At 44.0% G+C, this 50,249-nt stretch carries 35 protein-coding genes and 2 tRNA genes; 7 read left to right on the top strand and 30 right to left on the bottom strand.

Features of this window, described 5'->3' with window-relative positions:
- Together BLA28_RS34030 and BLA28_RS32035 are read left to right on the top strand one after the other, a co-directional pair.
- On the top strand, window positions 1-211 hold a 211-nt coding region (locus tag BLA28_RS34030; RefSeq protein ID WP_207650807.1), incomplete at its 5' end, for a hypothetical protein.
- The gene (locus tag BLA28_RS32035; protein ID WP_069156735.1) at window positions 208-777 is read left to right on the top strand and encodes a TetR/AcrR family transcriptional regulator; all 570 of its coding nucleotides are present in this window, start codon (window positions 208-210) and stop codon (window positions 775-777) included. The genes BLA28_RS34030 and BLA28_RS32035, both read left to right, overlap by 4 nt.
- Before the next feature lie 37 nt (window positions 778-814).
- Here BLA28_RS32035 and BLA28_RS32030 read toward each other — a convergent pair whose 3' ends face one another.
- From BLA28_RS32030 to BLA28_RS31925, 22 genes are all read right to left on the bottom strand, one after another.
- The gene (locus BLA28_RS32030) at window positions 815-1,948 is read right to left on the bottom strand and encodes a GNAT family N-acetyltransferase (protein WP_069156736.1); all 1,134 of its coding nucleotides are present in this window, start codon (window positions 1,946-1,948) and stop codon (window positions 815-817) included.
- A gap of 71 nt (window positions 1,949-2,019) precedes the next feature.
- Window positions 2,020-2,880 carry a hypothetical protein gene (locus BLA28_RS32025; protein ID WP_069156737.1) on the bottom strand — a complete coding sequence of 287 codons (861 nt, stop codon included), beginning with the start codon at window positions 2,878-2,880 and terminating at the stop codon, window positions 2,020-2,022.
- A gap of 108 nt (window positions 2,881-2,988) precedes the next feature.
- Window positions 2,989-4,371: a sensor histidine kinase gene (locus BLA28_RS32020; RefSeq protein ID WP_069156738.1), complete on the bottom strand. Its 1,383-nt coding sequence runs from the start codon at window positions 4,369-4,371 to the stop codon at window positions 2,989-2,991.
- Window positions 4,368-5,021, bottom strand: a complete 654-nt coding sequence (locus BLA28_RS32015; RefSeq protein ID WP_069156739.1) for a response regulator transcription factor — start codon at window positions 5,019-5,021, stop codon at window positions 4,368-4,370. The genes BLA28_RS32020 and BLA28_RS32015 overlap by 4 nt, the downstream gene beginning before the upstream one ends.
- Before the next feature lie 170 nt (window positions 5,022-5,191).
- Window positions 5,192-6,244, bottom strand: coding sequence for a PD-(D/E)XK nuclease family transposase (locus BLA28_RS32010; protein ID WP_069156740.1), 1,053 nt, complete (start codon window positions 6,242-6,244; stop codon window positions 5,192-5,194).
- A gap of 223 nt (window positions 6,245-6,467) precedes the next feature.
- Window positions 6,468-8,021: a family 43 glycosylhydrolase gene (locus tag BLA28_RS32005; RefSeq protein WP_069156741.1), complete on the bottom strand. Its 1,554-nt coding sequence runs from the start codon at window positions 8,019-8,021 to the stop codon at window positions 6,468-6,470.
- 68 nt (window positions 8,022-8,089) lie between these two features.
- Window positions 8,090-9,043: a glycoside hydrolase family 43 protein gene (locus BLA28_RS32000; protein WP_069156742.1), complete on the bottom strand. Its 954-nt coding sequence runs from the start codon at window positions 9,041-9,043 to the stop codon at window positions 8,090-8,092.
- Between the two features lie 92 nt (window positions 9,044-9,135).
- Window positions 9,136-10,230 carry an alpha-L-arabinofuranosidase C-terminal domain-containing protein gene (locus BLA28_RS31995; RefSeq protein ID WP_278336454.1) on the bottom strand — a complete coding sequence of 365 codons (1,095 nt, stop codon included), beginning with the start codon at window positions 10,228-10,230 and terminating at the stop codon, window positions 9,136-9,138.
- Between the two features lie 173 nt (window positions 10,231-10,403).
- On the bottom strand, window positions 10,404-11,933 hold the full coding sequence (locus tag BLA28_RS31990; protein ID WP_069156744.1) for an alpha-N-arabinofuranosidase: 1,530 nt from the start codon (window positions 11,931-11,933) through the stop codon (window positions 10,404-10,406).
- Entirely contained in the window at window positions 11,918-13,033 is a 1,116-nt protein-coding gene (locus tag BLA28_RS31985) for a cellulase family glycosylhydrolase (protein ID WP_044967628.1), read from the bottom strand. Before BLA28_RS31985 ends, BLA28_RS31990 begins: the two co-directional genes overlap by 16 nt.
- A gap of 11 nt (window positions 13,034-13,044) precedes the next feature.
- The gene (locus BLA28_RS31980; protein WP_009253806.1) at window positions 13,045-13,935 is read right to left on the bottom strand and encodes a carbohydrate ABC transporter permease; all 891 of its coding nucleotides are present in this window, start codon (window positions 13,933-13,935) and stop codon (window positions 13,045-13,047) included.
- Between the two features lie 9 nt (window positions 13,936-13,944).
- Window positions 13,945-14,862, bottom strand: a complete 918-nt coding sequence (locus BLA28_RS31975; RefSeq protein ID WP_009253807.1) for an ABC transporter permease — start codon at window positions 14,860-14,862, stop codon at window positions 13,945-13,947.
- Between the two features lie 120 nt (window positions 14,863-14,982).
- On the bottom strand, window positions 14,983-16,653 hold the full coding sequence (locus BLA28_RS31970; RefSeq protein WP_069156745.1) for an extracellular solute-binding protein: 1,671 nt from the start codon (window positions 16,651-16,653) through the stop codon (window positions 14,983-14,985).
- Window positions 16,654-16,735: 82 nt separating this feature from the next.
- Entirely contained in the window at window positions 16,736-18,184 is a 1,449-nt protein-coding gene (locus tag BLA28_RS31965; protein WP_069156746.1) for a response regulator, read from the bottom strand.
- A gap of 11 nt (window positions 18,185-18,195) precedes the next feature.
- Window positions 18,196-19,902: a sensor histidine kinase gene (locus tag BLA28_RS31960; RefSeq protein WP_141702898.1), complete on the bottom strand. Its 1,707-nt coding sequence runs from the start codon at window positions 19,900-19,902 to the stop codon at window positions 18,196-18,198.
- 1,149 nt (window positions 19,903-21,051) lie between these two features.
- Window positions 21,052-21,125, bottom strand: a tRNA-Met gene (locus BLA28_RS31955).
- Between the two features lie 8 nt (window positions 21,126-21,133).
- Window positions 21,134-21,206: transfer RNA gene (locus BLA28_RS31950), tRNA-Val, on the bottom strand.
- Between the two features lie 128 nt (window positions 21,207-21,334).
- Window positions 21,335-23,389: a beta-galactosidase gene (locus tag BLA28_RS31945; protein ID WP_069156748.1), complete on the bottom strand. Its 2,055-nt coding sequence runs from the start codon at window positions 23,387-23,389 to the stop codon at window positions 21,335-21,337.
- A gap of 42 nt (window positions 23,390-23,431) precedes the next feature.
- Window positions 23,432-24,499: a LacI family DNA-binding transcriptional regulator gene (locus BLA28_RS31940; RefSeq protein ID WP_044967638.1), complete on the bottom strand. Its 1,068-nt coding sequence runs from the start codon at window positions 24,497-24,499 to the stop codon at window positions 23,432-23,434.
- Window positions 24,500-24,705: 206 nt separating this feature from the next.
- Entirely contained in the window at window positions 24,706-26,493 is a 1,788-nt protein-coding gene (locus BLA28_RS31935; RefSeq protein ID WP_069156749.1) for a type 2 periplasmic-binding domain-containing protein, read from the bottom strand.
- 54 nt (window positions 26,494-26,547) lie between these two features.
- Window positions 26,548-27,441, bottom strand: a complete 894-nt coding sequence (locus BLA28_RS31930) for a carbohydrate ABC transporter permease (RefSeq protein WP_069156750.1) — start codon at window positions 27,439-27,441, stop codon at window positions 26,548-26,550.
- Between the two features lie 48 nt (window positions 27,442-27,489).
- Entirely contained in the window at window positions 27,490-28,407 is a 918-nt protein-coding gene (locus tag BLA28_RS31925; RefSeq protein ID WP_071699747.1) for an ABC transporter permease subunit, read from the bottom strand.
- 296 nt (window positions 28,408-28,703) lie between these two features.
- Here BLA28_RS31925 and BLA28_RS31920 point away from each other — a divergent pair, with 296 nt between their 5' ends.
- Genes BLA28_RS31920 through BLA28_RS31910 form a run of 3 tightly spaced genes read left to right on the top strand, consistent with a single transcriptional unit; the run spans window position 28,704 to window position 34,754 of the window.
- Window positions 28,704-30,500, top strand: coding sequence for a sensor histidine kinase (locus BLA28_RS31920; protein WP_069156752.1), 1,797 nt, complete (start codon window positions 28,704-28,706; stop codon window positions 30,498-30,500).
- Window positions 30,493-32,079 carry a response regulator transcription factor gene (locus BLA28_RS31915; protein ID WP_069156753.1) on the top strand — a complete coding sequence of 529 codons (1,587 nt, stop codon included), beginning with the start codon at window positions 30,493-30,495 and terminating at the stop codon, window positions 32,077-32,079. The genes BLA28_RS31920 and BLA28_RS31915 overlap by 8 nt, the downstream gene beginning before the upstream one ends.
- Window positions 32,076-34,754 (top strand): hypothetical protein, encoded by a 2,679-nt coding sequence (locus BLA28_RS31910; RefSeq protein WP_069156754.1) that lies wholly within the window; start codon window positions 32,076-32,078, stop codon window positions 34,752-34,754. The genes BLA28_RS31915 and BLA28_RS31910 overlap by 4 nt, the downstream gene beginning before the upstream one ends.
- 69 nt (window positions 34,755-34,823) lie before the next feature.
- On the opposite strand, the gene BLA28_RS31905 is transcribed toward BLA28_RS31910, so the two are convergent.
- From BLA28_RS31905 to BLA28_RS31890, 4 genes are all read right to left on the bottom strand, one after another.
- Window positions 34,824-36,320, bottom strand: coding sequence for a sulfatase (locus BLA28_RS31905; RefSeq protein ID WP_071699746.1), 1,497 nt, complete (start codon window positions 36,318-36,320; stop codon window positions 34,824-34,826).
- A gap of 17 nt (window positions 36,321-36,337) precedes the next feature.
- On the bottom strand, window positions 36,338-37,207 hold the full coding sequence (locus BLA28_RS31900; protein ID WP_242880576.1) for a carbohydrate ABC transporter permease: 870 nt from the start codon (window positions 37,205-37,207) through the stop codon (window positions 36,338-36,340).
- 12 nt (window positions 37,208-37,219) lie between these two features.
- Entirely contained in the window at window positions 37,220-38,101 is an 882-nt protein-coding gene (locus tag BLA28_RS31895; protein WP_069156756.1) for a carbohydrate ABC transporter permease, read from the bottom strand.
- An 87-nt stretch (window positions 38,102-38,188) separates the two neighbouring features.
- The gene (locus BLA28_RS31890; protein WP_069156757.1) at window positions 38,189-39,541 is read right to left on the bottom strand and encodes an extracellular solute-binding protein; all 1,353 of its coding nucleotides are present in this window, start codon (window positions 39,539-39,541) and stop codon (window positions 38,189-38,191) included.
- 275 nt (window positions 39,542-39,816) lie between these two features.
- On the opposite strand from BLA28_RS31890, the gene BLA28_RS31885 reads away from it, so the two are divergent.
- Window positions 39,817-41,622, top strand: a complete 1,806-nt coding sequence (locus BLA28_RS31885) for a cache domain-containing sensor histidine kinase (protein ID WP_044967654.1) — start codon at window positions 39,817-39,819, stop codon at window positions 41,620-41,622.
- Window positions 41,591-43,126, top strand: a complete 1,536-nt coding sequence (locus BLA28_RS31880; protein ID WP_069156758.1) for a response regulator transcription factor — start codon at window positions 41,591-41,593, stop codon at window positions 43,124-43,126. Before BLA28_RS31885 ends, BLA28_RS31880 begins: the two co-directional genes overlap by 32 nt.
- A 37-nt stretch (window positions 43,127-43,163) precedes the next feature.
- Here the strand turns inward: BLA28_RS31880 and argS are convergent, their stop codons facing one another.
- The 4 genes from argS to BLA28_RS31860 are packed head-to-tail and all read right to left on the bottom strand — an operon-like array spanning window position 43,164 to window position 50,014.
- Window positions 43,164-44,933, bottom strand: coding sequence for an arginine--tRNA ligase (gene argS, locus BLA28_RS31875; RefSeq protein ID WP_069156759.1), 1,770 nt, complete (start codon window positions 44,931-44,933; stop codon window positions 43,164-43,166).
- A 10-nt stretch (window positions 44,934-44,943) separates the two neighbouring features.
- A complete protein-coding gene (locus BLA28_RS31870; protein ID WP_069156760.1) occupies window positions 44,944-45,621 on the bottom strand; it encodes an epoxyqueuosine reductase QueH in 678 nt (225 codons plus the stop codon).
- 9 nt (window positions 45,622-45,630) lie between these two features.
- A complete protein-coding gene (gene carB, locus BLA28_RS31865; protein ID WP_069156761.1) occupies window positions 45,631-48,825 on the bottom strand; it encodes a carbamoyl-phosphate synthase large subunit in 3,195 nt (1,064 codons plus the stop codon).
- Window positions 48,818-50,014: a carbamoyl phosphate synthase small subunit gene (locus BLA28_RS31860; RefSeq protein ID WP_069157345.1), complete on the bottom strand. Its 1,197-nt coding sequence runs from the start codon at window positions 50,012-50,014 to the stop codon at window positions 48,818-48,820. The genes carB and BLA28_RS31860 overlap by 8 nt, the downstream gene beginning before the upstream one ends.
- Window positions 50,015-50,249: the final 235 nt, after the last annotated feature.

Here is a 50,249-nt window from a genome sequence, read left to right as displayed (position 1 = left end):
TGGCGCAGAGGGAAGGAAATCCAAACCGATGGGTCGCCTGGAAGCAGCAGCCGGAAGGGACAGGGACATGTGCGGAGGTTGGGTTATTTACTATACATTTTGTCACACATGTGCCATAATCAAAACATACAGGATCCTTCCGACAAAAGCAATACGCGGAAGGATAGTGCAACAAAACGAGAAAATGTGTGACAGGAGGATTTCATCATGAATAAAGGCCAGTCTCATCCCGCTTCCGCTTTATCGGAAAATTTACTCTCCAAAGGACTGCTTTCTCTGCTGGAGGAAAAGCCCTTTCGTGATATTACCGTAAAAGAGCTGTGCGTCCGTTCCGATATAGCAAGGCGCACTTTTTACCGGCATTTCCATACGGTGGAGGATGTGATGGATTATGCGCTTTCTCATATTATCGCCCGGTTCCGGGAACAGATGCTGCTTACGCAAAAAGAGACGTACCCTTCCATACTCGCTTCCTACTTCGCTTTCTGGAAAAATTACGCCTCTCTTCTTGAACTTTTAAACAAAAACAATATCACATATCTTCTGTTCGGAAGATATCTGGAATGCCTCTCTTCCCTTCCCTGGCTTTTTCCTTCCGAGGACAGCCTTACCGAAGACAGGGATTCCTTTGCATGCAGCCTGGCCTATCATTCCGGCGGCCTCTGGAGCGTCCTGACCTATTGGAGCATGAACGGATGCCGGATACCGGAAGATACACTTGCCCAAATTCTATGTTCCCAAATGCCTGGTACTCCATCCGACCGGACACAGAACTGACAGTACTGTTTCCGGCCGGATGGAGCACTGGCACCCGTTAAAACGAATCTGCGGTAAACCAGAACACTGGAAGCGGGAACCACCCGGCAGGCACCGGAACATCCATGTAGCGGCCATACCCGGAAAGCAGAAGCTGCTGGGCCTGCTGTTTATCCAGAGTGACGGCTCCCGGCAGGGCCTTTCTTTCCACACGGACCCCGTTTTCCGTCACACGCGCCGTCACAGGCTGTCCGTCCAGGCAGGCGGAAAACTCACCCGGCATGAGGCCAAGAGTCCTTTGCTTCAGAGTCAGGTAGGCTTCCAGTACGTTTGCAAAATCAAAAATCTGGTACATGCCGCTCGGGCATTCGGAATAGCTCTCTGCAAACCTTCCGATGCACTTATTTAAAATGCAGTCATAGGCGGAAGAGAATATCATGATTTCCTCCGTTCCGGCATATTCCATGTAAGCCTTCACGGCCTTTTCCATATCTTCCGGCTGTTCCACCGCCATCTCACGGATCTCCTTACCCTCATTACAGGTCAGAAGGTATCCCGCAAGGACTCCGTCCTTTTTCATTCCAACAGCCTTTTCATTCGCCGTCGCCGCAATGGCTAAAACGTTCTCCGGCTCCCTTGTTACCCAGGAGGGACGTTTTTCATTCTGCCGGCACATAAATTCCGCCGCGCCTTCCGCCTCTGAAAGAGGGACAAAAGAGATTCCCCGGGTATCCGTCTGCTTCAGCGCATGGCGGATGTTATCACTGCTTACCGTATACCGTATCTGTATGCCGCCCCGTGTAAAACCAAAATATTCATATCTCTGCCGCTGCCCGTCCAGCACTGCAATGTCACAGGTCTCCTGCATTTCTTTCAGCCAGTCCTGCATGAGTCTCTTCATGTGGCCTTCCCCCCGCGCTTTGGGATGCACGGAAACGGTCCCCACAAAACCCGCCCGTAGAGGATGTCCCGCTACCATGAGTTTTTCCGGCAAAACCGCGATCTGAGCCCGCAGCTTACCGTTTTCTTCTGCCGCTACCCGATGAATAAAGGCGGAATCCACACCTTCCCCGTATACCTTGGGTATCAGCGTTTCAAAATCATGAGGACAATGAGCCGTGCTGAAAACATAATTTGCCAGTTCTATACAGGCATCTTTTTCTTCCGGCCTCGCTATTCTGTATTCACTCATTCTTTTTAATACCTCTTTCCCCTGTTTTTCATTTGTAGCGCCAGTTTACCCCATATACGGACGGCTGTCAATCACTTCACCACCAGTTCTTCCCTCTCCCCGTTCAGCTGGCCTCCCTGCACCCAGTTTTCTGCTTCCTGCTCCATTATTTTATCCATCATCTCCTGAATCTCCATGCTGGCGTTAAATCCAATCCCTTTCACAGCCTGATCGTATCTGGAAAAGGTTATCATTGCCTTTTGTCCGTTTACCCCGATCACATTTATAGTGATTTCAGGATCATTGCTTCCGTAGCCCTGACTGTTATAAATACATTCCTTTACCTCGCCGTTCACCAAATTTGTCTTTTCCGCAAATGCTTTTGCCAGCTTCATATATTCGGAAGGGTTCTTTTCCAGCCCGCTGTCCAGTCCCAAATCCACGGTTACATTGAGAGTCCTGCCGAAGGAGGCGATGAAGGCTTCCCCCGTCACTGCGTCGATGAGAAAAGTATAGCTCGTATCCCCCGGCGTCCTGCTCTTGCCGAACCTCACATCCCCGCTCCAGGATTCTCTGGGAAAGGTAGCGGTTCCGGGATCATAACCCATATAAATGGTAGCGCCGTCCAGCTTCACACCAAACATCTTCCAAAGCAGCTGCGCCCCCATTTCCGCCGCTTTTTCCTGTGACAAATCCTTTACGGAAGGCTTTTTGTCCTTGTAATAGTCCAGAGGATCCTCCACAACAGTATAGGCCGCCTTCTGATACCCTTCCGGTACCGTACTCGTTTCCGGGGCTGCCGGGAGGGTGTAAGCAGTCGGAATCATTTCCGCCCCCTTCATATCCACCGCGGCAGCCGCTTCCGCCAGACTGCTGAACATAGCCGTACAGCCAATCACCAGCGCAAAAGCTCCGCATATTGCAAGACCAGTTTTTCCTTTGTTTTTTCTCATTAATCCTTACCTGCCTTTCTTTTTGATAAGGCAACTATAAGCCGGAATTATAAGGAAGTTATCACCGACTTATTACCGAGTTGTAAAAAGAAAATAACTTTTAACACACTAACCCGCTTCATATGGAAAAGCAATCCGTACGGTTGTGCCTTTCTGCGGTATGGAATCCAGCTCCATGACCGCCTGATGAATGTCCGCGATCTGTTCGCACAGAGACAGTCCCAGCCCTGCTCCTCCTTCTTTCCGGCTGCGGGCCTTATCCACCCGGTAAAAGGCTTCCCTCACCCGCCCGAGCTCCTCTGGCGGGATCCCTCTTCCGTTATCCGAAACACTGAGAACCGCTTTTTCCCCGTCCCGGTAAGCTTTTACCTGTACACACCCGCCGCTTTCACAGGCCTTTATTCCATTGTCAATCAAATTGATAAGGAGGCTTTCCAGCAATTCCGGATTTCCCTTCAGCACATCCAGTTCTGCCTGAAAGGTCATGGTTATTCCCCTTTTTTCCGCCTTGGCCCGTACCGTATATTCAACCGTTTCCATAAGCCGCTCCACAGGAACCGGCTCCCACGCTATATCTTCTCCCCGCAGAGCGGCCAGCTCCAGCAGCTGCCGGGATAAATTGGACAGCCGCCGGCATTCCGACATGATATAGCCGGCGCAGGCCACCTTATCCTCCTCCGTCACAGCCGCCTTCTGGAGATATTCCCCATAGCCGTAAATAGCCGTGAGGGGCGTACGCAGTTCATGGGCGAAATTATCCACAAGCCGCTGCTTCTCCTCAGCGGCCTCCTGAAGTGCCGCTATCTGCCTTTGAATGGTGGATGCCATTTCATTAAAGCTTCCGGCCATTGCCGCCACCTCATCCTTTCCCTTTTCCGGCAGCCTCCCCTGCAGGTCTCCGGAAGCTATACTGCGGGATGTTGCGGCAATCTGCTGTAAAGGCGCAAACAGCCGGTTCAGCAGGGTGAGAAGGCACAGGGACAAAAGAAGGGAACAGCCGCTTCCCCCGAGAAAAAGCGTGTTTTTCAGTTTCCTCCAATTCTCATACATCTGCCTCAGATCATACCGGTACACCAGAATATAGTCATCCCACGGCTGTAGGAATTTCCCCTCCACATAAAGAAACAGCCCGTCTGTCCGGATCCTGCGCATTCCCTCTTCGGCTGCCGCTGTTTTTTCCATGTCAAAAATCTCCCGATCATCCACATCGGAATATAACAGCTGCTCCCCGCGGTACAAATACAGCGCCCTCCGCTTATCCTTCCGGTAACGGGTATATGGCTCCATAAGCTTCGCCGCATCATACCCGTCCCCGCCCTCCGCCTGCATATCACGCATTACCGAGGAAAGGATCATATAATGTTCTGACAAAGCCATCTCCTTCTGTACCTCCAGTTTTTCTTTCCAGAGCATGACGGAAAGCAAAAGAACCGCCCCGTTGAAAAAAAGAAGGAACATGAACTGCGTGGTAAAAAAGGTTTTTTTCTTCATTTCATGATCTCCAGCCGGTATCCCAGCTTATAGACAGTTTTGATACATTCCTCCAGACCAAGCTTTTTGCGCAGCTTCTGGATATGTACATCTACAGTGCGGGTATCCCCTTCATAATCATATCCCCATACCAGCTTCAGGAGCCGTTCCCTGGAAAGGGCGATATTCCTGTTTTTTACCAGTGTTTCCAACAGCTCATATTCTCTGGGAGTACAGTCTACAGCCTGTCCGTCCTTTTCTATTACCCTGCTTTCAAAATCAATCCGGACGCCGTAAAAGGTAAAATCCTTCCCTCCCTTATGTGTCCTTCTCAGAACCGCTTCCACCCTGGCCAGCAGCTCCAGCATCTCAAAGGGCTTGACCATGTAATCATCCGCCCCCATGCGAAGCCCCTTCACCCGATCGGTAAGCCCCCCTTTTGCCGTCAGAAAAATAGTCGGGATCTCCCCGGCCTCCCGGTACACCTCAAAGCCATCCAGGCCGGGAAGCATAATATCCAGAAGCATCAGATCGAAGGCCTGTTCCTCCAGCACCTCCACCGCCGCTTCCCCGTCATACACCGATCTGCACCGGTGTCCGACCAGCTCCAGATTTCTCCGGAGCAGCTCATTTATTGCTGTCTCATCTTCTACAATCAGAATCTCTGCCATAGCTCCCCCTCATTTTTCCTTTTCCTGTTCATTTTATTATGGACTTGTTATGAAGTTGTAAAAATCCCGAAATCACTTTCCTCTTTTCATTTTCAATCCCGTACCGTTCACAAAAAGGCTATGGAACCTTTTCCTGCGGTTTCCATAGCCTTATTCCTGTGCCGGTTTTCTTACCCCTTTTTGTTCTCCAAATCCCTAACTCGGCGGAGAAGCTCTTCATATTGTTGTTTTTGATCTTTGATCAACAGCTCCTGGCTGCTGATAGTCTGTTTCTGGTCATTCAGTACTTCTGTCTGCGTATGAATCGTTTCCTTCTGTTCATTAATTATTTCCTGCATCTCATCAATCATATACTGCACCGTATTCCGATCAAGCTCCTGCAGTTCCTTTGAATACATTCCCATCACCTTCTCCATATTGAGACAGATTTCATAGATATCCTCGTAGATTACACGGAAGTCCGGATAGCTTTCAATCAGTTCAATGATGCGCTCCGGTTCCTCCGAACCAAAAAACATCAGCCAGGCCTCCAGCTCGTTTTCCACACTTTTATTGTCCATGTTTTTTCGGAATATGTCAAGCGCTATGAAGATAAAATTCTGCAGCAGATTGAGTTCCAGCCCTGTGTCAAATCCCCAGAAGGATTTATGGATATATGCATTTTCCAGCCTTTTTATTTCTGCCGGGCTTTTTTCAAACAAGACGATGGTATATACATTTTTTATGTTCTTATAACTGAATTTCCGATTCCGGCCCTGTATCTTCTCCCTCGCCCTTTTGTATTGTCTCAGCAGCAGATCCGCCGAATAGCATGCGCTGCGTTCTCCGGGAAAAGCATAGCCTATTTTCTGGATCTCAATATCCGCAAGTCCACCGTCTTCAAATTCCACTACAATATCTGTAACAAGCAGAGAACCTTCTGCCGCAATCCTCGTACTGTCATTGGGAATTACCTGCTTAATAGTCACTCTTTTTCCCAAAAGAAGTGACAGGAACCGGTTCAGCCTGCCAGGTGAATATTCAGGATTCATGATTTCTTTGAAAAAGGAATCGTATAGTACTTTTACCCCCTTAACTCCTGTACAGAAATCAAGGAATTCTTCCTGCCGTTCCTGCTCCCAGCTGTCAAAAAGCGTACTTAAAGCCATAGAACTGCCAATCTCTTTCAGCACCTCCTTTCTTTCCCTTATGAGCGGGAAATAGTCTTTGAGCCTGTTTGCCATAAGCAATGCCCTCCTTTATTTAGTTTTTCTGTCATCACCTGGTAATTGCTTCGAAAAGGAAGCACAAGAAAGTGAAAGACGGCCCTTGGGCCTGAACAATATGGCAGCTCAGATACCGCCATGTGACGAAATAAGAATAACATATTGCGGGAATTTACGCAACTGTATTTTCATCCAGGCTGCGGATTCAATAGCTGTTCCACAGCCTGAATGGAATATATTTTTATTGATTATCCGCATGAAGAGTAAAAGTGATGAAATCCAGGGCACCTTCTCCTTCGTAACGGAAATATAGATCATGAGGACCATTTGATACGGAAACCATACCTGTGATATCCTGCCATGTGTCCGCTGCAATGTCCACGTTCAGGGTTCCGGCCGGTTTGGTGAGATCCTCCGTAAAGACGGCGATGGTTCCTTTCGCTTTTCCTCTGAGCTTCAGAGTTATTTTCTGCAGGTTATAAAAAGCGAAGCTTTTGTAGCCTGTCATTGTTCCGTCTTTTATGTTGGCAACGTACTGAACCGGCAGGGTATCTCCGCTCATTTCTTTTTCTGCAGCCGGTTCCTTGTCGGGGACATCCTGGGTCAGGTAGGGGAAATGAAGCTGCATTTCCTTCTGTCCGGAGAATACGGCACCGTCTTTGCCTGTCAGCCTGCAGCAGATACAGGCGGGATATGTGCCTTTTCCTTCCAGAGGGCCGTCGTTCAGGCCGCAGGAGGTTACGGGTACCTGCCGGATACTTCCGTCATCGGCTATCTCTATTTTTTCCGCACAGCCCTGTCTGCTGAACTGGGTGCGGTTGCTCTGTCTATGATAAAAAACATACCACTGTCCGTTTATACATTCCATGCCGCCGTGGGTATTTCCCAGGCAGTTCAGCGCTTCTGCGGCGGTTCTTCCGTTCAGGCCCACATCCCCGATATCGATCAGGGTTCCGCCGTACTTGTAATCCCTGTCAGGCTTATCGCTGACAGCATAACACAACTCGTGGCTGAGAACGGAGGAATATACAAAATAATAGGTGTTTCCTATTTTGCGGATAGAGCTTGCCTCAAAAAATTCATGTCCCTCAAAACCAGTCCCTTCACTGTCTGCAATGGATGGCAGCAAAAGCCTGGGTTCCGTTTTCAGGGTAAGCATATCCGGTTCCAGCGTCATTACCTGGGAACCCTGTTTCCCGCCAATATGCTCTTTATGCATAGGGGCGTTGCCGGAATACAGGTAGATTTCTCCGTCATCATCAATGAAAATCCCCGGATCAAACTGGCTCAGGTCATCCTCTCCCTTGCCCAGGACTGTTCCGTCTTTATGGCGTACCAGGCCTAAATATTCATAGCTTCCGGCAGGAGTATCGCATACAGCAACTCCGATCTCAGGCAGAAAATCCAGACAATAATAAAGGTAATATCTTCCATCCGGCCCTTTTACCACATCCGGCGCCCACAGGGCATGGATACCCGGAGGATTCAGGCCATTTCCGAATCTGGATTTTACATCATAAATTCTGGGTATGCTGTTATCCTCCGAAGGATTCTGATTCCTGGGATCCTGGTCTTTCCGAAAAATCACCCCTTCATATTTCCATTCTGTCAAATCCTTTACGTCCGCAGAATAACAAATGTAATCATTCAGGCAGAACATTTCTCCGTCAAACCGGTCATGGCTTCCGTATATATAGACTCTGTCCCCGAATACATGCGGTTCCCCGTCCGGAACATACTCATAGGTCGGTAAATAGGGATTATATACCTGCTTTTTTTCAGCTGCTTCCTTCATCTTCTTCCTCCTGCACTTTATTTTCTGTCATGAAATTTTAGCTTTTTTATTATATCACAATAACTTCCCTATACATATCCCTTATCTGACCAGTCATGTTCCTTTATCCGCTGATATTCTTCCATGGAAATTGTCAGGATCGTGCCGTGCTTAAAGCCATAGGGGAAATCAAAAGAGGCGTCCGATCTGACAAACCGGCCATCTGCAAGACTGTCGGCAACAAAAGGCACGTAGCCCTGTCCTGCTCCGGGTACCCCATAGTAATCCAAAAAAAGGCACCATCTGCCATCCTCCAGCTTTACGGCAGTGGGAGCTTCATACAGCCCGCTTTCCACAGCCTCCATGCTCCGGTCAAAGGCTTCCACCCGTTCGTAAGGCCCTGCTGCATGTTCTGATTTCAGGAGGATGATTTTTTCAGGATTTCCCTCGCTCTTTACAAACATATAATACAGGCCGTTTTCTTCGTAAATGGCAGAATCAATAATACCGCTGTCCTCTTTCCTGTACAAAAGTTCAGGCTTGCTGAATTCGTGAAAATCTTTTGTCCTGCAGAAGTAAATTCCTTTTCTGCCATAATCATTGCAGCTGTGTGAGGAAGACCAGTGAAGGAGGTAATCTTTATTTTCCCTGTCGTAAATGATATCCGGCGCCCAGAGGCAGCCAAAGTTCTCATCACCAATCTTCACAAGCCGCTGTTCGGTCCAGTCTGTCAGGCTGTCCGATTCCCATACGGAAAAACATTTGCTTCCGTTTCGGCCGATTTCCTCCCAGGAGCCGTGGTACTGGTTTCTCATACCGTAGGAAAGGCTGAGATCCGTTGCAAATATATAGAATCTGCCGTTCTCCTCACACCTGGTAATTGTGAAATCCCTGACTCCCTTGTCTCCGTAATAGGTCCAAAGGACCGGATCTCCTCCATTGACCTCCTCCCAGTGGAAGCCGTCCCTGCTCAGTCCGAAATATACCTGTTCTCCGTCAGGGGTGGTCTTTTCTTTAAAATGTACGAATAAATATGCCTGCATTTTTTCCTCCTTTGATATGTGGGGTTTTCTTTTCATTATAAGTTTTTCTGGGGAGAATTGGTATGTTAAATTTTTTAATTTTAGGGTATTATTTATATCTCCTTCAGTCTGAAAACCGTCAGAGAAAATTTGGGGAATTCATACATAAAGCTATCGTTTTCCTTGTAAAACACCGCTTCCTGCGGTGCCACTCTCTCCGGCTCTGCAAAGTCATTTTCCGCCGCCAAATCCGCATGCATGGTATAAACGGTTCCCTGAAGCCTGCTGCTGCACATACCCTTCATGATAATATGTGCGCTTACACCTTGCTCCTGCAGATTTACCACCTTAAGGATAACGGTTTGATCCGCTTCATCACGGCTCGCTCCATAATATAGAGGCTCTGTCACCACCGGTTTGTCCTCTGTTTCAGCGCAAAGCCTGCCGTCTACCCATGCGCGCACCATACGTCCGGACACCTGCAGTTTCAGTGAATATTCCTGTCCTTTGCTGACCCGGATAAGGTTCTGGGTCAAATCGGAACAGAGCCCTCTTATCCTTCTGCTGAGCAAAAGATCATAATTCTGCCAGCCTCCCACCGTCCAGCTGTAATTATTATCTTCATCCTGCCATCCAAAAAAAATCTGAAAGCCCTGAAAGCCATCCAGTTCTTCTGCCCTGCAGCTGATGGTATAGTCCTTCCATTCTGTATCTGCAAGCCAGACAGACGCCTCCTCCTTTTTCAGATGATAGTCTCCGAAGCTTACCTTTTCTCCTGTTTTACTGTTCTCCAGCACAACGTCCCGGAAAATGACCTCTGAATGATACCCCTGCAGCCTGATTCCCCCACATATAGGTTCTTCCTCAATTCCGGGTGCTTCCAGTCCTTCCGTATATATCTCCAGCCTTCTGCTTCCCTGATGATTCATAAAAAGCTTCTGGACATAATAATCAGGACTTCCGTATATCCGGTGGTTATCAAACCACAGCATATCCGGCTTCCAGTTCACATAATCGACATTAGCAAGCATAGGTGCATAACAGGCTAATCCCACAGCCTTTGCATTCCGTTCCAGCCCCAGCATAAAGCTGGCTTCCGCAAGAGCATTATACCATGTGTTTCCCCAGCTGGCGTACTCCCCGAGAAAAACCTTCGGATCCTGCGCGCGGAAGTTATCATATCTGTGATGATTGGCAAGAAACCATATTTTAATTCTACAGTACTACATTATAAATTATGTGCATCCCCCAGTTTTCAACAGTACAATATGTCTTGTATACAAACTGAAATCCATAAAAAGGGATGTCGGTTAATATTGATTTCCCGACTATCCCCTTTTAATGCATTCTTCTTCCCGATATCCATCCACATGAATAATTATTATTTAATTCTATAACGTATTACATTCCAAGATATCGGAGGAAGAACAAAGTTCCTCTGTTTTTTATCAACTTCCAGTAAATGAGGCACTACTCGGAAGGGGTTTTTAAAGGTATTGCCTGCGAATGCCTCTTTTTCATATAATTGTCGAAATTCAATACACTCTGCTTCTTTAAACTCCTGTATGGATAATTCAAAAGGTATATCCTTTTGCTTACTGAAGTTCACAGCAAATACAACAATTTCCTTTTTCTCATCATTATATATTACTGCGCTTTGTATTACGGGAAGTTCCCCATATTTTCCGGCATCCTCTCTTGGTCCTTCTGCCGATTGTTTCAATACAATTCCCTTCCCCAACAGTGCAACATCTCGGAATGGATAAAAAGTTGTCTGCCGAAAACATCCCCCATTAGGATCCACCATAATCATGGAACCAATTACAATCGATTCACATGCTACTTTTACTACATCGCATTTATTAATCATGGTTATCATAAAAGCACCATGAAGAACTGCATCCAATGCAGTTGACGATCTTTTATCATCACAAATTTCTGTCCATTGTGGATATCTTTCTTTTTCAAAATTCTTGCTGCTTAGTATTCCCCATTCGTCAAAACTGATATAAACAGATTTACTACATCTTTTTTTACCCTGTACAAAACGTGATGCCGCCATTATAGTATCAATATAATTACTGATATCTATTGGTAAATGAGCGATATTCTCCAAAGTATCTGTATTCATTGCGTACATTCCCGTATCGGGGTTATATGTATAATATCGATGTAAAGAAATATAGTCTATATCCTCATATGCTTCTTCAAGTACTATTCTGTCCCACTCAGGATAAGTTTTCAGATCAATCTCCGGACTGCAGCTTCCACAAAGAACAAGTTTAATAGATTTATCCATTTTTTTCATCATCCGGGCGGTTTCGACTGCTTTTCTCGCATATTCAACAGGTGTTTTATGCTCGATTTGATGAATGCCATCCATTTCATTACCAAGCCCCCATAACTTAACATTATGTGGATTTTGATATCCATTTTTCCTTCTTTCTACTGCCCATTTGGTATTACCGTCATAATTACAATACTCCAATTCCTCCAAAGCTTCCTCACTGGTTCCAGTACCCAAATTTAGTACCAGCATAGGTTCAATATTTAGCTGTCTGCATAACGTACAAAATTCATCAATACCAACCTGATTGCTTTCTTCCTGTTCCCACGCGAGGTCATATTTTCTTATCCTTTTATCTCTTGGTCCAATACCATCCTTCCAGTGATAACCTGAGACGAAGTTTCCACCCGGATATCTTATAAACGTAGTCCCCAAGTCTCTCAATAAATCCAACACATCTTTTCGAAAACCATTTGCATCTGCCTGAGGATGAGAAGGGTTATAAAGACATCCATATACGATCGTGTGTATATGCTCCAGGAAGGTGCCATATAGTCTCTCATCCACTTTACCTACAGTAAAAGCCGGATTAACAATTATTTTTTGCTTTATTCCTTTTTCCATATAATCTTATCCTCATTGCATTCTCTGATTACATCTAACTCTTCAGCATCATAAGGAGTAAAATCTGCATGATATAAATCATGCATCCAAAGCGAAGTATCAATTCCTGGATAATCTTTTATAAAATCCCAAACAATATTGAATTGAGTTTTCCCATTTACCAGCCCAAAGAAATAACTTCCTATTTTCTCTTTTTTCCATAAAGGAAGATGGGTTTGTATTAAACTTCTAAAAGGTCTGTGCATCCATTCCGTATTGATAAGTGGTCTGTTAAACTGCCTTAAAAAAGTAATAAGCTGTCTGGCATGTGTATAATCACCATAAAAATGAAAAGTAATTATATCAGATAATTCTATATTTTCCCGATCAACTTCTCCATAAATCTTTGGATGATGAAGCCATTCATAATAATTTTTTCCATCCGTCTGCGCCCCCCACATTTCTATTGTCAATGGCTGCTTTACATCCTCCTCCCTAAACCAGCCAATAACTTTACGCGCCATTGGCATCGACATTGCATCTCGTCCGGAATTTCCCAACTCATTCCATATATTCCAGATAATAATCCTGTCATCCTGACCATAAACCCTTGCCAATTCCCGAATATATTCTTCAACAACAGGCTCCATATCTGTTTCATCAGTAATATTATAACCAATGGAATCTCCACTCTGCGTATCCACATCAAAAGAATTCAAAGAAGAGCCACCGAAAAAACCTTCCTCTGGTTCTGGCTGGATCCCAAGAACCGGCTTTTTATAAAAAGCTTTTGCCACAGTACAATCATTAAATAAAACCGGCATTAATGTCATTCCATAAGAATCCAAAAGCGATATAAATTCTTCAAGATTTTTCATAAATGAATCATGTTGTTCTTTCCAAAGATAAAAAGGCAAAAAAACTCTGACACTATTCAATTTTAATGAAGCAGCAAGTGCAATCTCCTTTGCAGCTTCGTTAAAAGCATTCCTATGATCATATTCCTGAAGCAGCCATAAGATTCCTCCCGTAGAGGTACTCGGTACAAAGTTAAATCCTGATATCCACTCATGATTTTTATACCATTTCCATATTTCTTCTTCTGTCCATTTTCTTTTCATTCATTCCCCTCCTATTCTTTAACTGATCCTAAAGTAATTCCTGTTACAAAATATTTTTGAAGAAATGGATAAATTAATAAAATTGGTATTGTAGAAACAACAATTTTAGATGCATTGAATGTTCTTTGGGACATTCTGTCGGCAAGCTGTTCTGCAGAAAGTCCCGATTGAGTAATATCTGATATTCTAATAACCAATGACTGTATATAAGTCTGTAAAGGCATCTTCTCCGGAGTATTCATTAACAACATCCCATCAAAGAAGCTGTTCCAATGATTTACAATACTAAATAGCGACACTGTTGCTATAGCTGGCTTTGCCAACGGAATATATATCTGGACAAGCATTCCCAAAGGTCCTATACCATCTAACTGAGCAGATTCTTTAATTGCTTTTGGAATATTTCTAAAAAAGTTGATAACCAGAATTACATTAAATACGGGTACAGCTCCCGGCAGAACAAGTGCCCAAATACTATCCAGCATTCCAAGACTTCTTATCACAAAATACCATGGAACCACACCACCATTAAATAGCATGGTAAAAATTAATAGCCACATATACCTGTCTCTGGATGGAAATTGTCTTACCTCCAACGAAAGCGGATAAGCCATTAATACAGTCAGAACCATATTTATAATCACCCCTAAAAATACTCTTTTCACAGACATCCAGAAAGATAAAAAAAATCTGTTTTCCTGAAGTAAATATTTATATGAATCCAAAGTAAAATCAACTGGCCATAGAGATACTTTCCCAGCAATCGCTGCTTCCTTTCCACTAAAGGAAAGTGCCAATACATTTATTAGAGGCAATATACAGATAACAAAAATACAAACACATATTATTAATACTAAAGTGTCAACAATACGATTTTCCAATGAATTATAGTGTTTTTTCATATATATCTCCTAAAAAATCCGGTAATTGGCAAATTTGTCAGCCATTTTATAGGATGTAAATATTAAAATAAAACTGACCACAGATTTCATCAGCCCTACAGCTGTAGCCAGTGAAAATTGTGCATTTAGGAACCCCATCCGATATACATATGTATCAATTATATCCCCCGTTCTGTAAACAATAGGGCTATATAGATTATATATCTGATCAAATCCGGCGTTCAATATATTTGCAATATTAAGAGTTGCTACTAAAACAATTGTCTGACGGATTCCAGGTAATGTTATATGCCATATTTTCTTTAAACGACCTGCACCATCCATTTCTGCTGCTTCATACAATTCCGTATTAATACCAGCCAAAGCAGCAATAAAAATAACCGCATTATATCCAAATTCTTTCCATACTTCACTTAATATTACCACTGGCTGAAATGTTGCATTACTTCCTAAAAAAACGATAGGTTCTTTTATTATTCCCGTACCTGCTAAAATCTGATTAATAATTCCTCCAGAGTCCAGCATATCTCTAAATATAGTTGCCAGAATAACCCATGATAGAAAATGTGGAAGATAAGCAACTGTTTGCACTACTTTTTTTGCCTTTACCATTTGTAATTCATTAAGAAGAATAGCAAAAACAATTGAAGCGAGCAGCGTTAATACGATTTTCCCTACTGCAATAACAAGCGTATTTCTGAATATTAATATAGTGTCTGGTAGCTGAAACATATACTTGAAATTATCAAATCCTACCCATTCTGAACCGCGAATCCCCATTGTGGGAACAAAATCCTGAAAAGCAATAATTATTCCCATCATAGGTACTATTGAAAATATAAACAGACAAACAGTACCTGGAAGCAACATAAGATGATAGGGCAACGTATTAATTTTTCTTTTTTGCATTTTTTTATTTTTCCGCATAAAATCCTCCAGGTCCATCCAATTTTAGATAAAGCATCTGCCAAATCACAGTTTACTTATAGTGCACTGTGATTTGCAGATGCACATTGTTTACTTAACCCATTTCATAGTTAATACGCATTACTTGGATGATACCATTTCCTGTAATTCTGCGGTAATTTCATCACCTCCCAATGATTTCCACTGTTCTACAAATTTATCAAATTCATCTATTGGCTTTTCTCCGAGTATAATCTGAAGAAAAGTCTCATCTTCAAGTTTTTCCAGCGTTGCCCATTTCTTGTCCATAGTTTCAGCCTTTGCATATGTAGATGCATAAACACGGTTCATATGATCTTCAGCCTGCACAATGGCATCAGCTCCCCTGTACCAGCAATAACCGTTCGCCTGCGTTTGCTGAGCCGCCTGCTGAACACCATTCTCCTGAACATATTCCCAAGAATCATACATAGATTGTAGACCTTTCGTTAAATCATCGTAAGAGGCCTCACCATCAATTACTGAATTAACTCCAATCGCAATTTTTTCTTTATCATCATATGTCGTCATAAGTACGGCAAAAGGAAACATTGTCCAACTGGAGTACGAATCTTCTTTCGGCTTCGTAATTTCCAAATCTCCGGAATCTACTCGTCTCTGCATATTCAGTGTTTTTATAACAGCTTCCAAATTCTGATAATCTTTTCTCACTACCAAATATGTCGTACTTGGATTCATCATATGTACATTGTAAATACCATTATCATCCAGAGGCACCGCATAGATATTCCATTTCACACTATCATCCGTTTTCCACATATCAGATAAAGGCCATTGCAAATTCCACCATGAACCGAAGAAGATTCCTCCTTTTCCACTTGTAACCAACTCATTACATTGGTCGGAATCTTTTACCGCAAAATCTCTGTCAATTATCCCATCAGCTACTAATTTTGCAATATTTTCAAGGGCAGTCTTAGTTTCTGGTTTTATAGATCCATACATTACATTTCCATTATCATCTGTTACCCACATTTCCGGATATGAATTATACAACGCAAATAGTGCATCTAATCCATACATATTATTTCCAACACTAACAATAGACTTGGATGCTACTAAACCTAAAGAACCTTTTTTTTCCTGAAAAAGTTTCACAATATTACATATATCATCCAATGTCTTTGGATCCTCTATACCCAGTTCTTCCATCCAGTCACCTCTTACATAGAGAAGAGGAATTCCGTCTGCACCAGGATTAATATTAGGCATAGCCATAAGTTTTCCATCAAATGTTGCACTATCCAAGGCTATTCCATTTGTTGTAGCATATGCCTCTCTTAGTTGTTCGGAGGCATAAGTATTATAAGCATCCGTTAAATCTGCAACTAATCCTGCTTTTACCAGCTGTCTCATCTGAGGTTCAGTGACTGTCATAACATCGGGCAAATCTCCTGTTGATATTACTAATGCTGATTTCTGATTATATGCATCGGCTCCTACCGCTGTCCATGCATATTCATAGTCAATATTTAGCTGTTCTTCAAACCATCTTAGTACATAATTATCGCCAGATGTATCCCCATTTTCATAGGAGTCTGAAGAATTTTCACTTTTTCCAATATTTATTGTGACCTTCTCCTTTAATGGCTTAAACCCATCATCATCTTCATCACGTACATATGACTGTTGTGTTTTTGTTTCTCCATCTGACTTATTTTGATTCTGTTCTGAATTGTTTGAAGCTCCACAGCCAATCATCGACATAATCAATGTACCTGTAAGTAATACTGCTACAATCTTTTTCCTCATATTCACTCTCTCCTTGTGCAGTGTTTTTAACTACAAATTAATTGTACAATGATTATCTATAATAACATATGGAATTATGTTCCTAGTTTGGTAATATTTTTTCTAAAATACTTTTTCTGTATTTACTTGGTGATGTACCTGTATTTTTTTTAAAAGCTTTAATAAAATAAAAGTAATCATTATATCCAACTTTTTCCGCAATTTCTTCAATTGAAAGTTTATCATCTAAAAGTAATTCTTTCGCTTTCTGAATACGCTTTCCTATTAAGTATTCTGAAAAAGGCATCCCCAACTCCTTTTTTAAAATATTACTCAAGTATCCTCTGCTTACACCAAATTCTTCTGCCAGTTCTCCTAATGCAATAGTGTTATCAATACTTTCACTTTTTACTTTCATTACTATTGAATATAATAAACTATTTGTTACATACCCCTCCTCCTGAAAACTATTCTCCACCTCTTGCTTAACATACTCAAAGAATTTTTCAATTCCGCTAAATTGTATATCGATCTGATAATAGTTAAAATATTCAAAAGCTGCTCCTTCTGTATTCAGCTTAATTGCAAGTTGATTATATAGCAAAGCAAGCTGATCTATATAAACTCTTCCCTCTTTCATTTCTTTTTCTAATTCATGAAACAATATTCTCAATTGATTAATATTTTTATCTTCTAGCGCCTGATTCATATAACATAAATATTCTTTCAGTTTTTTTCTACCTATTTCTCTGTTTTTAGAAAAATCCATCTCCCCATGTCCATAACAAAAATCCTCAGTACATAAAGCAATATTGGATTCTTCCATTAATTCAATTAGATTATCTCCATTATAAGACTTACCGCTGAATCCAATTGCCCTGATACCAGGAAAAATATCCCTTATTAATTTTAGAACACCTTTTTGTTTAAGTTTTTCAGGATACTTTAGAAAAACTACGATTCTATTTTTTTCACGAGAAAGAGTAAAATAAAAAAAATGATTTTGCTCCATTAAACCATTTTTCTCTCCATCCCATTCTTCTTCAAGTAAAAGAGACATACATTGATAGACCAACTGCAGAGATTCATCTCCAGAATCCGATTTCCTATAAAAACAGTCTGCTTGAACATTAAATACTTTCTCTAAATACAATAATTTACTATCGTCATCCTGTTCTTTATACAATCTGTCTAATACTGCATCCAAAACACTCTTCAAACGGTTTTCGTCAATAGGCTTCAACAAATAATCCAACGCACCTAAATGAATTGCTTTTTGTACATAATCAAATTCCGCATATCCGCTTAAAAATATCACTTTGCTGTCAATTTCACATGCATTCATCTTTTCCATAAGTTCCAAACCATCCATACCTGGCATACGGATATCTGTTATTAATACATCTGGCTGAAGTTCGACTAACATTTCAAGTGCTTCTATTCCATTTTCAGCCATTCCTACTACTTGAAATGGAAGATTTATTTTTTCCAACAATTGCTTTATCCCCAATAAAACCCATCTCTCATCATCTGCAATTAGTATTTTATACATAAGCTCTCCTTTTACACCGTTTCTGCAAATCCTATTACTACCTTAGTTCCCTTTCCTCTTTCACTTGTAATAAATAATTCCATGTTATCATCATATGTCAGCTTTAGACGTTGATATATATTTACTAATCCTATACTTTGACTACCATTCTCTTTACCAATTTCATCATCTCTCATAGAATTGTATATTTCCTGTAAACGCTGTCCGTTCATACCGAATCCATTGTCCTCTACACTTAGATAAATCCACTCCCTTTTTGTTTTACCATTTACTTTGTATATTTTTATCCATACTTTTCCACCATTTATCATCGGTTCTAATCCATGAAATACTGCATTTTCCACTAATGGCTGAAGAATAAGTCTAACCATTTTCTTTTCCAGAAGTGTATTATCTATTTCCAGTTCGATTCTTATTTTTGAAAATCTGCATTCTATTATTTTTGAATATTCCTGAATATAATTTAGTTCGTCTTTGATACATACTATATTTTCACCCTTAACTGCATACCTTAAAACATTAGATAAAGCTACTGTCAGCTCTGAAACATTCTCACATCCCTGATACATAGCCATTGCCCTTATACATTCCAGAGTATTATATAAAAAATGAGGATTTATCTGATTTCTATATGCAAGTATTTCCATCTGTTTCTTAGCCAACTGTGTTTCATATATTTTCTTTTGAGAATCTTGAATTTCTCGGTTCATTGTATCTCTTTCATCCAACATCCTATTTAAATTTCTGGCCAATGTTCCTATTTCATTTCTACTTTTATAATCCATTCTTTCATCAGTATGTGTAGAATTCCTCTTTACAAATAAATCTATCTGATGAAGAGGATTAATAACAGCCTTATAACAGAAATAAACCAATAAAACTAAAATTCCAATAGAAAAAATATATAACATTTTCATTTCTTTATTTAGAAAATCAAGCCCCTGAAGAAGTTCTGTTATTGGAACATAACTAATAATAGTCCATCCATTTCTGTCTATTTTCATTTCAGAAACATAGTATCTGTCTTTTATTTTTTCTAAATTCTGGAGGAAATCCTGATCTTTTTTTGCTATAGAATTCTGAGCCAGTAAATTTAATTCTTTATCTATAACGTATAAATATGTATGATCAGTAATTCTAACTTCATTTAAAAAATCCGTTATATTTTCTACGGACAAGTAAAATACACAGATCCCTAACTTGGTAAAATACTGAACATTTTTCAAATCATATATAGGATAATAGATTGCATACTTTACATTATCTCCATCATCAGACAAAATTTGTTCGGAATATACAATAGTGTTAATATCTTCTGGTGACACTGTCGATGTATATTTTTTCCCTACTCCTAACAGTTTATTTCCTTCCATATTATATAACTCAATTCCTGATATATAATCATCCGTTATAAGAGTATTAATAAGCACATCCTTTAAATCATCCTGCATAAGGGGGCGTTTTTCTTCTTCCTTATAGTAAGCATATACAACAGGATTATAGGCAACACTTGACATTAAATTTTGCATTGAGATAAACATTTCATCCATTTTCCCAATTAATTGTGTTAAAACATTTTCATTTAACTGCAGCGTATTATTTCTGGTTATTTTTTTCGCATTATATTGATTCATAGTAAATACTGTTGTAACAATAAGCAAAAGCAGCAAAATGAAAGAAAGAAATTGTATAAATAAGTTTTCTCTGATTTTTTTCATAATATTTCCGGACAACTTCTTATCCGTTCCTCCCCTCTCCTGTTAAATCACAATAAATATTTATTTGATTATAATCTATATAAAATACCTTTTCAAACTAACACTATTAATTAATTTACATCTGCAATAATAAATAAAATTTGTCGTATTCGGTGAGCGCATTCATCGACATCAAAAGATTATAATCGCGATATAGAAGCCGTAATCGGATCTTACGGCATATATAATGTGACAAAATTAATTTACCTTTTAAAAAGTATGTAACTATGCAAAAGATATACATTATGAAGAATACAGAAAAGCTAAATTAGAATCATTATACCCAATCAGATACCGTTTTTCCGTATCCAGTTTGAATGCCTTCTAATTGGTTATTTCATACTATGACAAGGACAAGCACTATTGAAAACGGTTGCCAATTTACACTATACTTAAAATCAGTCATACATTCTCTCTTCATCCTCAGGTGATCTATTCAACATTATAATCATATTTGATGGATTTCGGGTTAATAGAATGACTAATAGAAAACCATGCAACTGTGATGACAAAATTTACAGCTTTTAAAAACAACTTATTCGTTGCCATGAACTTTGATAATAATGGAATGCCATATCGTGTCATCACTAAGAACCCAAAACAATCTAATGACATTCTTTCAGACAGAATTAAATAATCCGAAACAAATGGGTATTTGAGAAATATTGAAATCATTAATATTCCGGATATGAATATACTTAATATACTTGTCGATAAGGATGTCAATGTGTGAAGCATTGAACCAGGACAGGGGATTATATATCGCGACGCAGATGAAATACCTTATTTTGGTTATGACAAACTTTTCACTTCTTGATATGGAGAGCTATAAAGAGTATGGTGATGTTGTTGACAGATACGAAACAGTAAAAATATGTGTAAAATAATCTTGATTTGTATATATGGCGCCTTTGAAATATCAAATGCAGTTAAGGAACTCAGCAAAGAGTAGACTACAGCATTTTCCATAGTGTATTCTCACAAAAAACGAACTGTTTACTATTGAAATAATATTTATTGTGAACACAAAAAATTTGCTATCCAAAAGTATGCAAAATAAAAAACAGCGGAACTCCCCACAAAAGGGCTTTTCCACTGTTTCAATCATAATAGCGAGAGGGGGACTTGAACCCTCGACACCACGGGTATGAACCGTGTGCTCTAGCCAGCTGAGCTATCTCGCCAAATTATATGGGACCTATAGGGCTCGAACCTATGACCCTCTGCTTGTAAGGCAGATGCTCTCCCAGCTGAGCTAAGATCCCATAATCAAACAAGTTTTGAAGTGCTTTAATACCGCACCCGCAACCTGCTTGATTAGTATACAAAAAATGGGACAACTTGTCAACAACTTTTTTTAAATTTTTTCCGCTTCTTTTTTATCCTTCAGACACTACTTTTTCCTTGCGAAAACCTTTGTTCCAAAAGGCGGCAGTTCCAGTTCTCCCTGCACTTCTTTTCCTTCAAATAAATCCAGAAAGCTTTCCTTCAGGCAGATTTCCGCCGCTTCCTCCAAATAATTCAGCACAAAGAAATACTGGCTTCCGTCCTGTGCCTCCCTGACCATCAGCTCGCATCCTTCCGGAAGGGCAATTATATCCTGATAGGGCTGTGCCGCTCCCAGCTTTTCCAGAAATACCTGGGCGGTGTGTTCATTAAAAGCGCCTCCGAAATAATAAACCCTTCCCTTCCCTTTTTCATTGCTGATAAGGGCCGGTGTCCCCGCATAGTAGCTGGAAACATATCTGGCCTCCACTTTGGCCTGTTCCGTAAGGGGTTCCAGCAAATCATTGAAAATACTGGCTTCTATCTGCACGCCGTCCCAATCCGCGTAAACGGTTCCTTCTGCCGGCGAAACAAATGTATATTCCGGTATATCGGTTCCCGCAAGAGGCTGCAGCAGGCCGGGGAGCTTACTCATCACACACTTTCCGTTTTCCTGCTTATAGCCGGTGCGGCAGCCCAGCACAAGGCAGCCGCCCTGCTCCACATAAGCGGTAAGCTTATCCGCCGTTTCCTGAGTCACAATTGTTGCATGAGGATAGAACAGGATTTTATACGGGAACAAATCCTCCGCCCGCATATGATCCAGATAGCAGAAATCAAAGGGTGTATGGGTTTTCTGACAGGCGGCGAACAATCCTTTGCTGCTTTCCCTGTCCACCCTCTGGTGCCATCTGTCCAGACCGGCATCCCAGATGTTATCATAGTCCTTCACAATCCCAACCTCTGCCCGGTAATGTGTGCCGGTTACAGGGGCGAGCGCGCCGACCTTTTTATGAATCTCCTTTACTTCCGCAAGACGTCTGTTATCCCTGCCTGAATAATCCAGGATACCGTGCCAGTAAATCTCCGTTCCCACGGTACAGGTACGCCAGCGGAAATAGCTCACATAGTCGGCTCCATGGCCGATGCTCTGCATGGTCCACAGGGTCATCTGTCCGGGCTTGGGCGTAGGGGCTTCCATGCGGGTATTCCATCCGTTGGCTCCGGACTGCTGCTCCATGATTCCAAAAACAGGGGATATCGCCCTGGCCTCCGCCAGATTCCTGCTCCATTTTCTGTCCCTCATTTTCCCTTCTCCCGGTTCATAGTCGTCCAGGCAGTATGCGAAATTAGGATATGAGTCATAGGTAATGAAATCCAAACTTTCCTCTGTCATACGATGGTTATCCAGATTTCCGAAGAGTCCGTTTGTGGTGATAAAATCGCCTGGCTTTACGTATTTTTTCAGGATATCGCTCTGCATCCCGGCAAACCGGCAGGCGCTGTCGGACACGAAGCGGACATAATCCAGCACTTCATGGGGATTGGTTGAATTACTGGGTGTAGGGCGGGGAACATAGATTTCCTCCCAGTCCGTATAGGTCTGGTTCCAGAAAACAGTGCCCCACGCTTCATTCAGCGCATCCAGAGTGTCATACTTTTTCTTCAGGAACACGCGGAAGGCGGCGGAATCGCTCTCCGAATAAAACTCGCTCGTTTCACAGTTCAGTTCATTGTCGATCTGCCAGCCTATAATGCTGGGATGGGATGCATAATGGGATGCGGATTTCTCCACAATCCTTTTTACAAGCTCCTGGTATTTAGGGGAATTGTAGTTATAGTGGCGTCTGCAGCCATGGCGGTAGAGGACGCCGTTTATGTTTGCATTGAGCACCTCCGGATATTTGTTGGTTAGCCAGGCCGGCGGGGTCGCGCTGGGTGTACAGAAAATGACCTTCATTCCGGCCTTTTCCGCCTTTTCAAGGAACCGGTCGAAAAATTCATAGGTGAATTCCCCCTCCCTGGGTTCGATCTTGCTCCAGGCGAACTCGGCAATACGGATTACCTCGATTCCGCTTGCCAGCATACGCTGCAGATCCTCTTCCCACATTTCCTCCGGCCAGTGCTCAGGATAATAGCAGGTTCCCAATGTTATTTTGTCCAGTTTCATACTTCGTTCCATTTTTCCAATCCTCCTCTGATTCGAAATCCTTTGTTTCTGCTTTTATTCCAGTTTTCTTACGGAATCTCCCTTTATCAGCTTTATAGGGGAGCCTGATACATATTTCACCTTTTTCCCTTCCAGCATGTCCAGCAGGGTATCCACACATCTGGCTCCCTGCTTCTCCGGAAACAGGCCTACGGAAGTAAGGCAGGGATCCCTGTATTTTCTCGCCGAACTGCCGTCAATGCCGATCAGGGAAATATCCCGGGGCACCTGTATCCCCAGCGCATGAAATCTTTTGCACATCCCCAGGGCGAATTCATCATTAAAGGCCACAACTGCCGTGGCATCGATTTTCCTCTCCGCAAACAGCTGGGCCGCCAGCTCTCCTTTTCCGAAAAAATCTTCTTCGGGCAGATACATACCGCTTTCCCGATCCTCGTCTTCCTGAAAAGCAAGAATACGGGGATCCTCCGGAAGTTCTTCCCGGTGTATGCCGATATAGTAATCTTTGATCCGGTTCCCATATACTTCTTCCATCAGAGAACAGAAGGCCAGGCGCCTTACGTCCATAGTCCGGAAAGGATAAGGCATAGCCAGGGCCAGACGTTTGTGCCCGTTCGCTCTGAGCTCCCTGACGGCAAGCTCCATCACTTTTTCCATATCGATTTCTACACGGGGGACCGCACGGGAAAAACGGGCGGGGTTCCCATAGGAAGCAGCTATGACAGGGAGCCTGTAATTCCTGCCCACCGTATCCAGGTAGTGCTGGGTGACTACCTCATTCGGCATGATGATGCCGTCTATCATGGCATCGCGGATTTTCTCAAAGTCCATGCTGCCGTTGAAGACCATCATATAATCCCGCTTCCTTGCGGCTTCCACCATTCCCTGATACATATCGATATAAAAGGAATTCCGCAGATCCTTACAGAAAAAAAGGAGCTGCTTTGTTCGGCGCTTCTGCAGCGCCTCCGCGACAGGATGGGGGTAATAGCCAAGCTTATCCGCCACTTCCAGTATTCTTTTTTTCTTTTCCGCTTCCACGTATCCGCTGTTGTTCATGGCCCTGGATACTACAGATACCGATACGCCTGCTTTTTCGGCTACTTCTTTTCTGGTGACCATTTTTCCTCCCTCCTTGCGGCATTTCCCGGAAACCATATGGAATTCCCTTTTGCGTTTCCTTTAAAAATATCTTAACTTTTCCCTGGTATACTTTCAATAGCGGAATATATGGACGCGCGTCCACATATTGTCAAAGATGGGGAGACAGCCCATTTATCCGTTTGGACTGTCTCCCGGAATTTATTTGTTTCCTGCTGTTTTGTTTATTACTTTCCTGTCAAAGCATCATAGTTCGTCTTTGCCGTTTCCCAGGCATCTTTATAATACGCGGTCACTTCATCATACCCCATATTTTTCAGTTCCGCCTGGATTTCCGCAAATTTCTGGTCGTACTCTTCTCTTGTTTGTGAGAATACCATGGCAGGAACCGCCTGCTGCAGATAATCGCTGATCTTTGTTACGCTTCTCTGGATATTCGTAGGATTTTCGGCAGGCATCAAATTGATATAGCCTTCATGGATGGTGGACTGGTTTTCTCTTTTGGTGCCCACTTCCAGAGGTACATCCACTCCGTAGAAATCACAATAATCTTTGTCTGCTTCCGTCATGTTTTCTTCCACAAATTCCTTGTTTAAGCGTATATCAATATAGTCGCCCTTATTCGCTTCACTCACCGCAAGGGCGTCATAATCCTGGCCTACCAGGCCCAGATACCGGTTTGCTCCCTGCTCCAGCAGGTAATCCGGATTTTCCTTCATTTTCTGTTTGCAGTCTTCTGTAAATACGGCAACGCCGTTTTCGTCATAATCCCATGTAATGCCTTTCGGACCGTTCATTATGGATCTTGCGCCGTCTTCAGAAAATACAAAGTCAAACAGGCGCATAATGCCCTTCAGTTTTGTTTCATCGCATTTGGAAGAAACAACAAACGTTCTTGCTGCCATACCGAATTCGGAGGCTCTGGAAATCCAGGCAGGGAATTCTGCCGTATCCGCCCAGGGAATGTCCACATATTTGTCAGTACCTCCGTTTTTGTTCAGTTCTGCATTGCCGGCGTCAAAATCCCATTCCATAGAGCTGAAGAAAACCTGCCCTTCACTTATTTTCTGGCTGTAATCTTCGTTTTTCTGTGTATAGGTTTCCGGATCCAGAATTCCCATCTGATTCGCCTTAAAATACATATCTGCTGTAATCCAGTACATATGGTTTTCATTATACAGATCGATATATTCCAAATCAGGTATGCTGAAAGAGCTTAAATCATTCAGTCCGTATTGTGCACAATATTTCCAAATAATGGGATCCGAAAGAGTATTATTCAGGCCCCAGTCATTAAACCTGGAAATCCCATAAGTTTTTTTGCCTGATTCTGTTTGGGGATGTTTTTCCTGAATCGTTTTCAGCAGATTAAGGAAATCATCAATAGAATTAATTTCCGGGCTGCCGGCTTCTTTATACCATTCCCAGCGGATAAAATTACCATATCTGGAGGTGGCTAACGGAGAAGGCTGACTCTTGCCTCTGGCGCATATAGCATACATTTTGTTTTCTCCATTGCTTAAGTAGCCTTTGCTGTAATTTACCATTTCAGAAAAGCCTTCTGCCATGCTGGGAGCATACTGAAGATAATCATCCAGGCTCTGCACCGCGCCGGCCTGAATCAGCGGAGTGATATACTGAAGTCCCATACGGTTTACATCATACAAATCACCGCTCGCCGCCATAGCCTGCTGCTTCTCATTGCTGAAAAGCACAACATTCAATGTAACCCCTGTCTGTTCCTTAATATACTGGGCCACAGGATCCTCCTGGATTCCTGCCGTCATCGGATTCTCTCCGGCGGAATCCATGAAAATATCAATCGTAACCTCTTCTTTTTCATCGGTTCCGGCCTGATCTCCTTCCGACTGTACCGCTCCTGTCTCCGCAGGCGTTCCCCCGCTGTTGGCGCTGCTGCTTCCGCTGTCTCCACAGGCCGTCAGACCGAAGGCAAGAACCGCCGCCATAACTGCCGCTGCCATACGTTTACCGCTTTTTCCTAATCTCTTTTTCATGAGACCCTCCTTTTTTTCTGTTACAGGTGTTCCTCCGGGAAACCTGAATTTTCATTACCCCTTCACAGCTCCGATCATAATTCCGTTGATAAAATATTTCTGCATAAAAGGATACACTATCAGGATGGGAACTGTAACCACCATGGTAATTGTCATCCTCAGAGTAAATGGACTGATTGCCGCTCCTGAAACCGCACTCGCACCTCCTGTTCTGGCCATACTCGCAACATTCGTGGCCTGGTTCAGATACTCAAGCAATGTCATCTGCAGGGTTTTCAGATTCATATTATTTACCAGCAGCAGATTATCCGTCCATGAATTCCATTGGCCTACGGCGGTGAATACAATGATTGCAGCCAGCACCGGCTTGCAGATAGGCATGACAATTCTCCAGTATATAGTAAAATAACCCGCGCCGTCTATCATTGCCGATTCTTCAATTCCCCCTGTGATGGACTCCATATAGGTCTTTATCAGTATCATGCTGTAAGCGGATACCGCAGTAGGCAGTATGTATACAAGGAAGCTGTCCTTTAAGCCTATTGTCCTCATTGTCAGATACCAGGGAATCAATCCGGCATTGATATACATGGAGACAATCGCTATGGAGTAAAATATTTTTCTGCAGGGAAGCTCGTTTTTCGTCAGGGTATAGGCCAATATACTCGTAAAAAACAGAGTCACCGCCGTTCCTGCAAAGGTTCTGGCTATGGACACCAGAAAAGCATTCATGATACCGTTTAATTTGAAAACCTGCACATAATTGGCCAGGGTAGGCTCCAGCGGATACCAGGTTATCATACTTCTTTTCACCGCATCCGGACTGCTTATGGACGCAATAAATATGTAATAAAAAGGATAAATACAGCTGATAAGCATCAGTGTAAACAAAAGGACCATTACAGCCTGAAATACCAATTCTTTTCCGGGAAGCTTCTTTTTATTCATCCGAACACCTCTTTCATCCGTTGAAACGGACCCTCATTTCTTCTTTATCTATAATATTGACTGTCCCAGCGTCTTTTTAGAAAGCTTGTTCACACCGAATACAAGAACCACGCTGATAAAGGTCTTTATCATGCTCACCGCCGTAGATGCAGGAATATCATTATTCAGCATTCCTATCCGGTACACATAATAATCAAGCACTTCAATATTTTTCTGTATCATGGGATTGACAAATACATAGTACTGCTCAAACCCATTATTCAGTATCGCCCCTACCGAAATGATCAGAAGCGTGATAAAGGTAGGCAGAATACCCGGAATTGTGATATGCAGAATCTTCTGCCAACGTCCCGCTCCATCCACCGCCGCGGCGTCATACAGCTGGGAATCGATTCCCGTAACCGCCGCGAAGAAAATAATGGAATTATAACCCACGGTTTTCCAGATATTTGTCAGTACCATAAAAAGCTTTGCCGTTCCCGGATTCGTCAGCAGTGTCACCGTGGAATCCCGGTTCCCCGACAGTCCGCGGACAAGCGTGGTAAGCAGGCCGTCGTTGGAAAACAGAGAAAACATAATGGAATAAATAATAATCCAGCTGATGAAATTAGGTATGGTAATCGCCGTCTGCACGGTTTTCTTGAATTTCTTTCCCCGGACCTCCGAAAGCAGAATGGCAATCATCCCTGCCAGCGGCAGCCCCAGCAGTCCCAGGATACTGATTATCAGCGTGTTTAAAATCACTGTTATTATGTAAGGATCCCCGAACGCATAAATAAAATTGTCCAGCCCCACAAATTCACATTTGGAAAGCTTGTAGCCGATTCTGTAATCAAAAAAAGAATATATCCATCCTGATATGGGAAAATAGGAAAATACAAGAATAAACAAAACCGATGGAATTGTCATACACAATAATGTTATTTTCCCCTTTGTCAAATGAGTTTTCCTCACCTTTGTACCCATTCCCTGTCCTCCTCCTTATTTCACTGCATTTCGGAATTCCTTATGGCCGTTTCGTTTCTAAGGTCATTATTGCATGCATTTTGTATATGTTCTATTTCAAAAAACATAGGATTGATTATAAAAAACATAACATTTCACATGTAAACCTTATTTTTTTACAGCATAATATCTAAGGTGATATCCTTTCTGTAACGCAATCTATGGTTTTTATAATTCAATTTTTCAGGAACAAATGATACTATTTAAATTGAAATAACAGACTGCAGATCACAGTACAGACAGCAGATGGGGGAATTATGCAGAAAGAAAAAAAGACCTTTCACAAAATGCATTTTATATCCAATGTATATCGCTTTATTATTTTTCTCATCCTTCTTATCGTAACCATGCTGATCCTGATCATTAACTACAATTTTTCCAGGCAGAACCATCAATATACCCTGGACTACAATATGTCTGCCGTGAAAGGGCTGAAGGAACTTATTGCGGATCAGGAACATTTCTTTCTCCAGCAGCTGAACAATACCTATGAATCCTATTATGCCTATAAGGAAGGGCTTTTTTCCTGCCTGAATTCCTCCCGGCATGAGTCCTTCCCCTACCGGCAGAATATTTACCGTTTTTTGAACGAATCCTTTCCGCCTAATTCCGAAATGAGCTCTCTTACCATATACGCGGCAAGTGATAATCAGATATATTCCGTTACCAAGCAGGTACGCAAGAATTTTTCAGCCTCGCTTCCCGAATTTTCACCGCTGATCGAATGCTATGAGAACCCCTTCACCGTCCTTCGGGTAATGCCTTCGCAGTCCTCCCGGATTCTGGAAACCTCACGGGGCTACAGCTTCATTTACTGCCTCCGCGACGTTATCACCAAAGTCAATATCGGGGCGATCCAGGCGGACTACAGTGTATCGGAGGTTCAAAAATTCCTGTCCTCCAACTATCCCGGCGTAAAAGGGGATTTTCTTGTCATTGATTTGGATGGCAATGTTCTGTTCGATACCTCCGGTTCCTGGTATGATGCCCCCTTTCCCTGGGCAGAACAGTTTATTTCCTGCAAAAAGATGGACAACGTACTTGTGACTCTGGATCATGAAAAATATTACGTAAACATGGAAGCTCATTCCTATCCCAACATCCGGGTCATCGGCCTGGTATCCCAAAAAACACTGTCCGCCGATATACGCAAAAATATTGCCCTGATGCTGCTGGCTACAGGAAGCGTGACCGCCCTGACCTGTATCGGTATTTACCTTTATTTAAACAGCAGCTCCCGGCAGCTTAACCTGATATACCTCACCATGCTCCGGATACAGAACGGGGAGCTTGATTCTTATATTCCCGTTGATAATAAACATAAAAATGAACTGGTTGACATCTCCGTCTCCTTCAATGACATGCTCCGTAATCTCAACCTGTATATCGATAAGGTATATAAAACCGAGATAGAAAACCAGCGCTACAAGCTGAAAGCCCTGCAGTCCCAGATAAATCCCCATTTTCTTTACAATACGCTGGAGGCCATCCGGATGAAAGCCGTCCTTCAGGAGGAACCGGAGATTGGGGAAATGATATATATCCTTTCCAAGATTTTCAGGAATTCCATAAAAAATGAAAGCATACTTCCTGTCCGCCAGGAAATTGAAAACTGCAAAAATTACCTCCGTTTATGTGATATCGAATATAAAAACCTCTTCCGTTATCATTTTCAGGTGGAAAACGCACTGCTCACGGAACCCATTATCCAGCATGCCCTCCTTGTCATGATTGAAAACTATATCATGCACGGTTTCGACAGCAACCGTACCGATAACTATGTCCATGTAACAGGCTGTGTGGAGAACGGCTTCGCGGTATTCCGGGTCCGCGATAACGGCTTCGGCATAAAAACTACGGAGCTGGAAAAGCTTCGCCTCTCCTTCCTGGAAAAATCCATCGATCATGTGGAACGTATCGGGCTGAAAAACATCTATCAGCGAATGAAGCTGCTCTACGGAGAGAACTGTGATTTACAGATCCTGTCGGAATACGGACAGGGAACGGAAATCATTTTTTCATTCATATACAAAGGAGAATCGGTAAATGATTGATGTAATAATTGTAGATGATGAGCCGTTGATCCGGGACGGGCTGGTAAAGCTTTTTTCCTGGAAAGATTATCAGATGCAGGTAAGCGCTGTTTTCCCAAACGGTTCCCTCGCCCTGGAATACCTGGAAAAGCATGCCGCGGATATCATCATCACGGATATTAAAATGCCTGTCATGAACGGCATTGAACTCATGCAGGAATGCCAGCGAAGGAACCTTCCTGCCAAATTCATCGTACTCAGCGGCTATTCCGATTTTGAATATGTAAAAACCGCCGCAAGGCTGGGAATAGAAAATTACCTGCTGAAGCCTGTGGATACCCAGGAAATGTCCCAGACCCTCATTCAGGTAAAACGGAAAATAGAAGCGCAGCGCCAGAATAAAATACTGCTGGAGGAGGGAATCCGCATTCTGCGCAATAACCTCCTTTACCGTATGATGATAGGCGAAATCTCCTATGAGGAAATCGAGGAACGAAGGGAATATCTCAACATTCCCTTTGACAGCTGCGGCTACCGGGTCGCCATTCTGAAATTCCTGCCCCAAAGTCCCGACACGGCCCTTCAAAAGCAGCAAAAGCCTCCGATAAAGTCCGTACTCCGTCATCTGGAACAAAAGGACTATATCCATGCCGTCACCGATTTCGGCGGCCGTCTGCTGTATCTGCTCTTCTGCGGCTGCAGGGCTGTTCCCTCCGGAAAGGACAAAGCTGTCAGAGCCGATTTGGAGCATATCGTCCAGTATGTCCTGGCCACCTCTCCCTTTCATGCGTTTGCAGCCGTGGGCACATTGGCGGAGAACATCGATACCATACCGGAAAGCTGTGCCAAAGCCTTTGCCCTGATCAATACCGCGGGCTACAACAGCCCCAGCAGCATCCGCTGGGCAGACGATGCCGTCGAAAACGAAGCGCTTCTGCTGCCTCACATAGAGTTTGACCAGCTGATACGCCTGAATGAAAAATTTTTATATAAGAAGGAAGAAGATGTCATGGCTATCGTGGATGATATTTTCCGAACCAACCGTTTTATTACCTTAGACGGACTGCAGATGCTCTCCTCCATGATTGTTTCCAAAATCTATTCCAACAGCAGGGCCTACGGCTCCGATCCCGATCCGGAGGTGCTCAGCCTGGAAAACCACCTGGAGGATGCTTACACCCTTTCGGATTATGATTCCATACACTGCTGGACAAGAGATATCATTCATAAAATTTTTCTATACGAAGAAGGAAAGGATTCCGGGAAAAATCAGGCCGGAGCCACGAATATTAAAAAAATACTTCTGTATCTGAATGAAAATTATACAAAAGACATCAACCTGAAAACCATTGCGGAAACCTTCCACTTAAACGCCCTGTATCTGGGAAGGATACTGAAGCTGGAAACCGGCTGCACCTTTACGGAATACATGAACAGGCTGCGTCTTGATAAAGCCATTGACCTGCTGATCCATACCGATTTATCGGCAAAACAGGTTTCCGAACAGGTCGGCTACAGCAACGATAAATATTTCAATACTCTGTTCAAAAAATATACGGATATGACTCCCGGTGAATACCGGAAAAAGGAGGAATTATGAGCACAAGAATTTATGAAGCACTGAATGGGAAACAGGGGAACTACATCCTTCCCTTTTTCTGGCAGCATGGAGAGGATGAAGAAACCCTGCGGGAATATATGGGGGTCATCCAGGATATGGGCATCCGGGCCGTCTGTCTGGAATCCCGTCCCCATCCCGATTTTGCAGGGCCCAAATGGTGGGAGGATATGGACGTCATCCTCTCGGAAGCAAGGCAGAGGAATATGAAGGTATGGATTCTGGACGACTGCCATTTTCCCACCGGCTATGCCAACGGGGCCATGGCGGACGCAAAGGAGGACTTACAGAAATGGACCGTATACCATCTGATGGTGGATCTTGCCGGTCCCGCAGATCTGCGGGTGGATGTGGATTCCCTGCTGTCCGGAATGGGCATCGGTTTCCCGCTCCCTCCGGACGGGCCGCTTTCTCAGAAAAAAGAACTTTTATGCGCCGTATTGTACGAAAGGCAGGATGAAACCTCGGATGCCCTCTGTCCCGGATACAAGCTGGTAACCGATTCCCTGAGAAACGGCCTGCTGCCCCTTTCCCTTCCGGAAGGCTTTTACCGCCTGTTTCTGGTCTACAAATCACGCAATGCCGGACTCGCCAATAACAGCTATATCAACCTGCTGCAGGGCGAATCCGTAAAAATACTGCTGGATGAAGTGTATGAGCCCCATTTCGAACGCTACCAGGCCGATTTCGGCACAACCATCGCCGGTTTCTTCTCCGATGAGCCCGGCTTCTATAACTGTATTGATACGGTATTTAATTTCAATGCCATTGTAGGAAAAGAAAAAATGCCCCTGCCCTGGTCAAAGGAGCTGGAGGAGCTCCTCCTTTCCGACGGAAACACCTGCGGTGATTTGGTACGGCTCTGGTACGATACCTCAGCCGATGATGACGCCGCTTTCCGCTACCGGTATATGGATGCGGTCACCAGGCTTTACGAAAAGAATTTCTCCCTGCAGCTGGGTGACTGGTGCCGTTCCCACGGGGTGGAATACATAGGCCATATACTGGAGGACAACAACTCCTCTTCCCGCCTCGGCCCCAGTGCCGGACACTATTTCCGCGCCATGACCGGACAGGATATGTCGGGTATCGACGTGGTAACCTCCCAGATCCTTCCCGGACGCAAAAACGTCCATACCACAAACGCCGCCCTGAATTCGCAGTCCGACGGGGAATTCTACCATTATGCCCTCGCTAAACTGGGCGCAAGCGACGCCCACCTTGACAAAAAGAAAAAGGGACGCGCCATGTGTGAGATCTTCGGCAATTACGGCTGGGCGGAAGGCGCACAAACCATGAAATGGCTGACTGATTTTATGCTGGTAAGAGGCATTAATGTCTTTGTCCCCCATGCCTTTTCGCCAAAAGACTTCCCGGATCCGGACTGCCCGCCTCACTTTTACGCCCACGGGAACAATATGCAGTCCTCTTACCTGAAATATCTGTTCCTCTATATGAACCGGGTATCCCACATCCTCAGCGGAGGAAAAAGCGCTTCCCACGTGGGCATCCTCTATCACGGAGAAGCGGAATGGTCCGGCAAAGCCCAGCTGTTCCAGAAACCGGGGCGGTTGTGCCTGGAATGCCAGACAGACTACGACGTCATCCCCGCCGACCTGCTTGCGTGTCCGGAAAGCCTTGCCGCCGGTCTGACAGCCGATAAGGAACTTGAATTGGGCGATCTCTCCCTGCGCTGTCTGATCGTGCCTTATTCCCAGCGCCTTCCCCATTCCCTGCTTCGGGGGCTGGCACAGCTTTCTTCCCTGGGCTTTCCTGTCCTCTTTGTGGACGCCCTCCCTTCCGGTTCCAGCGAAGGAGAGGATATGGAAAAAGAACGGCTGATTCTGGAAAGGAATGCACTCGTTCTTCCTCTGGCTTCCATAAAGGCTTACCTGAAACAGCAGTCCCTGCCGGTCGTCACCTTCCCGTCCGGAAAGGAATATAAAGATCTGCGCGCTTACCAATATGCCGGGCCGGACTATGAATGCGTTATGCTCATGAATGAATCCATCGGCACAGCCATACACGACAAAGTCCGTTTTACCTCCCTGCAGCCTGCCCTGGAATATGACGCTTATGAAAATTGTCTGTATCAGATCATGGCAGAGGATGACTGTCTGCTTTTGGATTTGGAACCGGGAGAATCCCGGATTTATATATCCCGGCTTCCGGAAGACGAAGCTTCCCTCCCGAAACCGCCTAAGCAAAGACCGGTTAAAAGGCAGGAGCTTCATGGTGAAATCCGGCTTTCAGCGGCTTTTGTACAGGAGAAGGATACAAATAATAATTTCAGGCCCATGGGCGGCCTGGACAGTCTCACAGACTTATCCATGAGAGACGAATTCCTCGATTTCCATGGTATACTCCGGTATGAAATGGATTTTTCCTTCCATGCGGATGCACAGAGCACCGGAAAAGAAGCCATCTTCCTTGATGGGGCCAATGAAGTGGTTTCCCTCAGCGTAAACGGACAGGAAGCCCTTGTCCGCATCGGTTCCCCCTACCGTTTCGAGGTGGGGCCGTTCCTGAAGGATGGAGAAAATCATCTGGTGATTGATAATGTTACCACCGTATTTCCTTATGTAAAGGATCATCCTTCTATAAATACCGGGCTGCATCCTATGGGGCTTTGCGGGAAGATATGGCTGGAAAGCTGAGAGCATTATTCCTTAATCAAGTTCATTTCCTGTTTGTCATACTTTTCAAAAGGAAGGCCGCTGAATAAATCAGCAGCCTTCCTCATATTCTTCCAGATACTTTCCCAATCCCAGCCTGATATATTGTTCCTCCGGCGCTTGTGCTTCCCGCATCCCTGTCACCAGCTTTCGGCACATAACCGCCTCTTTTTCTCTGTCCTCCAGGTTTTGAAGCTGGGCATAGTCATTTTCCAAATCAAAAAGCCGGGAATCCATAACAAAATCTATATTTCCCGAATAATCCTCCGGAAATAAGGCGGGAATCCGATATACCGGATATCGTGTATAAGGCAGATACCTTCCCATCTCTATCTTTTCCGCATACCTTTCGTCAAAATAACGCCAACAGGTAGAAGGAATTCCGCAGTATTGATATAGCGGGCTGTTATCTCTGCTTTCAGGCGCCCTGAAATACGTGTATTTTCCATCATATACATTGACTGCCCGTCCAAACCAACCGTAAATAATCTGTTCTCTGTCTTTTTCCTTTCCCTCCAAAATATCCTTCAGGCTCTTTCCCTTTACTCTTTCCGGGATGTCACATTTATGATGCTGCAGAATCGTAGGCATCAAATCAATATTCTGTGTCAGCTGCTTTATCCTCTTTCCTGAGTATTCTCCTCCGGGAAAATGAATCATAAGCGGAATATGAGCCATTTCATTATAAGCATGCATAATATTTTTACCGGTAAATCCATGTTCACCCAGCATATGGCCATGGTCGGTTGTGAAAATAATCAGTATATCCTCATACATTTCATTCTCTTTCAAGGTTTCTAATAACTTTCCAAACCAATAATCCGCCATACTCAACGTACCCAGATAGCACTTTTCCAGATGCTCCACCGCATCCGCCGGTTCCGTAACCTCGGCATAGGAGGGCCAGCAGAACTCCCGCCCCTTGTAATTATCGTCATACAATCTGTGATATTCTTCCGGACAGTCAAAAGGCTCATGGGGATCAAAACTTTCCACCATCAGAAAGAAATCATCACTTCCTCTGTTCTTTTCCACCCACTCACAGGCAGAGCGGAATGTTTTGGGTGACGGATATTCTTCCTCCGACACAAATGCTGTTTTATTCAGCACATATTGGGATGATTTTTTCCCATAGCTTTCAGAATCAACCGGAGGCTGGTTTACCCGGGATATCCAGGTATCAAATTCCTGTCCTCTGTGATAATCCCAGGTATTAAACAAATAGCAGTAATTCTCTCCGCCGATTTCAAAATAATGGGTATGATCAGTAGTGATGTGGGTAAAAATTCCTTTTTCCCGCAGCAGAGACGGAAGCGTAATGTCAAACGGCTCCACGCCTCCCCAGCCTCTTTCCAAAAACTGCATTCTTCCTGTAAAAATATCTCTTCTTGCCGGCATACATGGTGCAGAGCCAATAAAATGATTTTCATACACCGCACAGTCCCGGGCAAAAAGATCCATATTAGGTGTAATTCCTTTTGCCTTTTCATCATATGTCTTTAAATACCTTCTGTTCAGTGTATCCATCAATACCAGAATTGTCTTCATAATTTTTTTGCTCCTGACTATCCCTTTATTCCTGTAGTTACAATTCCTTCCACAAAATACTTCTGCATAAATATATACATGATAAGGAGCGGCAGCATAATCAGTGTTGTGGCCGCCATCAGATAATTCCATTGCGTGATAAATTCTTCCCGAAAAACACTCAGCGCCAGCTGTACGGTCCACATATTTTTTCTTGTTGTAATGATTAACGGCCATGTATATTCATTCCATGTACTCGTAGTTTTAAATACAATTAATGTTGCAAAAATTGATTTACTCAAAGGAATATATACCCTGATAAAAGCTCCAAACCTGGATAACCCGTCAATTTTAGCCGCATCATCCAAAGATTTTGGGAAATTCATAAAGAACTGGCGGAATAAAAATACACCGAAGGCTCCGGCAATATACGGCGCTACCATACCTGCGTAAGTATTGATCAGTCCTGTCCCACCCTGACCGAACAAATTATTTCCGCCTGCCAAAGGTACATATTTCATAGCCACAAAATTAGGCAGCATTGTCACCTGCTGCGGAATCATCATCCCCACAAGAGCAAGAAGGAATAAAAGATCTTTCCCCTTAAATTCCAATCGGGCAAATGCATAGCCCGCCAGTGAATTGATAACAAGACTTATAATCACCGAAAGAAAAGTGGTATATAAAGAATTTCCGAAAAACCTTCCCCAATCAGAGGACTGCATCGCTTCCACATAATTAGAAAACAGCCACCGCTCCGGAAGAAGCCGGAAAACAGCACTCGATATCTCGGAGGAGGTTTTCAGGGAAGTAAAAAACATAATCAGGAAAGGTATAATAATAATTACACAGAACAATAACATAAATAAAAACAACAGGAAACGGGCACCCATCTTCTTTTTTCTCAAAGCAATATCCCCCTATCCGATATCCAAGTCCTGGCCCTGGTTGCCATATCTGAAGTTCAGCAATGTAAAAATAAGTATAATCAACAGCAGAAACACTGCTTCAGCAGCGCCATATCCCATGCGGTATTCGGTAAAGGCGCGGGTATAAATCTGATGTACAATTGTAGTGGTAGCATTCATCGGACCGCCCCCCGTCATAACATTAACCTGTTCGAAAACATTGAATGCATTAATAACCCCTGTGATAACTATAAAAAATGTAACCGGACGCAGCATCGGAATAGTAATACGGAAAACCTTCTGTAAGTATCCTGCCCCGTCTATGGAAGCTGCCTCATACAAATATCCAGGTATATTATTCAGCCCCGCCAGATAAAGAGTCATGTAATAACCTACACCCTTCCAGACACCCATTACAATCATAGCCCCCAGGGCAAGCTTTTCATCATAAAGCCATTGTCTGGCATCAAAGCCCAATGCCTCCAATATCACATTGAATACACCATGCGTAGGATCATACATCCACAGCCACACCATGGACATAGATACCATAGATGTCACATATGGCAGGTAAATAAATCCTCTGAAAAACCGCGTTCCCCATAAAGCTGCGTTATTTAACGCCAAAGCAAGGATAAATCCTAAAATGAGGGTCATAAATACTGTAAATATCACATATATCAAAGTATTTTGAACAGATTTCCAGAACAGGCCATCCTGAAGCAAATCCGCATAATTTTTCAGACCGGCAAAGGAAATTGTTTTTAAATTGAAATCTGTAAAACTTAAACCGATGTTTACAATAATTGGGAATAAAACGAATAACAGAAAGAAAATATAATACGGAGCAATAAACCAATACGCGCAGTTGTCAGTTGTAACATTCTTTTTCATCCGAATCCTCACCAGCTCTTCCCTTCCATTAACAGCTTACCTTTAACTGCGGGCAGTTCAGTGCCTGCCCGCAGGATACAGTCCCTATTACTGGATTTCCTTTTCCAGCTGTGCCAGAGCATCCTTCAGTGCCTGCTCAGGCGTCTTCTTACCATTTATCACCTCTTCATATGCTACAGAAACATACTTATTATAAACGCTTATCCACGGTACTGTCGCTTTTCCTTTACCGCTTTCCACATAGCTGATAACTGCTTTATTCAGTTCTTCATCACCGGATTGAATAAACTGTTCTTCCAGTGATTTTTTTACAATGGGAACCTTGAAATCTTCTGTCCTCATCCATACAATTTCATTGGAAAGCATGTGTTCCATAAATAACCAGGCTTCCTCTTTATGCTTGGACGTTGCACCCATCGCTATCAGATTATAACCGCAGAAGGAAATTCCAGGCTCTGATCCATCCTTGGAGAGAACGGGCAGATATCCCAGTTCTGCGTCCGGATTATCCTGCATATACTGGCCGAGCTGCTGGGGAGAAAGATTGCTGATCGCCGACATCCCCTTCATAAAAGGTCTCTCATCTCCTTTTTGCTGATCATGAGGAATGGAAACATTCATCTGAGCCAGATCACCCAGAAAAGTAAATGCATCAATAGCCCCCTGATCCGTAAACGCCGGTTTCAGATTTAATTCATCAACGACAGCCGATCCGGCACTGCGCATGTACGGCTCTGTAAATACAAGAGAACTGTCAATAGAAGGAATATCCAGGCCAGCAAAAACAACTTTATCTCCCTCTCTTTCCGTCAGGGCCAGCGCTGCATTTTTCAATTCTTCCCATGTGGCAGGCGGATTTTCAGGATCGAGCCCGGCCTCCACAAACTTGTCTTTCCGGAATGCATAAACCTGAGGATTCGGGAAAATTCCCAACGCCACCTGCTCTCCCTGGTATTTGCCCATCTCATAAGCACTGTCAAACAGATCCTCCTTTTCTTCCCAGCCTTCCACATAGCCGTCCAGTTTCTCAAAATCGCCCAGCGCTCCTCTTGATCCCACTTCAGCAAGTACCAACTGGATTACATCGGGATATGTATCGCTTAAAACTGCTGCGTTCAGCTTTGTTTCCTGATCGGAAATCGTTGAAGACATTCCTGTTGCTTCCACCTTTATATAAGGATATTTTTCTTCAAAAGAATCAATACATTTCTGTGTAAATTCCGTATCGGCCTGCGATGTTCCCTGATGCCAATACTGAATTGTCACCTGCTCTTTTTCGGAATCCTGCCCATTGCTCCCGGCTTTCTCCGTATTTTCTGAAGCTGCCGCGGGCTCCGTCTGAACGGATTGTGTCGGCTGTTCTCCTCCGGCACAGCCGGTCAGCATCATAACCCCCAATGCTATCGCAATCATTTTCTGTACATTATTTCTTTTCCACATAAATCCCTCTCCTTCCTGTTTCTTAAAAGCTGAAGGCCTTCATTCCTTGTAAAGCAATTTTATCATTTGCTTATACGAAATTCTTCTTCTATTTATTGGTAAATTTAAAATATATTCGCAAAAAGTGTTCTTACTTTTATGTGCATTTTTATTTTTAAACTTTTTTCGGAATGTTTTCTCTTATTTTTGGATTGTGCATTTTATACATTTCCTGCTATTTACCAACTACACTTTTGTATTATATAATTAGAGCAATGTAAAACGAGGTGAATGCCATGCAGAATAAGCGAAGTATATCCTTTCAGATTATCATTACTGTAATTATTTCTTTTGCTGTTTTATTCCTTTTTTTCTCTGTTCTTACTACGGAACTATATTACAGGAATGTAACTGCTATCATGCAGGAATCACAGCAGCATTCTATTACCCAGCTGAACGAAAGCTTTGATGTCTTTTATCAGCAGCTCATCTATACCTTAATCCAATTATCAGGTGATTCCACCCTAAAGCAATACCTGACAAAAGTGCCCGAAGATAATTTTGAGTATTATCAGATGCAGCGGTATGTCCATGATTTCCTGCAGACCTATATTGGTTTCTTCCCGAATTCTAATGTACATCTGATCCTTTATGGTGAAAACGGCCAGACCTATACTACCTATAATGAAACACTTTACCTGGAGGAAACGGGAATTCTGGAAGAAGATTTTGTGAAACAGGCCGAAAGAAATCACAGACGTCTTGGTGTTTCCTATTTCCACGCAGGACTGACTCCTTACACGGAAAATGATGAATATATGTACATAGCCCATGCCTTATATGATCCATATCGTTCCAAATATTATGGCACTATTTTAATTGTTATTGATGAAACCTGTTTTCAGAATCTGTATTCCGATCTGATTCAGGATAATAATCATTTTTCCGTTATCACGGAAGATGGGCTTGTTATATCAGACAATAAAAGTGAACTTTTGAACAGTGTTGATACGGAACTTCTTGCTATTGCCCAAAAGAATCCCTCAGGCATCCGGGAATACGGTGGCGAAAAATGGATTCCCAGTGCCGTTTATAATGAATATTTTAATTTTCATATTATCCAGCTGACGAAATACAGCGCTATCACCTCAAAGGTATTTCCTTCCATAATAAGGATATTGGAGCTATGCTGTATAGCCCAATTTATTGTCATTGGATTTTTGGTATATTTATTCCAAAAGATCACCCGGCCTATTCACCGGCTTTCCATAGCCATGCAGAACGTATCAGGAAAAGACCTTCTGCTTCGTCCGGAACCCATGCAGTTTACAGGCTGTTCTGAAGCCCGGCTTCTGGGTGAAAGCTTTAATGAAATGTTTGGGAAGCTGGAATATTATACAAAAAAACTGATTCAGGAACAAGGTGCCCGTCATACCGCAGAACTGAATTCCTTACAGCATCAGATAAACCCTCATTTTATATATAACACCCTGACTTCCATTAAATATCTATCTCTGGCCGGTCAGCGGGATAAGGTTATAACCGGAATAAATTCTCTCACAAAGCTTCTGCGTAAAACTCTGGGAGATATAAGGGAAACCATTCCATTAAAACAGGAGCTTGATTTGCTTCAGGATTATTTTCAAATCCAACAGCTCCGATACGGAGACGGTATCCGGCTTAATATGAATATACGGGAAGAATGCATGAATGCTTCAGTACCTAAGTTTTTTCTTCAGCCACTTGTGGAAAACTCTATTTTCCATGGGTTTTCCACAAATAATCCCAACGGAACCATCAGCATTTATGCCACAATAAGTAACCGACTGCTCAAACTGGAAATAATGGACAACGGAGTGGGTATACCTCCTTCTATTCTGGAACATATCATGGATGTATCTGTTGAAAATAACAAAGATTGCCTTACTAGAATCGGGCTGAAAAATATTGAGGATCGAATAAAAATGATTTATGGTCCGGACTATGGTCTTTCTATTACAAGTACTGCCGGATATGGTACCCAGGTAGTCATTTATCTGCCTGCATTGTATCCCGAAGGAGAAAAAAATAATGAAGAATCTGCAAAAGATAGTCATAATTGATGATGAAATGATTTTAAGAAATGGTTTCAAATATTTATGTGACTGGGAGTCTCATGGTTTTACAATTGCGGGAGAAGCTGCAAACGGAATAGAGGGTTTCCATCTTGTCGAACAGATCCGGCCTGAAATTGTAATAACCGATATTGTTATGCCTGGAATGGACGGCATAAGCCTGACCGCACAAATAAAAGAACATTTCCCGGATACACATATCATTGTTTTAAGCAGCTATGACGATTTTTCCTATGCCAAATCCGGTTTCAAGCTCGGCATAGATGATTATCTTCTGAAACCTGAACTGGAGGCCTCTGATTTGCTTCATCTGCTTGAAAGGCTGAGCATATCTGACAATTTGACAGATAAAAAAAGTACCGCATCTCAATTTTTTCAGGAAATACTTACCTTTTACAGTATTGAAGAAAAACTCTGCCTGGCTGAATTTCGGGATCGAGGCATCTTTTTTCAACAAACAGCACCTTACATACTGCTTGTAACCTCCTATACCGGTTCCCTGCCCCTGCATAGGTTTCTTCCATCCATAACTGATTCCTGGCTGAAATTTTTTCCCCGTTTTCCCAGTATCTCCTGTGTAACAAACCATGGAAACTGCTGTATTCTTTTTCAAATACCCTCTTCGTTGACAGCTCCGTCAGAAGATGAACTATCTGCTTTTATACGGGAGTTGGAACAGCTGCTGCTCAGTCCCTTTCTCTTCGCATGTTCCTCCCCTTTTTCTTCTTTGGAAGGGCTCTCTCAAATATATGAAGAAATGTGTCGGCTGCTTTCCTATCGTTTTTATTTCCCGGATAAAAAATTACTGACAGAACAGGATATTCATAAAGGAGACGTTTCTTTTCCGGAGGCTCTTTTTACCCGCTGTCTTGACCCTCTTCATCTGGAGAATGCCCGTTCCCTTATATACAGCTACATTGAAGCCGTACAAAAACAGGCAGGTACAGATGTTTTCACTCTCAAAAAGCAAGTTGAAAATGCAGTATATACCCTTATTCAGGCTCTTTCGGATGCATCCTTTTCCACTGATGAAATTAATTCCGGCAAAGTAATGCTTTTTAAGAGAATGGATCTTTCCTCCGACTGTGATTCCCTGAAGCAGGTACTGGAAGAAACTTTTTGTTCTTTGGAGGATATCGTTAAGAAAGGAACTAAAGAGAGGGAGAGCAGTCTGTTTTACCAGATAGAAGATTATATAAGACAGAATTGTGATCAGGAACTGAAACTTTCTGAACTGGCGAAACGTTTTTCTATAAATTATACGTATCTCTCCACGCTGTTCTATCAGAATACCCGTGAGCACTTCCCCGATTATCTGAACCGAACCAGGGTGGAAAGAGCAAAAGAGCTGCTGCGGACGACCGATGACTCCATCCAGTGTATCAGTGAGAATTGTGGTTTTATGAACCAAGGCTATTTCTCAAAAGTATTCAAAAAAATTATGTCCTGTTCACCCAAAGAATACCGTAAGTTATATCATAGAAAAAGCTGAAGGTTCCGCTTCTTGAAAAAGAAGCGGAACCTTTCATTTACATCCGGTCAGGCGCCGAAAATCCCAGCAAATCAATGCAGGTTTCCAGCACATCCTTTGTCAGGACAAGCAGTGCGATCAGGCCGGCCTTTTTCGTCTCATCCTCCTCAGCGATAATTCTGGTTTCGTGATAGAAACGGTTGAAGGCGTTAGCCAGGTCATAAATATAAGCACATACCTTATGGGGAGCGCATTCGGTGAATGCGGTCTCCATCATGGTATTGAATTTGGCGATTTCCATCATCAGCGCCTTTTCATCCGGGCTGACGGCGGGGGCGAGCTGAACTTTATCAAGGCTGCCGCCCTGTTCCTGGTATTTAGCCAGGATTGACTTGATGCGGACAATGGTATAAAGGATATACGGGCCGGTATCTCCTTCGAAGGAGGTGAAGCGATCCACGTCAAAGCTGTAATCCTTTGCCGCCTGGTTGGACAGGTCGCCGTATTTGATGGCTGCCAGACCTACGATATCCGCGATTTCCTTCGCTTCCTCTTCCGGCATGTCGTGACGGCTTTCCATGATTTTACGGAGCATTTCTTCATCGATATCCGATATCAGCTTTTCCAGTCTCGGCACGCCGCCGTCCCTTGTCTTAAAGGGTTTGCCGTCTTTTCCATTCACCGTACCGAAACCGATATGGATGAGCTTCACATCTTCTCCCACAAGCTTTGTCTTGCGCGCGCAGCGGAAAACCTGCTCGAAATGCATGCTCTGTCTTTTATCGGTAATATAAATCATGATATCCGGATCATATTTGGTCACACGTTCGCTGATGGTTGCAAGATCTGTGGTGCTGTAAAGCGCCGCGCCGTCTGATTTCAGGATGATGCAGGGAGGAATTTCCTTGCTGTCGGTTTCTTCCTTCACATCCACCACAAGGGCGCCGTCACTTTCATAGGCATAACCGCCCTTTTTCATGGCTTCCACCATTTCGGGGAGCAGATACTGTACGGTGGATTCTCCGTTCCAGAGATCGAATTCCACGTTCAGCTTCTCATAATTTTTCTTCATATCCGCTACGGATACCCGGATAATATGATCCCACAATGCCCGGTGGCCTCTTACCCCATTCTGGAGCTTAAAGGTATTTTCCATGGCCTTTTCCTTGTAAGCCGGATCCTCTTTGGACTTGCCGCTCGCCGTAGGATAGATTTCCTCCAGTTCGGCGATTGTGAAGGGAGCCTCCTGGGGATAGTCCCCCGCATAGCTCTCGTCAAAATAGGGCAGCTCAGGCTTTCTTTCCTGAAGCTCCGTGATGATCAGCCCCATCTGCAGGCCCCAGTCCCCCAGATGGATATCTCCGATAACCTTATATCCTGCAAAACGGGCGATTCTCTTAACGCTTTCCCCGATGACGGCAGAACGCAGATGCCCCACATGCAGGGGTTTCGCCACATTCGGTCCGCCGTAATCCACGATGATGGTCTTTTCTTCAGCGGGCATTTCCATTCCGAATTTTTCACCGGCTTCCATTTCCTTCAGATATCCGCACAGGAAATCGTCCGACAGCTTCAGGTTCAGGAATCCGGGAGCCACCGCTTCCACCTGGGAAAAAACCTTGCTGTCTTTTAACTGCTCCGCCACCTCATTGGCTATCATAATGGGGGCTTTATGATATTTTTTTGCGCCGGCCATAGCGCCGTTGCACTGGTATTCACACAGATCCGGGCGGTTGGAAAGAGTTACCTTTCCCAGTTCTTCTTCATAGCCCGCACCGGCAAACGCTTTTTTCATTTCCTCGGAAATTACTTCCAGAATTTTCTTCATTTAACAAACCTCACTTCTCACTGTTCCGCCGGTCCCGCTCATTTTTGGAAAAAATGCAGCCGCAGTAATCCTGGCGGTACAGACCATATTTTTCAGAAAGTTCTACAGAACGTTTATAGCCATTCTTCTTTTTGAAATCAGACGGAAGAAACGGGACGCCGTACTGTGCGCCAAGCTTCTCTCCGATTTCATTCAGCTTGTCCGCATTTTTCAAAGGGCTGATTGTGAGGGTTGTGGTAAAGTTGTCAAAGCCCTTTTCCCCGGCAAGCCTTGCAGTCTCACGAAGACGGATTTCATAACAGCAAAAACACCTTTCGCCGCCTTCGGGAATCTGTTCCAGCCCTTTCACCGCGGCAAAAAACACCTCCGGTTCATAACGGCCTGTTTCCATTGTGATAAAAGAAGGGGCTTCGCTGTTCATTTCCTCAATCAGTCTTTTCTGCTCCGCCGTCCGTTTTTCATACTCCTGCCGATCCGTTATGTTGGGATTATAATACAGGACGGTAATATCAAAAAAATCACGCAGATATTCCAGCACATAGCTGCTGCAGGGTGCGCAGCAGCTATGGATGAGAAGCTTCTTTTTTCCGGTAACAGGGACGGCCTGCGGGTCATGGCAGCCGCTGTTTTCTTCCGGCAGTCTGCGGAGGATATCCTCCAGCTGTTTCTGATAGTTCACTTTATTCATAATATTCGTTTACAGCTTTGCAATATCAATCAGAGATAATTCATTACTCTTTGTTTCCAGGCTTCCCACAAGGGCTCTTGCGGTATCCAGGCTGGTCAGGCAGTTCACGCCTGTTTCGATGGCGGTTCTGCGGATGAGGAAACCGTCTCTGGATTTGTCCCTGCCCTGGGTAGGGGTATCGATAACCAAATCAATCCTGTGTCCCAGAATCAGATCCATTACCGTAGGGGATTCCTGGTTGATCTTATTGACCTGGCGCGCCTTTATTCCGGCTTCCTTCAGCGCAGCCGCGGTGCTTCTGGTCGCATAGATAATATAGCCCAGCTTTTCAAAACGGCGGGCAATGTCAATCGCCTCTCCCTTGTCCGCATCCTTTACGGTAATGATCATCTGCTTATGCCTCGGCAGATCAATGCCTGCTCCCAGGAACGCTTTATAAAGGGCTTCGTTGAAGGTTTTGGCAATACCCAGACATTCGCCGGTAGATTTCATCTCCGGCCCGAGGCTGATTTCAGCACCACGGATTTTTTCAAAAGAGAATACAGGCATTTTAATTGCCACATAGCCCGCTTCCGGCTGAAGGCCGGGTTCATAGCCCAGATCCCGGATTTTCTTTCCGATGATCACTTCTGTGGCAAGATCCACAATGGGGATTCCTGTCACCTTGCTGATATAGGGCACCGTTCTGGAGGAACGGGGATTCACCTCAATGACATATACATCCTCGTCCACCACGATGAACTGGATGTTAATCAGGCCGATTACATGAAGGGATTTCGCAAGCTTTCTGGTATACTCCGCTATAGTTGCCTTTACACCTTCACTGATTGTCTGTGCGGGATATACGGAAATACTGTCTCCGGAATGCACGCCTGCCCGTTCGATATGTTCCATGATGCCGGGAATCAGGATGTCGGTACCGTCGCAGACAGCATCCACTTCCAGCTCCTTGCCCTGCAGATATTTATCCACAAGGATAGGATGATCCTGTGCGATTCGGTTGATGATTTCCATAAATTCTTCCACTTCCGTATCGGAAATGGCTATCTGCATCCCCTGGCCGCCGAGCACGTAGGAAGGACGCACAAGAACGGGATAACCCAGTCTGTTTGCCACAGCCTTTGCCTCCTCCGCCGTGTATACGGTTCCGCCGGAGGGTCTGGGGATTCCGCATTCCTCCAGTATCTCATCAAACAGCTCTCTGTCTTCAGCGGCATCCACATTTTCCGCGCTTGTTCCCAGAATGGGCACGCCCATCTTCATCAGGCTTTCCGTCAGCTTGATAGCTGTCTGTCCGCCGAACTGTACTACCGCGCCGTCAGGATGCTCCATGTTTACCACGTTTTCCACATCCTCAGGGGTGAGGGGTTCAAAATACAGCTTATCCGCAATGTCAAAGTCGGTGCTGACTGTTTCCGGATTGTTATTGACAATAACCGTTTCATAGCCTTCCCTGGAAAAAGCCCAGGTAGCATGCACGGAGCAATAGTCGAATTCGATACCCTGACCGATACGGATGGGGCCGGAACCCAGAACGAGAACCTTCTTGCGCGCATTCGTTTCCACGGCTTCATTTTCCCCGCCGTATACGGAATAATAGTAAGGGGTGCTCGCTTCAAATTCTGCGGCGCAGGTATCCACCATTTTATAAGAGGCAACGATACCGTTGTCATAACGCTGCTGCTTAATCTCTTCCGCCGGGATACCGGTAAGACGGCTGATAACCGTATCCGGGAACTCGATCCGTTTCGCTTCTCTGAGAAGTTCCGGAGTGAGAGGGCCTTTGACAAGAGCCTGTTCCATTTCCACGATAATGGCTATCTTATCAATAAACCAATGATCCACCATGGTGATTTCATGGATCGTGTCATAATCGATTCCCTTACGGATGGCTTCGGCAATCACATAGATTCTCTGGTCATCCACTTTTTTCAGACGCTCTTTCAGTTCTTCCACGGAAAGCTCTGAAAAATCATAGCTCATGAGGCAGTCCACATGCTGTTCCAGGGAACGGATGGCCTTCATCAGGGCTCCTTCAAAGCTGTTGCAGATGCTCATAACCTCTCCGGTAGCTTTCATCTGTGTGGTCAGCGTTCTTTTTGCAGTAATAAATTTATCAAAAGGAAGACGGGGCAGCTTCACCACACAATAGTCTAAAGTGGGTTCAAAGCTGGCATAGGTCTTCCCGGTTATGGCGTTCTTGATTTCATCCAGCGTATAGCCGAGGGCGATTTTGGCGGCAACCTTCGCTATGGGGTAGCCGGTGGCCTTGCTTGCCAGCGCCGAGGAACGGCTCACACGAGGATTTACTTCAATAACACAGTATTCAAAGCTTACGGGATGAAGGGCAAACTGTACGTTACAGCCGCCTGTGATCTGCAGTTCGTCGATAATATTCAATGCGGCGCTGCGCAGCATCTGGTATTCCTTGTCACTCAGCGTCTGGGAAGGGGCCACAACGATGCTGTCTCCGGTGTGGACACCGACAGGATCGATATTTTCCATGTTGCAGACCGTGATACAGTTTCCTGCACTGTCGCGCATTACTTCATATTCGATTTCCTTCCAGCCCGCTATACAGCGTTCCACAAGTACCTCACCCACACGGGACAGGCGCAGGCCGTTTGCCAGAATTTCTTCCAGCTCCATCTGGTTATGGGCGATACCGCCGCCGGAACCTCCCAGCGTATAAGCGGGACGCAGCACAACCGGATATCCGATCTGTTTTGCAAAAACGACGCCGTCTTCGATATTTTTAACTACCAGGGAGGGAGCACAGGGCTCACCTATTTTTTCCATGGTATCCTTAAATTCCTGCCTGTCCTCCGCCTTGCGGATGGTCTGGGAAGTGGTTCCCAAAAGCTTCACGTTATGGGCGGCCAGGAAACCGGATTCATCCAGCTCCATTCCCAGATTCAGCCCGGCCTGTCCTCCCAGGGTGGGGAGAATGCTGTCCGGCTTTTCTTTTTCGATGAGCTGTTCCAGCACTTTAACGGTGAGGGGCTCAATGTATACTCTGTCTGCGATGTCCCTGTCTGTCATGATGGTAGCCGGGTTGGAATTCACCAGGATTACCTCCACGCCCTCTTCCTTCAGGGAACGGCAGGCCTGCGTGCCTGCATAATCAAACTCGGCAGCCTGTCCGATAACGATAGGACCGGAACCGATGACCATTACTTTTTTAACATCAGGATTCTTAGGCATGCTCATTTCCTCCATTCATCATCGTGATAAACCTGTCAAACAGAAACCCGGAATCTTGCGGTCCAGGGCAGGCCTCAGGATGGAATTGAACGGTGAAAATATTTTTACCCGTATACTCAAGGCCTTCATTTGTCCCGTCATTGACATTGACGAAAGCAGGCGCCGCCACTTTTGGATCCAGCTTGTCCATATCCACTACATAGCCATGGTTCTGGGAAGAGATATATACCCTCCCTGTAGTCAGATCCTTTACCGGGTGGTTTCCGCCTCTGTGCCCGTATTTCATCTTGAAAGTATCGGCTCCGGTAGCCAGCGCCATGAGCTGATGCCCCAGGCAGATGGCAAAAATCGGAATATCCGTCTCATACAGCTTTCTTATTTCCCGGATAATGCTTTCGCATTCCTTGGGATCCCCCGGGCCGTTGGAAAGCATGATGCCGTCCGGCTTATCCGCTATAATGTCCGCCGCCGGTGTCAGCGCCGGATATATGGTAACGTCGCAGCCCCTCATGGCGAGGGAACGGGCGATATTGTCCTTAGCTCCAAGATCCAGCAAGGCTACTTTTTTGCCGGCTCCGTTTAACTGCTTCACCAGAGAAGGTTTCTTTTCCTTGACTCCGTTCAGAAAGCTTTCCTTATTAAATACGGCGCTTCCGGAAATCGGCCCGTTTTCAGCCAGATCCTTCGCACCCTTTATTTCATACTTATTCTCACAGGTCACCTTTTCCACAACATTCCCTGTGGTATATGCTGCGAGGCGGGGAAGGATTTCCTCCAGGCTGTAATCCGCATTGGTGGTTATCATCCCGTTCATGGTTCCTTTTTCTCTCAGGATCTTGGTAAGTGCCCTCGTATCAATGCCTGCAATTCCCGGCACCCCGAAGCTTTCCAGATACTCCTGAATGGTACAGTCGGATCGGAAATTACTTGGCATTCTGGACAGTTCTCTCACGATAAATCCGTCCGGCCATGGTCTTCTTGATTCGCAATCTTCCTTGCATACGCCGTAATTGCCGATTAACGGATACGTCATACATACGGCCTGTCCTGCATAAGAGGGATCTGTCAACACTTCCAGATAACCGGCCATCGATGTATTAAATACGATTTCACTGATTATCTCTTTTTCGGCCCCGATATGAATTCCTTCAAATACCGTGCCGTCTTCCAGTATCAAAAATGCCTTCATTTTCATCTGCACATCCTTTCCCATAATCGATTAATTGTATCACAAATGATTTGAGTGTTCAATCATTTTTTCCATTGCCTTCCGCCTTTTCATAACAGTACAGCCCCTCTCCAGCCTCTGGGCCTGTGTATCCTGCCCGGCCGGCCTTCCTCTCTCCGCTGCCGTTCCCAGCCATGCAGAGGTCCTTGAAGGGGACGCTCCCGCTCGGATAAACACGCAGCGGTACTAAGGCTGC

The sequence above is a fragment of the Eisenbergiella tayi genome (assembly GCF_001881565.1).
In the GTDB taxonomy this organism is placed as follows: Bacteria; Bacillota; Clostridia; order Lachnospirales; family Lachnospiraceae; genus Eisenbergiella; species Eisenbergiella tayi.
The sequence above is the reverse complement of the archived record's forward strand: the minus strand, read 5'-3'. Positions and strand labels throughout refer to the sequence as shown.

Coding starts and splice junctions, on each gene's coding strand:
- BLA28_RS31975 (WP_009253807.1), bottom strand. CDS start 14,862: ATGCGGAAAAATAAAAAAATGCAAAAAAGAAAAATTAATACGTTGCCC.
- BLA28_RS32035 (WP_069156735.1), top strand. CDS start 208: ATGAATAAAGGCCAGTCTCATCCCGCTTCCGCTTTATCGGAAAATTTA.
- BLA28_RS31940 (WP_044967638.1), bottom strand. CDS start 24,499: ATGGTCACCAGAAAAGAAGTAGCCGAAAAAGCAGGCGTATCGGTATCT.
- argS (WP_069156759.1), bottom strand. CDS start 44,933: ATGAAGAAAATTCTGGAAGTAATTTCCGAGGAAATGAAAAAAGCGTTT.
- BLA28_RS32010 (WP_069156740.1), bottom strand. CDS start 6,244: ATGGCAAACAGGCTCAAAGACTATTTCCCGCTCATAAGGGAAAGAAAG.
- BLA28_RS31910 (WP_069156754.1), top strand. CDS start 32,076: ATGAGCACAAGAATTTATGAAGCACTGAATGGGAAACAGGGGAACTAC.
- BLA28_RS31960 (WP_141702898.1), bottom strand. CDS start 19,902: ATGAAAAAAATCAGAGAAAACTTATTTATACAATTTCTTTCTTTCATT.
- BLA28_RS31970 (WP_069156745.1), bottom strand. CDS start 16,653: ATGAGGAAAAAGATTGTAGCAGTATTACTTACAGGTACATTGATTATG.
- BLA28_RS32025 (WP_069156737.1), bottom strand. CDS start 2,880: ATGAGAAAAAACAAAGGAAAAACTGGTCTTGCAATATGCGGAGCTTTT.
- BLA28_RS31860 (WP_069157345.1), bottom strand. CDS start 50,014: ATGAAGGCATTTTTGATACTGGAAGACGGCACGGTATTTGAAGGAATT.
- BLA28_RS31915 (WP_069156753.1), top strand. CDS start 30,493: ATGATTGATGTAATAATTGTAGATGATGAGCCGTTGATCCGGGACGGG.
- BLA28_RS31965 (WP_069156746.1), bottom strand. CDS start 18,184: ATGTATAAAATACTAATTGCAGATGATGAGAGATGGGTTTTATTGGGG.
- BLA28_RS32000 (WP_069156742.1), bottom strand. CDS start 9,043: ATGCAGGCATATTTATTCGTACATTTTAAAGAAAAGACCACCCCTGAC.
- BLA28_RS31980 (WP_009253806.1), bottom strand. CDS start 13,935: ATGAAAAAACACTATAATTCATTGGAAAATCGTATTGTTGACACTTTA.
- BLA28_RS31925 (WP_071699747.1), bottom strand. CDS start 28,407: ATGGGTACAAAGGTGAGGAAAACTCATTTGACAAAGGGGAAAATAACA.
- BLA28_RS31885 (WP_044967654.1), top strand. CDS start 39,817: ATGCAGAATAAGCGAAGTATATCCTTTCAGATTATCATTACTGTAATT.
- BLA28_RS31990 (WP_069156744.1), bottom strand. CDS start 11,933: ATGGAAAAAGGAATAAAGCAAAAAATAATTGTTAATCCGGCTTTTACT.
- BLA28_RS31920 (WP_069156752.1), top strand. CDS start 28,704: ATGCAGAAAGAAAAAAAGACCTTTCACAAAATGCATTTTATATCCAAT.
- BLA28_RS32030 (WP_069156736.1), bottom strand. CDS start 1,948: ATGAGTGAATACAGAATAGCGAGGCCGGAAGAAAAAGATGCCTGTATA.
- BLA28_RS31905 (WP_071699746.1), bottom strand. CDS start 36,320: ATGAAGACAATTCTGGTATTGATGGATACACTGAACAGAAGGTATTTA.
- BLA28_RS31890 (WP_069156757.1), bottom strand. CDS start 39,541: ATGTGGAAAAGAAATAATGTACAGAAAATGATTGCGATAGCATTGGGG.
- BLA28_RS32005 (WP_069156741.1), bottom strand. CDS start 8,021: ATGAAGGAAGCAGCTGAAAAAAAGCAGGTATATAATCCCTATTTACCG.
- BLA28_RS32020 (WP_069156738.1), bottom strand. CDS start 4,371: ATGAAGAAAAAAACCTTTTTTACCACGCAGTTCATGTTCCTTCTTTTT.
- BLA28_RS31935 (WP_069156749.1), bottom strand. CDS start 26,493: ATGAAAAAGAGATTAGGAAAAAGCGGTAAACGTATGGCAGCGGCAGTT.
- carB (WP_069156761.1), bottom strand. CDS start 48,825: ATGCCTAAGAATCCTGATGTTAAAAAAGTAATGGTCATCGGTTCCGGT.
- BLA28_RS31985 (WP_044967628.1), bottom strand. CDS start 13,033: ATGAAAAGAAAATGGACAGAAGAAGAAATATGGAAATGGTATAAAAAT.
- BLA28_RS31945 (WP_069156748.1), bottom strand. CDS start 23,389: ATGGAACGAAGTATGAAACTGGACAAAATAACATTGGGAACCTGCTAT.
- BLA28_RS32015 (WP_069156739.1), bottom strand. CDS start 5,021: ATGGCAGAGATTCTGATTGTAGAAGATGAGACAGCAATAAATGAGCTG.
- BLA28_RS31895 (WP_069156756.1), bottom strand. CDS start 38,101: ATGAAAAAGAATGTTACAACTGACAACTGCGCGTATTGGTTTATTGCT.
- BLA28_RS31870 (WP_069156760.1), bottom strand. CDS start 45,621: ATGAATAAAGTGAACTATCAGAAACAGCTGGAGGATATCCTCCGCAGA.
- BLA28_RS31880 (WP_069156758.1), top strand. CDS start 41,591: ATGAAGAATCTGCAAAAGATAGTCATAATTGATGATGAAATGATTTTA.
- BLA28_RS31930 (WP_069156750.1), bottom strand. CDS start 27,441: ATGAATAAAAAGAAGCTTCCCGGAAAAGAATTGGTATTTCAGGCTGTA.